The organism is Shewanella sp. UCD-KL12, assembly GCF_001957125.1.
GTDB lineage: Bacteria > Pseudomonadota > Gammaproteobacteria > Enterobacterales > Shewanellaceae > Shewanella.
Window position 1 is genome coordinate 57,672 of the sequence record NZ_MPHJ01000006.1, and the last position, 57,671, is coordinate 115,342.

A 57,671-nucleotide genomic window follows, 5' to 3' on the forward strand; every position below is an offset into this window, starting at 1 on the left:
GTCATCACCAGTATCAACTTCATACTCCACGGTATAAAAAGCTTCTAGCGAGCTGCTTAGCTCAAACGCCCCCTTTACACCGAAACGTGACGCATTGCTTTGAATCGTTGTCTCAGACTCACCCTGAATATCATTAGATTGAGCGGTAACATTCAACTTACCGTAGACAGTGAGAGGATCTGCAGCATGTGCAGAAGCTAAAGTGGCAGTAGCAAGCGCAGAAGCTAGTAGAGTTTTGCAAAAAACGTTCATCATTTAATCCTTTCGACGTATCTGTTCGTCTTGGTTATTGGTTTGGACGGCCGAAAGTTTGCAGCGTTTACGTTGCAGTTTTATTTCAATAAAACTCCATTTTTTTTACAAGATGAAATATAGCGAGGTAAATAACTGGCAAAGCCTTATACAGCAGGCAATAGAGAGGGCCAACATGATTAATGACAGTTTTGTGAATTATCAAAACACAAGCAAACCAGATACACTTTTTCGGGTTTACCAGAGACTGACAATGTCTTACACTGCGGCTTCATTTTTTTGATTGAGCACTTATTATGTGGTTTAAAAACCTGACTGTTTATCGTTTTAATAAACCTTTCTCTGTCGATACAGAGGCTCTTGAAAAGTCATTGGAAGATTTCACATTCTCTCCATGCTCAAGCCAAGACATCAGTAAGTTTGGCTTCTCTAATGCCTTAGGCAAACAGGGTCAAACATTAGTGCACAGCGCCAGTGAAAGGCATTTAATCTGTGCGACTAAAGAGGAAAAAATCCTTCCGTCACAAGTCGTAAAAGAAGCGCTTGAAGAAAAAGTAGCGCAAATTGAGGCTGAAGAAGATCGTAAATTGGCGAAAAAAGAGAAAGATGCACTAAAAGATGAGATAACCATCACCTTGTTGCCTAGAGCTTTCTCAAGACGTAGCCAGATCCGCGCACTTATCATTCCTGAAATCGAAATGATTTTGGTCGATAGCTCTAGTGCCGCTAAATCTGAAGAGTTGTTAGCCCTTTTACGTAAGGCTCTCGGTTCACTGCCAATCATTCCACTGAGCTTTAAAACGCCTATCGAAACTCAGTTAACTGACTGGGTGAAGACCAACTCGACGCCAGCACCTTTCGAAATGCAAGATGAAGCTGAGTTCAAGTCTGATTCTGATGAGGGCGGTATCGTACGCTTCAAACAGCAAGATCTGACCGAAGATGAAGTACTCGCACATATCGAAGTCGGTAAGCAAGTACATAAACTGGCCCTTCATTTCGGTCAATCCATTGCATTCCTACTGCAGTCTGACGCAGGGATTAAACGCCTTAAGTTCTCAGAAGAGTTCAGAGCGGGCAATGATGAAGTAGGCACAGAAGATCCAATGGCTAGGCTCGATGCGGACTTTGCTTTAATGGGTAGTGAATTGATTGCCTTAATGAACGCATTAGTCGAAGTACTAGGTGGACTAGAAGAGAGTATCTAATACCAATCGGTATAAAGATGTGGCCATTCAGCGAGAGTTTAGTGCTTGTGAGACAAGGCAACGAGTGAAAGACATAGTTATTCTACGTTTAAGCTCGTTAACACTGTATCAGAAGCACTAAAACTCGCCTTTTAGGAGTTTTTTTGGCAACCTACTTCTATTTTGAATAAGCTCAAAAGGGATCACCATTCCCTCACTCATTCGCCTTAAATTATGCCGCCAAAAATAACTCTGAACTGACCACTTTCTTATACTGATTGGTATAAACTCCCTTTGAATCTATGACAAAAATGCCGCTAACAGCAGAAGTTGTTAGCGGCATTTTTATTTGAGTATTAGCCAAATCAGCTATCAGCTACCCGGTTTTAGCTTTCCATGCTTATCAAAAGGCCAATCAACCCCTGACCAAGCTTTGAAAAAGGCTTTCTGGCTGCGCTTCGGTTTCTTTACACTGACAAGTTTTAGTTTGCCACTTTGTTGCTCGCCAAGTTTAAGTGTGACCTCTTTAAGTCTATCGTCACTAAACAAGCTCACTTTGATCTCTGCGCCGGGCTGAAAATCGTTTAACCTGGCTTTAAAATCTTTAGCAGTAACCTTCAAGCCATTGATTGCAACAATTTCATCGCCAAGAACTATGCCCGCATTCCAAGCTGGGCCATCCCGTAACACCTCACTCAATATGAGTGAATTGTGACTAATCTTCATACCTGCAAAGGCCTGTAACTTGGAGTCTTCACCATAACTGATCATTAAACCCGCTTGCTTTAACAAGGCCTGGAAATCAAGGCTTAATGGCGAGTTAACATGAGTCTGCCACCATTGCTCATAGCTCTCCCCAGTCAGCTGACTAAGAATAGCTTTGACATCAGAAACAGTATAACCCACTGGGATCTTGTGATTTTTATACAGTAAGCGATGTACATCTCTGTATGAATGATCAAGTCCTGTATCATCCAACAGTTGAAAATCTAACGCTAATGAAGCTAGAAAACCTTCTGAATAGATATTGGCACTATGGTTAATCGCATAATCGCCTCCAGTACTCGCCCATTTATTTTCACTGGCTTCACTCACTGATTGCACTTCGCGCCCTGGCGTTTTCTCATTTCTAGCAATACGTTTTGCAAGGTCATCTAGAAATTCTTTAGCGGTAATGACACCAGCTCTTAGTAACAACTGGCTTTGAAAATAGCTTGTAGAACCTTCTGCAATCCATAGCAGTTCTGACATGTTTTCGTCTTGATAATTGTATGGAACCAAACCTTGAGGACGATAAGCCTTCACATTCCAAGTATGGATAAACTCATGAGATGCCGTTTTGATAAAGCCAAGGTAATCCTCTCTCTCACGATAACTAAAGCGCGGACGTTGAATGACTGTAGAGTTGAGGTGCTCGGTCGCACCACTGGCACCACTCGTCGCATGGACCATGTAAACATAACGTTCAAAAGGATAACCATCCCATATAGCTTCAGCCTGACCGCTCAATTTAGTCAGATCGGTAACCATCTGTTCAACATCATAATTTCCTTCCCCCCAAATAACCAATTCATAATCAAGGCCATTTGATGAGAACGTTTTGTGGTGACTGATCCCTGTTTCAATAGGAGAGTCGACTAACTGATCGTAATTTTCTCCTACAAATGAGTGAGCCGTTTCACCGGGCTCCATTCCTGAATAACTTTTCCAGTTCTCAGGTACCGCTAACTCAACTTTGACTTCATGCTCCCTAAACTCAGGGCTATAAATCATACTGCCACTGGCATCTAAAAAGGCATGAGTAGCATCAATATGCCCGACTCTTTGACCTAATTGATTGGCATATAGTTGGTAGGTAACAGTAACAGCAGAAGGTTTAGTGAGTGCTATTGTCCATTCACCACTCGCTGTGCGAGTAACTTCAAGCGGCTGCCCATCTTGATCATTGGCACTAAAAAAACGAATACCATCAGCGAGTGGTAACACTTGATACTTACCTGTTCGCCACACAGGTAAGTTCACTGTTAACGCTTTAGAGTCTGACTTTGGGAAATCAACAACAAGTTGAGCTAAATGGTGCTGGGAGTCAGTAAGATCAATTTGATAATTAACACCCGCTAAAGTAGCAGATGAAAATAAAGTACAAAAAGTTAAAATCAATGGGACTACAGGTTTCACTCTTGATTCCTTCTGTTATGATTGTTAGTTATTTTTATAGTGTAAGCGAGAGTATATCTCTATTTCTAATCTTCATCATCACGAACAGCTAATGCATTGGTAACATAAAGTTTTGTCGATAAACAAATCTAACTTACTGTTAAATGTGAATGTTGGAATGGGATAGGGCTAAGTTAACACTCAACAAAATCGAGATAGGCTGACTTTAACAACAAGCGTCTACTTGGATAAATTTACAGCATTGACCCAAGGTCCCTTAAAGAGGGCAAGGTATTCACTTTTTATGCGTATGATTTTCTTATCATTGATTTTAATCTTTTTGTTATCAGCGTCTTCGGTAAATGCCCAAGATCAGCTGGCACTTGAAATTAAGATAAAAGAGACACCGATACTCGTGTTTAACGAGTTACAAGACGCCATCTCTCTGCCCGTATCGGCAAACAGTCTTGATGAGTTTGAAGCCATTGCCAGCGAACAAGGCTACCTTGCTGATGAGTTAAAGCAGAAACTTCAAACGCTGACTAGGCTTTATCTTAATCCAAGTATCAAGCATAAGGATAAGTATAATAAAGCTGAGTCATTAATGGCCCTACTTGAGTCGATTAGCATTAATGCATATGACACTGGCTACCTTCAAATGCTAAAAGGGAGATACATAGCAAGAAGCCAGAACAAGTATCAGCAAGCCCTACCTCACTATATTCAAGCCTTGAATTTGATTGAAAATGAAAAGGGCCTGAAGTCGCAATTATTAAAGCAACTTAGCCACTTTCACCTCGGAGAACTACACCGTATTCTTCATCAAAGTAAGCCTGCTCAAGTACACTTAAAGCTGTACCGAGATGCAACTTATCAATTAGGAAACACCTACTTAATTGCTCATGCCGAAGCGACGCTAGGTAAGTACTATAACAAGCAAGACCAGCTGTCTTTAGCTTTACAACATTATGGCGAAGCACTACGACTTTCCAATCAATTGGAGAAACCGCTGCTAAAAGCTGATATGCAATTACAACTTGCCCGCGTTTATCGTGACCTTGAGTCGTGGGAGGAAGCACTTCAATATGCCCATGAAGCTGACAAAGGTTTTAAAGCGCTAAATTTAGATAGATTGCGTTCTCATTGCATGACTGTAATGGCCATGGTTCATGCGAATCAGGGACTCTGGAATCAAGCAATTGATTATTACCTTAACGCTCAACAGCTCGATTACAATGATCAGAACTTCCTAGCTCAAGCGCTCAATTATCATAACTTGGGTGAAGCCCACTTTAAAAATGGTAATAGCAAAACTGCTTTTGAGTTCCTATTTAAATCCAATGCCATTTTTCACTCAAGAAACAGCAAGCATTACCTTGTCTATAACGACCTCTTAATTGCCGAAGTAGCAGTTGCACAGAAGGACTGGCCATTAGCAGATAAGCACAGTGCATTAGCCCTAGAAAATGCTGAAAACCTACAACTTCTGGATGTTCAAATTGAGGCTCTGCAATATCAAGCAGAGATAAAAAAAGGGCTTAAACAGTACGAAGAGGCCTTCAGTATTTTAGATAAACTGCTCACCTTAAGTTTATCCACTCCGCAAAAGGCCGATGATAAAGTTAACAACACAGCGTCAATATTAGCCGAGCAAAAGCTAAAACTTGAGATAACCAATTTACTAGAGAAACAAGACACCTTAAATTTTCAGCTGGGTCGCTCTAGAGTTATTTTAATTACCGCCATTATTTTTCTGTTACTCGTGTCACTCGTGAGTATCAACCAATGGCGAAGAAAAAATGCCTTAGCCTTAAACTTAACTATAGCTAATCAAGACAAGCTCATTGAACCCGTTAGTCGCTTACCTGGATATAGAGGATTTATTGATGAGCTAAACGCTAGCCATAACCCTCCAAGCGCCGTAGCCCTTGTTTCTTTAACCGGACAATTAAATGCTGACCTCGCTCAAGGGATTCAATGTAATAGCAATATGAACCAGCTACAACTCGAAGCCCTTAAGTCTTGTACTTCAGGTAATGCCTACTTAATAAGGCCAGGGTTATTTATCCTCACCTTAATAGAACAGATCACCGGTGAAGCATTACTCAGTCAGTGCCGCGAAGCCATCGACCGTGATTATGGTGATACGCAGCTACATATAGGGCTGTTGCCATTGCCACTCTTGATGGACCCTGAGATACGGCTCTCTACTGAGGTCCATTATGGCGCCGCACAATTAACCTTAGCTGCAGCAATGAGCCTTGGCGACGATAAAGATTATTACGTCTCAATTAAAGCGCTAAATTTTGCCCCCTCCGCAATATTTTCAACGCCTTTATATCTACACCTTGAAAAGGGAATTGTAAGAGGCTTACTTAAGGTTGAAACAAACGGCGTTAAAGATGAAATTCAATGGCCAAGATGGAAGAGCCATGAAAATATCGAGATTTCATGATTAACATCTGCAATATCCTCAATAAATAGGATTTTATGTGAAATGAGATTTGCACTCCAAAGGGATTGCTATAACATTAGATGTACTAAGTGCATTTGATATTTTACTTTGCCTTGAAGAAGTAGGACACGGTTAATGAAGGATTCGATGGCAAACAGCTCGCAACTCAATTTATTAAAGCAAAAACTGCATTCAGCGAGAGTAGCGCTTGAGAGCATGAATGATGACAAAAATGATAAACTGCAAACACTACTGCAGTTCATTGCTCATCTCAGTCTTGCCTGTAAAGGGCAAAATATCGAGCTCGATAATAAGCTGGCCAAATTAAGACATCAGTTTACCAATTTTGAAAGTATTGATGATGCATTGCCTGAGTTAGTTGAGGTTGAACAACTTCTAAAACAGCAGTATAACCATGTCATGGTTCAGCTAGAAGATAGCAGAGCTAGCCTTTCCCGTGTAATAAGACAAATTCAAAGAGTTGATTCCGCTCCTGAGCAAGTGCGAAAGGAGATCAACTATTTCAAGAAAGATCTTTCTAAACCTTTCCACACCTTTTGGGACTATATTCCCAAAGTAGAAAAGCTCGTTGGCTTTTACGAAAGTATCCTAGAGGAGCAACTTTCTCAGGGTGACAAACTCGTCGTTCTCCCTAAACATCGACAGCTCGCCCATGAGTTAGCCCAGATGATCTCTGAAATCGAATTCAGAAAAGATCAACGTGACAGAATTCTCGTCATAAAAGAGGGGCTGTCTGATGATATCGAAATCGACAACCTTATCGATGCATACCAAACTGTGCTCTCACTGCTGCTAGACAATATCGCAAGAGAAAAATCAGCTTCACAAGAGTTTCTCTTTGCACTAAATGATGCTCTATCTGCAGTTAGAGAGGTCGTCAGCGACTCTTATAACAATAATCATCGTAGCTTCCAGCTTAAAAAACAGCTCAATAGAGAGATAAATAACAGTGTCGATAACGTGGGTGAAGCAATAATAGATATTGACGATATCCATAGCCTTAAATCTCAGGTGACAGAACAACTTGCTTCAATACGTGCCGCTTTAGGTCGAAAAGAAGCCCTTGAAGAGCGTGAACAAGCGATATTGCGTAAATCAATGGAAACCATGCGTGAAGAGTTAAACTCCCTTAGTAAAGAGGCTGATACCTATAAAGAACGCCTATTTGAACAGCAAAAGCTCAACCTGCTTGATACCTTAACTCAACTGCCTAATAGAGCTGCACTTGAAGAGAGAATGGAGCAGGAATTTAGAAATTTTCAGCGCCATAAACAACCTTTATGGGTTGCTGTTGCAGATATTGATCACTTTAAAAATATCAACGACAGTTTTGGTCATAGCACCGGCGATAAAACACTCCAAGTGATTGCCATGGCACTCAAGAACTCCCTGAGAGACACTGAATTTGTGGCACGTTATGGTGGGGAGGAATTTGTATTAATTATCCCTGATGTAAATGCAACTGATATTGACCAACTTTTAAACAGAGTAAGAGAAAAAGTAAAAAGTATCCCCTTTAAGTTTAAAAATCAGAGAATTACAGTTACAGTATCTATAGGTGCAGCACAAATTATCAATAACGAGCTCATTAACGAAACTTTTGACCGAGCTGACGCTGCCCTTTATCGTGCAAAACATGAAAGCAGAGACAGAGTTATCATTGACGTGTAGCCTATACCTGTAACACTCTTATATCTATCGATAGGCGGCATCGATTTATTGATGCCAAGCAAGCACATCATTGCACTCCAGTCACAGCTAAGGAGTTTATATGATTGTAAAAGTCAGCCCTAAAGGAAGCATGGATCAGCTTTCGCAACTTGAAGTCGACCGTCTGAAACAAAGTTCAAAAAGTGAACTTTACCAACTTTACCGCAGCTGCTCCCTCGCAGTACTGGCCTCAGGGCTTCAAAGTGATAATGCGGAAAACCTTTTCGAACAATTCACTGATTTTAATATTAAAGTACTACGCCGCGAGCGAGGCATTAAGATTGAACTCTCCAATCCACCAGAAGCCGCTTTTGTTGACGGAAAAATAATTCGTGGCCTTCAGGAACACCTTTTCGCAGTGCTAAGAGATATCGTCTACATCAGTGATAAATACGATAATCTCAAACATATTAACCTGACAAACTCGAGCCATATCACCAATGTCGTCTTCGATATATTACGTAATGGTCATGTGATCCCCCTTGAAGAGCCTTGTATTGTTGTCTGTTGGGGCGGCCACAGTATTAACAGTACTGAGTATCAATATACTCGAGAAGTAGGCTATGAATTGGGACTAAGAGAGCTCAATATCTGTACCGGTTGTGGGCCCGGCGCGATGGAAGGCCCAATGAAAGGTGCCACTATAGGTCATGCTAAACAACGTATCAGCCAAGCTCGATATATTGGTTTGACTGAGCCCAGTATTATTGCTGCTGAGCCGCCAAACCAGATAGTCAACGAGCTTGTTATTCTGCCTGATATTGAAAAACGTTTAGAAGCCTTTGTACGCTTAGGCCATGGTATTGTTATTTTCCCAGGTGGTGCAGGCACGGCAGAGGAGCTGCTCTACCTATTAGGGATATTACTCAATAAAGAAAATGAAGCGATCCCCTTTCCTCTCGTCTTAACAGGGCCTAAGGAGAGTGCTGAATACTTTACAAAAATCGATGAGTTTATTGGTGCTACTTTAGGCCAAGAAGCTCAAGATAAGTATGAAATTATCATCGACGACCCAGTTCGCGTCGCTCGAGTCATGAGCCATGGCATCGATGTGATCAAGGACTACCGGAAGACAACAGGTGATTCTTATCAATATAACTGGTCATTGAAAATCGAACCTGAATTTCAACTGCCTTTTAATCCAACACATGAGATGATGAGTAGTCTCAATTTACATTTTCAGGACAACAAAGCCGAGCTTGCTGCTAACTTGCGTAAAGCCTTCTCAGGAATTGTTGCTGGCAATGTAAAAATGGAAACAATCAAAAGCGTAAAGCAACATGGGCCATTTGAGATTAAGGGAGACCCTGATTTGATGGCTATGATGGATAAGCTCTTAAGTGCTTTTGTTAAACAACAAAGAATGAAGTTACCAGGCAGTGAATATACGCCCTGTTATAAAATAGACAATTAAGCTCAACCTTCTACTATCAGAGACCCCTTGTTGGTCTCTGATGGTCTTTCTATCACCATTACATAAAATTAAAAAAACAATAAACCTGATGAACACATTTTTGATTATTGACGGCCTTAATTTGGTACGTCGTATCCATGCAGCTCAGCCTAATGAAGATGATATTTCAGGGCTTGATGTGAGAGTCTCTTCGGCTTGTAAAAAACTACTGCAATACCATCAGCCGACTCACGCAGCAATTGTTTGGGATGGCGATGAGATCTCATGGCGAAAAACACTATTTGAAGATTATAAGAAGGGCCGTAAACCTATGCCCCAAGCGCTATCTCGCTACCTACCAGAGCTTAAAATTAAACTCACTGAGATAGATATCAACTCACTTGATGCAGACTCTGAAGCCGACGATGTTATTGCTACACTGGCGACTAAACTGGCTATCAGTGGCGGCCAAGCTATCATAGTCTCAACCGACAAAGGCTTTACTCAACTCAATCACCCCAATATAAAAAGATGGGATCACTTCAATCAGTCATATCTCACTATTGAAGAGAGAGAGAGTAAGCTGGGTGTACAGCATTCTCAGTTTATTGATTACTTAGCCTTAGCTGGAGACAGTGGTAATAAAATCCCTGGCGTACCAGGAATAGGGCCAAAGTCAGCAATTGAACTGTTAAAGATATTTCGCTCCCTTGCCAATATATATAGCTCAATTGACAAGGTAGGTGCTAAGCAAGCAAAGAAGCTCGAGTCAGGTAAGCAGATGGCTCGCTTAAGCTACAAATTAGTGCAGCTACAAACGGATATGCCTCTTAAAGCAAATTTGAGTCAGTTTCGATTACCTGTGTAGTTAAGTACTTTGACACAAAATGTAAACATTAAGTTGCCTTGTTAATATTTACCCTTGGGCGTTAATTGAGTATCTTATGTATCAATGCTGATACAACTTATATACGTCCATTCAGTTTTCAAGGATTAAAACACAGATGAAATCTAAAGTTCCTGTCATTATAGGCTCAATTTTTGCTGCTTATACCGCTTTTGTCGCGGTAGTGGTTCTTGTTTATGAGCCAACCCCAGATGAGATGCACTGGGAAGATAGGCAGGTATTTAACAACTCAAAACTAGCAGATCTAACCATAGGGCTTAACATATCGGATATAAAGCTACTGATGGGAAAAGCTGACTTCTCAGAGGCAAAAATCACTGGGGATGATGCACTTCAGGTGCTCTTTTACCGTACTCACCATGCAAAATCAGATGGTGAAACAACCAGAGATGAATGTACCCCTCTTCTTTTTAAGAACCAAAAGCTTATTGCTTGGGGAGCTGATACCTACGACCAATACTTATCAGCATCTATAGGGAGTTAACCTTAGCGGTTAACACATGGTCTTGCCATTTCCCTGCAATCTTTAAGTAAGATTTGGCAACGCCCTCTTTTTCAAACCCAAGCGTTTGTAACAACTTACCGCTTCGCGTTTTTGCAGGCATATAGTTCGCCATGATTCGATGCAGCTTTAACTCATCAAACATATAATCGATTCCAGCGTGTAATATCTCATGCATCAAGCCCTGCCCCTGATACTTTTCAGCAACAGAGTAACCTAAATGACATGCCTGAAAAGGCCCCCTAACAATATTAGTAAAGTTGCACACTCCAATAATCTCAGCAAAATCAGGATCATCATTTATCGGTAGGGCCACAAAGTGTACCGCATCACCTTGAACAAACTGCTCATTACTCGCTTGCAAGCGTTTCCTCATGGAAGACTCAGTAAAGTATTCACTCTCTTACGGGCTCCCATGGAGAAAGGTGTTCACTGTTCGAGAGATAATAATCCTGTAGGCGTTGATAATCATAATGCTGCAACAGGGTGATCAAGCATCTCTTAGTGCGTATTTGAGGTACTTTCAAGTTCCGTAAGGTATTCCCCATATCTATTATTTACCGCCAGCAAGGTCAATAAAGCTGCCTGTCACATAAGAAGCTTCATCAGATAGCAGCCAAGCGATTGCTGCTGCAACCTCCTCAGGCTCCCCGCCTCGCCCCATGGGGATAGTTGGCGCTAAACGTTTGACTCTTTCAGGCTCTCCACCATCGGCATGCATTGAGGTGTTAATAAAACCAGGTCTAACACCATTCACCCGAATGCTGTCATTGGCAACCTCAATAGATAAACCTGTAGTTAGCGTATCAACCGCCCCTTTTGATGCTGCATAATCGACATATTCTCCCGGAGCCCCCACTCTAGACGCAGCAGATGACACATTGACGATAGCCCCTCCATAGCCCCCAGAGTTAATCGACATTCGTCTCACCGCCTCACGGCAACATAAGAAGTAACTCGTGACATTGGTGGTTAAGACTTTATTGATACGCTCAGCTGTCATATCAACCACTTTCATTTGTGGTTTTAATATTCCCGCATTATTCACTAAAGCCGTGATACGCCCAAGCCCCTTATCTAAGTCATCAAACATGCCAATAACTTGCTTCTCACTCGAAACATCAGCCTGCAGCGCGATGGCTTCGAAGCCTGAGTCTTGTAACTCCTTCACGAGGCTCTCAGCAGCAGCCTGATTTTGCTTGTAATTTACAGCAACGGCATAACCATGATTTGCCAAGTATCGCGCTGTTGCAGCGCCTATGCCACGACCACCACCAGTGACTAAAGCTACTTTTTTCATATTTACTCCTTAGAGATCACAGTAAAGTCGAGATGAAAACCTCTCAATAAATGAAGCTGCCCCCCAAACTCGGGACACAATCAAAACACTGACTGATAGTGTTCAACATCGGGAAAAGGGTCATAGAAATGATGCAGTAATGCACGCCACTCTTGGTACTCTGGTGATTTTCTAAAACCCTGGGTATGATCTTCAATAGACTGCCAATTTACGAGTAAGATATAGCGATTATCCCTCTCAACACATTTTTGGAGTTGATGAGAAAGGTAACCATCCATACTTGAAATAATCGATTGAGCTTGCTCAAAAGCGACTTCAAACGCCTTACTTTGCCCATGCCTCACATTTAAGATTGCAACTTCCAATATCATATTAATATTCCATACTTATTATGCGAAAGCAGAGCCAGCTGTTTACCTAAAACTAGAATCAGCTATATCCAACGCCTAACTCGCTGTAGATACTCCCGATACTCATCACCAAACTTTGCCGTTAAATAACGCTCTTCAGGCCGGATTGCTAAACAGTAAACAACTATGCAAGATGGCAGAGCACTAAGCAATAACCAGATATGGCTGAAAAATAATCCTAAGCCGATAGTCACTGTGCAAAAAGCCAAATAGATGGGGTTTCTTGAATAAGCGTAGAGGCCAGAGGTTATAATTGATGAAGTCGGCTTCCACGGCTCAATATTGGTTTTTACTCGCCTAAACTGTATGGCTAAATACAGTAAGGTCGCTATCCCCGCAATGATTAATCCTCCCCCCAAAACAACAATCAACCTTGGTAGTACCATATTAAGTGGCAGCAACAGTTCAATGGCGACAGCAAGCAACATAAAGCTAATAAAAATTAATGGTGGAGGTACACGCACTCCAGCACCTTTGTCATCGTTCATTTTAATGTCCTAATTTTAGTCGACCGAAGCGTTACAGGTTAAAAGCGCCCTTTATGCCTTCAACTGCCATCTGAGTACCAATAACGGCTAAAATCAGCCCCATCATACGAGTAATAGCCCCTAAAGCGGCACTACCTAAAAAGCCCACTAACTTTCCACCAGAAATAAAGAACCCGTAAGTAATGGCACAAAGCAGACCAAAAGCCCCGATAGTAATTAGCATCTCCTCTATGCCTCCGCCTGCTGAAAAACTCATCGCCGTCGCTATCGTCCCAGGGCCTGCAAGAATAGGGAGGGCTAAAGGGGACACGGCAATGCTCAATGCCGCTTCACGGGCCAATGCTTTATCGGTGGCATTTTGTTTGCTTTCAGCCAATTGCTGATGATCGGGATGGTGCACACTTGAGTTGTTACCTTGAAGCATATGAAAGCCAATCAAGAAAACCAATAGGCCACCAGTGATCCTGAATGCTGACAATGAGATACCAAACAAAGTAAAAATATACTGCCCCGTTAACGAGAATAACGTGATGATAATAAACGCCAACAGCAAGGCTCGAAATGCGATAGCTTTGGTGGTTGCTTCATCCTCTTCTGAGGTCAAGCCTAAAAAAATCGGTACGTTCGCAATAGGGTTCATAATGGCAAAGAACCCCATAAAAACTGTGCCCATGTGTAGCCAGAGTCCATCCATATATCTATCTCCTTAAGGTTTTTGGCAAAAAGCCGAGTCAAAACTCGGCTTTTACTTTTGATCACGAAACAATATAGCAGGCTAATCAGTCTGCTTTTTTATACTCAGTATAAGCTTCACCTTGAGTTAACCAACTTGGGGCTGGTTTTCCTTTAAGGTAATGCTCAAAATACTCCATCATGCGAATACTGTAATCTAGTTTGTTAGGGTACTTCTTCAGGTGATGTGGCTCATCTTGATACTGTAAGAAGACCACATCTTTCCCTGCACGGCGCATTGCCAAATATAATTCAATACCTTGCTCCCACGGCACTGCATCGTCTTTATCACCAAACATAATCATCATAGGAGTCTTGATACGCTCGGCATAAAATATTGGTGAGTTCTCTATATATTTCTGTGGTGAGCGAAACAGGCTTTCGCCGATGCGGCTCTGGCCTGTTTCATACTGGAACTGACGCGCTAAACCACTACCATGACGGATACCGCTATAGGCACTTGTCATATTAGATACTGGCGCGCCGGTGACAGCAGCTTTAAAGATATGTGTTTGCGTGACAGCAAATGCCGTTTGATAGCCTCCCCAAGAGTGACCTTGGATACCAATAGCATCAGGATCTGCAACACCCATCTCAATCAGCTTCTGTACTCCAGAGGTCAAAGCCTGCACTGAACTTGCGCCAGGGTACCCAACTTCAAAGCGGATATCGGGAAGGAAAATGGCATAACCGTTATCAGCAAACCAAGCAAAATTGGGTCTATGGTTAATCTTCATCTGTGGAAACGCATGTAACCTATCGCTCATAAAGCGATAAAAGTACACAAGAACTGGGTAGCGCTGACCTTCAACATAGTTAGTTGGCTTAATCAGTACCCCGTCGAGTGGTTGACCGTCACCATTTGTCCAGTGAACTAACTCAGACTCACTCCAGTTATATTGGCGCTTTTGAGCATCTAAATCTGTTTGCTTAGTCGCTTTTTCTGGTGCTGAATAATCTGCAGTATAGATATCAGGGAACAGGTCATAACGCTCTTTAGTGAACGCTATCGTTTGTGCATCCTTACTGCGGGCAACAGGCTTAATTTTATAGTCCCCCTCCATTAAGGTAGCGACACCCGACACACCTATTTTTGAACGGTAAAAGCCATCACCCTTAGTTTTTTCGTTATAGCCATGAAGTAAAACTTGCTGATCATGCGCTAGCACATCTGGATGATTCTTATCCTCTACTAGACCCGTTACACGATATTGAATACCTTGCTTACGCCCTTTGCCTGCAGTAAGTTTAAATGCTTCGTGAGACTCAGTATTAACCTGCCAAATATCATATTTATCATAAACTAAGAAACCAGCATCATCGGCAAGCCAAGGACCAAAGCCATAGCCTGGAGCATTTGATGGGTAATCATGATCTTCATTGGCAAATGATACCTTCAGCGCTTGGGTAATATTTGTACGTCTATCTTCCGAGATTTGATAGAGATACACATTACCTTGCTGATAATAGGTAACGAATCGCTCCTTTGGCGAAAGAATAGGATCTTCACTGCTCGGTTGCTGAGTTAAAACCGGTATTTTACGCCCAGTATTAAGATCAATCAGATAGTAATCACGATAAAAACCAGCCCACGTGATCATTTTACGGTAAGGGATATCAGAGCTGGCGAGTACAAAACGAGTTTGCTCTTGCAGTTCAACATCAGGCACACTTTCATCTGCAAGCTGAACTAAATTATTGCCACTTAGATGTAAAACAGCAAGATAAGTGCGCTTTTGCTCTTTCTCATACTGCTTTATTTCATTGGGCTTAATACGCGCGTCATCACCATGCCAAATGCGAAGTTTGCGTTGGCCAGTTACGATTGACTCATCAAACAGGTCAGCTTGCTTCTCAATTTTAGCCAGCTCAACTTGTTGGCTAACGTGGGGAACGCGCCCAAAGAACAATCGCTGGCTATCTTCAGAAAACCTTAACTCTGTATATCGGTTTAATTTCCACTCTTTAGATGTCGGTGTGGCCTTAACATCTGACGTTGCTATATTAAAAAGTGATAACTGGTAGACACGCCCATAGGGAGGGATTTCGGCGTCACCATGAGTAAATGCGATATATTTGCCATCATCACTCAAAGAGACATCACCAATTTGCTGGTTGCTGTATTGACGTACGATCTCTTTACTATTGTCAGTCAGGTTAAATAAAACCAGTTGATGAACTTTAGTTTTACTACTATTACTTGCTACAACAAGATGTTTTCCACTTCTATCAAAGTAATAGTCAGTGACATTGGCAACTTTTTGAGCGCTAGCATTTTTTAAAGACACCAGTTCAAAAGGTGTACCTTTATCAAACTTATCAACTTTTATCTCTTTATCGCTATCGGCTTTAGCTGCATCGCCTTTTTTAGCAGACTTATCTTCATCAGCTTCATACCAGATCGCGAGGTAGCTACTCGTGTCATTGAACTCAAATTCTTTCACCCGCTCAAAACGGGTCTCTTTGCCCGATACAGTATCAAGCAACACCATCCCTGCTTTCAGCTTCTTTTTCTCTTTCTTAGAAGCCTTCTCAAGCTCAAGTAGAGGTGTTTTTACGCTAAAGGCAACAAAACGACCATCAGCGCTAATTTTTGGCTTTGAGGCCCCTTCAAGGTTAAAGGTTTTAGATGAGTCCAGTAGTTTGACTAAACCATGACTATCCCCCCTATCTGGCGACACCTCTACAGCTAACGTCGTACCTGAGTCAGACACAATAGGTTTTTTCAAAGATTCAAAATGCATGATCTCATTTGGGGTTATGGGATCAATCGTTGAGGCCGCATATGTGCTAGCAGAGAGTAAACTCGTCGATATAAATATCAAAGATGCAATTGGTAATGACTTCAAGGTCTTCCTCATTTCTTATTTTAATATTTTGTTAACTGTTTTCTATTCGTTTTCTTAAGCATTTTTCTGATTTTATTAGACTAAAGTAGTCTTTTTTAACCTTAAACGATCAATCATCGTCATAAGCCCTATTTATTGCAAGTAACACTACCGAAAAAAATGTGAGATTGCTCACTATTTCCTGTGAAAAATGTATAAAGTTGTTTAAAATAAAGAAGTGAACAATAAGAAATAATTCCAAGTCGTAGTGTCACCCTAATTTGCGGTGATCAGACAGTAGCAGTAACGACCAACCGTGGAAGGACTCTCCATGTCAAAAAGAATGATAACCGTGATCCCTGGTGATGGGATTGGACCAAGTATTATCGATGCAGCAATAAAGATCCTTGATAAAGCAGGTTGTGATTTCGATTACGAATTTGCCGACGCCGGTTTAACTGCACTAGAAAAGCATGGGGAACTACTCCCTCAGCGCACACTCGATATGATCGAGAAAAATGGCATTACTCTGAAAGGCCCATTAACGACTCCCGTTGGTGAAGGCTTTACATCAATTAATGTTACCTTACGTAAGAAATTCAGTCTTTATGCCAACATCCGCCCAGTTGTTTCTTTTAAAGGAACTCAGGCGCGTTATGAAGATATCGATATCATTACTGTTCGTGAGAACACTGAGGGCATGTACTCAGGTCTTGGGCAGACTTTATCTGAAGATGGCGCAACAGCTGAAGCGACGAGTATCATCACTCGTCAAGGCGCAGAGCAGATCACGACGTTTGCTTACGAGCTTGCACGTAAAGAAAACCGCAAGAAAGTCACTATCGTACACAAAGCTAACATCATGAAGTCAACTTCAGGTCTATTCCTGAAAGTAGCCCGTGAAGTCAGCAAGCGTTACCCAGACATCACCACTGAAGAGATGATTGTCGATGCAACGTGTATGAAGCTGGTTATGAATCCAGAGATCTTCGACGTGATTGTTACTACAAACTTATTTGGTGACATCCTTTCAGATCTTTGTGCTGGTTTAGTTGGCGGCCTAGGTATGGCACCTGGTGCTAACATAGGTAAAGATGCGGCAATTTTTGAAGCGGTTCACGGCAGCGCACCTGATATTGCTGGTAAAAACTTAGCAAACCCAACTTCGGTGATCTTAGCGTCAATCCAGATGCTGGAATACTTAGGTATGGCTGATAAAGCAGAGAACATTCGCAATGCAGTTTCCGCTGTAATCGCTGAAGGCGATCGCACTACGCGTGACTTAGGTGGTACTCATGGTACGACTGATTTCACTCAAGCTGTAATTGACCGTCTGTAAAAATAATCTCTACCTCGGCGTTATAACCGAGAAAGATTAATAAAAAATGCCTAGATTCTTCAATCTAGGCATTTTTCTTTTCAAAGTTCTAAAACTATTATACCAATCGGAATAAGAAAGTGGCCAGTTCAGAGTTATTTTTGGCGGCTTAATTCAAGGCGAATAAGTGAGGGAATGGTGATCCCTTTTGAGCTTATTCAACACAGAAGTAGGCTGCCAAAAAAACTCCTAGAAGGCGAGTTTTAGCACTTCTGATACTGCGTTAACGAGCTTAAACGTAGAATAACTATGTCTCTCACTCGTTGCCTTGTCTCACAAGCGCTAAACTCTCGCTAAATGGCCACATCTTTATACCGATTGGTATTACTTAGCTTGTGGCGGATTTAACCTTAAGTGAACTGTGACTTCATCGCGATCGTGATACAGGTGTTTGCATGACATCTCAAAATGGTTGATACCGTTTTCTTTCAAGATCTCTTCCATGGTCGCAAGAATCGTAGATACATCTTTATAACGGCTCTTCATCGGCAATTTAAGATTAAAAATAGCCTCTTTAAACCAACCATTGATCGCCCAAGCTTCAATAAGTTCAGCCACTCGAGATGGCTTTTCAATCATGTCACATACCAGCCAGTGAATATTTTTTCTAGGTGGTTCAAACCGAAAACCATCCGCCTGATAATGCTTAACTTGACCAGTCTCCATTAAGCTTTCAGCCATAGGCCCATTATCAACAGCTGCGACAAACATGCCTCGGCGAACAAGTTGATATGTCCAACCACCCGGACAAGCACCAAGATCGACAGAGTTCATGCCGCTACTCAAGCGCTCCTCCTGCTCCTCTTTTGGAATGAAGTGAATAAAAGCTTCATCGAGCTTAAGTGTTGATCGGCTTGGCGCATCAGCAGCCATTTTAAGCCTAGGGATCCCGCCATAGTATGGCGAACTATTGTTACTTAGTGAAAAACCAACATAGGCAGTTCCAGGCGCGACGAAGCACACATGAAGGATTGGGCGTCTAGGGTTTTCCTTTTCAAGCAAGGTACCGGCCTTTTTCAGCTTTTGACGCAATGGCACAGTAAACTTACGACAGAAGTTAGATAACTCCTTAGCTTCGTTAGTATCTGGCGTCTCAACCCTAAGCTCGCCCGCTTTATTCACTTCAGATAAAGCGTCTAATATAGGGCTAATTCTGTCCTGCTCTGGCAGATTCTTCAATATCGCTTTAGCCGCAAACATCTGTCGGGCAAATATCAATGAATCCAATTCAATTTTTTGTGCAAGAACACTGGCATCACCAGGCTGAAAACATTGAAAAATGACATAGGCATCATTATTGTTGGTTTTTACAAAACCACCAATATCGAGTTCAGCGGCCCGCTGTTGGATCTCTGCAGCACAATCTTTTTCATAGCCTGCACGGCAAAACAAAAATAGGTTAATCATCAAAATTCCTGACACTAGACGACGTTGAGACGTTCAACATCGGATGTTGCAAATACATAATTGGTAAAAAAATGGCGACCATCTTTATAATGGTCGCCATTCTACACTGTATGGTCATATTCAGCCAACAACGGCGTATATATGATAAAAAGCAGGGATCAAATTAATCGTCCAGCTCCACGACTCGGTTACGCCATACAGCTAATGCGATAAACAACCAGCCGATGAGGAAGCAAAAACCACCGATAGGTGTTATCGGCCCGGTCCATTTGGCGCCAATTAATGCATAAAGGTATAAAGAGCCCGAAAAGAACACGATACCGGCAATAAACAGGTAGCCAGCCCAAACCAGTAGTCTCGATGATATCCAATGACCAGCAAAGGCAACGGTGATCAATGCAAAGGTATGATAGAACTGATATTCCACACCTAAGTTAAAAATAGCAATCATCTCAGGTGTGGCAACCTGCTTTAACCCGTGTGCACCGAATGCACCAAAGGCCACCGAAATAAATCCACTGAGTGCAGCCAATAACAGAAAACCTTTATGCATCTAACCCCCGAATAAACTCTATACAATGTGACATAGCCAGTGCCAGATTAGCCTCTTGTGTTGTCCCTGACGACTTTCTCGGTTTAAAACTATGATCTCCGTCAGTCAACCAATGCAGCTTTACCTTATTCATTACAGGCCATAACTCAACCTGACCTTTAGCGCCAAACTTATCGCGCTCCCCCTGAATCACACATAGCGGAGCACGGCACGCTTCAATGGGTGCCAGCCTAGGCTCTCCACCTTTTAACGCAATAAAAGGATAGCCAAGACAGATCACAGCATCTACCTTTGTCTCTTCAGCAAGAATCGCCCCCATTCGCCCCCCCATCGACTTCCCCAATAAGATTATCCTCTTTGGTGAGTAGGCTTCTCTGATTGCCTTAATATGTATATTAAAGTCTTTAAGTATCTTAGGAGCACGATCTGGTGGACGACGCTTACCATCTATAGCGTTTGCTCTCATATAGGGAAAATTAAATCTCAAAACACCAATACCAAGATCGCCGCCCTTGGCCGCTAAACCTTTGGCCATCTCCTGCATAAAGTCACTATGCATATTCGCACCTGCACCATGGGTAAATATGATGAGCGTATCATGAGGCTTTCCATCGACAAGGCACTCACTCGGCAGTAAACCTTCATCCTCTAAGGGGGCATTAACCTGGAAGCAGCTCACTGCGAGACTCCTCTTCAAACATATCTAACATCCATTCTCTAAATGCTGCGATCTTACCGACCTCTGCATGGTTTTGTTGGCAAACAAGGTAATAGGCATCTTTGCTAACTAAGACCTCTTGGAACGGACACACGAGTCTCCCAGCCTTGATATCAGGCCTAGCTAATACGCTATAACCTAATGCAATACCCTGCCCATGTGCAGCCGCTTGTAATACAAGTGATGAATGACTAAATATGGGACCTTGATTCACATTAATATCATTAATCCCACAATGTCTAAACCACGCCTGCCAATCATGACGACTGGTATCATGTAAAAGAGTATGATTTCTAAGATCGCTTGGCTTTTCAAGTGGTTTAGGACCATTTAAAAGCAGCGGAGAACAAACAGGAATTAAGACCTCATTTCTCAGCTTATCAGCACGTAAACCCGCCCAGTTACCTTGGCCATAAAATATAGCGACATCGACATCATCGGCCAGAGCATCATCGTCATCATCAACCGCTTTAATTCTGACGTCGATATCTGGATTATTCTCACTAAACTTAGCCAGTCTTGGCACTAACCATTGAATAGCAAAACTTGGGGACATGCTTACGGTGAGTGAGCCAATCGCACTTCTGGCCAGTAACCTGTCAGTAGAATCTGCAAGCTGAACAAAAATATCTTTGATATCCAAAAAATAACCTTGCCCCTCCTCAGTTAATAACAAAGAACGGTTCTTACGACGAAACAACTTAAGGCTCAAATACTCCTCTAATGCCTTAATTTGATGGCTCACTGCGGCCTGGGTCACAAATAGTTCTTCGGCGGCTCGAGTAAAGCTAAGATGTCTGGCTGCGGCCTCAAATGCCTTAACAGCATTTAGTGGAGGTAATCGTCTTGACATAGTGATCCCGATCTCATTTTATGATTAGTTTTTCTAATCCTCATTGTTACATTTTATCGTTTGAAAAGGGAAGTGTTTTTGGTTAAATTTCACGCCATCGAAATGAATATAGTTAGACAGCCTCTACGACGTAACTGGGGAGTGTCTGACAACACGAAATATCCCCGCCTGGAGGCGACCGAATATGCTAAACCTTAAAACTGTTTTTGTACTTGCTTTCCTTTCAACTGCAACGACTGTCAGTGCTGATGAGCTTGTTATCGATACCACTGACCTACACGCCACTATCTCAGCTGAACTTGCTGAAGGCATGGAGTTAATGCATCAAAATCTAAATGAAGATTTGAATGCTATGTTAGTTGCTGAAGAAAAAACAGCTGAAACAACTGCTAACGTCAATCACGCAGAGTAAATCGCCTTACAGCTACTCACACTTAAGCTATTAACGTTTAAGTCATTAACATTAAGTGATTAGCATTTAGAGGATAAAGCCGCATTTATACTGAGTTAGTACTAACCAGTGATGCGGCTTTTTAGTTCCTACCACCATGTCACTCCCACTATATTTTCTCTCTTACTCACTCAACTTCCAAGTCTAGCGAGACTAAGTCCACTAAGTTATTAAGATTAAGTTATTAAGATTAAGTTATTAAGATACAGAGTTTAATCCATCCCGCTCTTTGATCTTAGCTAACGATAAAACCAGTCCAATCTAATAACACTAACAAAAAGCATTATCATTCTGAACAAAAATCAGGCAATGTAATACATCAATGCACATAAAAGCAGGCAGGGACCATGCCTCCAATCGATTACTTTAGTCGCCCATCTTTAATTAAAGAGACCGTCATTTTAGTTGTTTTTAACTTAGCAATGCTTATGCTTTTCATAAACATTGACATGCTTGAGTGGCTTTATCATCTATCAAGGGACCAAGAAGCGTGGGAATTAGATGAGCTTATTCCATTAGGGGTCAGTTTAACTGTCAGTTTGTTGCTCTTTAGTTACCGCCGCATTATAGAGCTAGGTGATGTTACCCAAGCATTCGAGCACCTTTCTATGCGAGATCCGCTTACAAACTTACTCAATAGACGCTCAGGGCAACTAAAGCTCAATAGCTATCATGACAAAGCCAAAGCTAACAATAATGTTTACAGCCTCATTGAGATTGATATAGATGACTTTAGAAGGGTCAACTCACTCTATGGCAATAGCATTGGTGATGAGATTTTAATCGCTGTTAGCCGCTATTTAGAACTACAGCTACCAAAAGAGAGTTTACTGGTACGCTGGGTCGACGACCGCTTTTTAATTTTCATCCCAGATATTGCTAATCAAACCCTATCTCTTCCTGAGACTATCTGTAACGCTTTAAGCCAACAGTTACTGGGGAGCTCGTTTCCTATTACATGTAGCATTGGTTTCACGATATGGGAGAGTAACGAGAGTGTAGAGATAGCTTTAGCCAATGTAGAGGAAGCCTTAATAGAAGCAAAGCAGGCAGGAAAGAATAGAGTGAAGCGTTATCTAGCACCAGATAAGTCACACTTCAGCCCACACTTATGTCGTTCCTTATAACCGGTATAACAACCTGATGTAGAGCAGCCAAACTCTGAGTGTTTAGATTTAGGGCTGAAAGTAAAGAATCCACCTTCTGAAGCAGGTGGCTTTGTATTAGCCCCCTATAAGGGAGCTTTAGCTACCGTGCATCTGCAAGTCGCCGTAAATATATCCCTATAGGCTCTACTAAATCACTGACCGCTATGGATGGCAGGGAATGCAGGTAAATGAATGGAACAGTTCCAGCACTGATTTAGAAGCTTGCACTGCACTACTCGCTAAACCTCTGCACGACATCTGGCATAAAAAGGCTATACCTGAATGAACTTATAAGCTGTGTAGCCCATAGAAACAATGATCGACTCTCACCAGATGGTCTCACTTTAACAAGATACTTTCAGGCAAAGCCTAATTGATGATAACCACCTACTGAAGTCGGTGGTTTAGGGCTGAAAACAAAAAACCGCATTTAAATGCGGTTTTTTATTAATAAGTATCGTGACTTAACACTAAGTTCTACTATGGACGGTAGACCTTTACATTTTCATAGCCCTGCTCCTGAAGATAGAGCGCCTGTAGTTTGCTCATGACACCACGGTCACAATACAACAGATAGGTCTTATCTTTAGCAAGATCGGCAAATTGAGTCGCTAGCTTAAAGAAAGGGATAGTTTTAACTTCAACGCCATCAACACTCAGAGGATCACGCTCCTCCTCTTCAGGTGATCTAACATCGATAATCACTTCGTTACTGTCGATAACATCAACGGTTTCTGTTGAAGCGATTTGTTTATCTACACTCTTGGCAATCTCACGGATATCAATTACCTCTGCCGCTTCGATAACACGGTCAATCAGATCTTCAGAGAACTTCTCCTCCTCAGATTCAACTTTAGATAATACCGCTTTTACCGTTGGTTTTTGAGAGATCACACCACAATACTCAGGAATCGACTTAGCAAAGTCTTCAGTACCAATTTCTCGGCTGATATTGATAATATCTTGCTTATCCATAGCAATTAACGGACGAAGGATTAGTTGGTCTGTGCAACGGTCAATGACATTAAGGTTTGTCAAAGTCTGACTAGAAACCTGTCCCATAGCCTCACCCGTTACCAGTGCTTGAATACCCATTTTTCTAGCAACTTTGGCAGCTGCACGCATCATCATACGCTTGAGGATAACCCCCATCTGGCCATTATCAATTCTCTCAAGGATCTCAGTGACGACAGGATCGAATGGCACAGAGACAAACTTCACCTTGTGAGATTCACCATACTTCTGCCACAGGTGGTAAGCCACCTGCTTAACACCTATCTCGTGCTGATCGCCACCTAAGTTAAAGAAGCAATAGTGGGTTCTTGAACCACGCTTGATAAATTGGTAACTCGACACGCCAGAGTCAAAGCCACCGGAGATCAGTGACAGAACATCTTCTTGTGTTGCCATAGGGAAGCCGCCTAGGCCTTGAATGCGATTAACGACTAGATAAAGGTTTTCTCTATCAATCTCTAAGTTAATCGTCATATCAGGGTTTTTAAGCTTAACCCCTTTAGCTTCAGTAAACTGATTTAAGCCGCCACCAACATAACGCTCAACTTCAATAGATTTAAACTCATGCTTACCCGCTCTTTTGACTCGCACACAGAAAGTCTTACCTGCCAGTTCATCTTTATACAGGGCTAAGGTCTGTTGATAAATATCATCGACCGACTCAAAGGTACTTTCATTCACTTGCAAAACATGTGCGATCCCAGGAATACACGCCAGACGCTCAGCAAAAGCCTCAACTAAGTCAGGTCTATCGTTTGGCACCATAACCATGATTTTATCCCAATCACGCTTAACCTTCGCAGATTCATCAACTTTTTTAAGTACATTGCGAATATTGGTTTCAAGCATCTTGGTAAAACGCATTCTTACCGGTTTGCTTTTCATCATGATTTCAGGGAACAGTTTTACGATAAATTTCATCAGGGTCTTCCGGGGGGTAAAGCCATTAAATAATATTGGGCGGTATTATACCAAGAAGCGACAAAGATTGCCTACGTTGAATTGATTTATCCCATAACACTACATAGATAAAAAAAGGAGATGCATGGCACCTCCTCTGTTAGATTTAAAGAGCGATACTCTAAGGTCCGACCAAAATCTCATCAGACTCTTTTGGCTTACCTTGCTCTATAGCTATCTCCACGCGACGATTACGCGCACGATTGCCTGCAGAATCATTATCAACAAGTGGGTCAGAGTTAGCCATACCGACCACTTTCATTCTCTGCTGATCGAAGCCCCTGACTCGAATGAGTTCATGAGCCACAGCAACGGCGCGTTTGCTAGAGAGATCCCAATTAGAACTGTACAGTTCATTACTGATATTCATATCATCAGTATGTCCTGACACAGTCACAATACCTGGTACATCTTTTAACAGCTCACCGACCCGACGAATAACAGGCTTGAACCTTGGCTGCAGAAAACCTGAGCCCGATGAGAACGCCCCTTTTTCACGAATTCGAATAATGATCTGCTGTCCTAAAGACTCGATTTCAATAGCACCATCAACAATCTCTTTATTGAGCTCTTGGGCCATCTTCTTCACTTGATCATTAATATTCTCTTGAGCTGCAGCCTCAGCTTCAGACTCCTCTTTGGCTTTAGCCTCTGACTCTGACTCGGACTTAGACTCAGATTTTGCGTCATCTTGTTGCTGTGCAGTAGATGATGCCTCACCACCACGTTGCTCACCACGCTGCTGCTGAACACCACCTGCGCTGTCATCCTCGCCAGCCTGGTACTCAATCGTTTGTTCAGTCATCTCATTAGTTTGTTGGTTAATAATCTCAATAGGCGTAGGCTCTGGTCGCCCAGGTCTAAACTCTAATGCTATGACCGAAGTCCCCTTAGGGATATCTTTTACCTCTACCTTATTTTGCACACCAAAAGCATATTTCATTGAGCCTGCGATCTGCTTAAACTTCATTACATCCATCTCTGAGAAAGCCAGCAAGAGTACGAAAAAGCACATCAACAGCGACATAAGATCGGCAAACGTTGCTAGCCACAAGGGGGCGCCGGGTGGTGGACAGTCACACTTAACCTTCTTCGCCATGGGATCACTCCCCGTCCGTCGTGTCTATTTGTCTTTGTTTTTCAGATAGGTAATTCTTCAGGAAGCCCTCAATGACCCTTGGGTTTTGTCCATCTTGAATGGCAAGAACCGCATCCATGATCAAGTTGCGGTTAAGCATCTCCTCTTTCATACGCAGCTCTAATTTACCCGCAATCGGAATGGCAATCATGTTGGCCACAACTGCGCCATATAAGGTCGTTAACAGTGCAACAGCCATCGCAGGCCCGATAGATTTAGGGTCATCCATATTTGATAACATGGCAACCAGTCCAATCAGGGTACCAATCATTCCCATCGCTGGCGCGACATCGCCTAGGGTCTGAAAAATGCTCACCCCAGCTTTATGGCGATCTTCGGTCAAGGCTATATCTTTCTCAAGCGCATCACGAACCACATCACCATCATGGCCATCAACCAACATATCGACCGCTTTTTGCATAAAACTATTGGTGATTTCGGCTTCTTCCAACGCTAAAAAGCCCCCTTTACGAGCGGCGTCGGCCATAGTCACTGACTGTTCAATTAATTCATCAGGCTTATCAATCTTAAACATAAAAGCTTTGACGCCAATTTTCATCGCCCCCAAAAATGACTTCAGGTTGAATTTCATCATGACCACGAAAAGGGAACCACAGAGCACAATTAATACAGAGGGAACATCGATGAAAATCGCAATACCACCACTACTGACCATTGCGCCAATAATAAATCCAAATGCACCGATAAGTCCGATCAGGGTTGCTAAATCCACAACTGCTCCTTAAATAAACTGATTCCTGAGTCACCTCAGATCAGTAAGAAATACTTTAAAAAATGCCATTCACTTTACGTAATAGTGAACTTATATACTTTCTTCTTGTAGCTAACCTACCTTCTCTTTAGTCGAAAGCGTTCTGCTACAAATTTAATTTTAACGATTATCAGCAAAGCCGTCATTGCAAATCAGACATAATTCTAAATAATCATGACCTTAATAAACACTTCCCATGACTAAACGACGCTATTAGCCCTTATGACGAATGAAATCTCAGCAGAATTAAATTAATCAGCGTTCGCTGATATCACTCAGATAAAAAAATGCTCCACCTTACAATTATCGGACAGCTTACACGCAAGTTTAGCTTCAAATTCAATTTTTTATAAAAAAACCTCTGTAAAGCGTGCTATCGCACAAATATACAGCAGCGGGATTTGACCCTTGACGCCGCCTGAGATACCTTGTCTCTCGCTTATTTCTAGGAATCCTTGCCGTGGCTAAAAAACCTGAAAATCTCACTTTTGAAGAATCCCTTACAGAACTGGAACGTATAGTCTCAGATCTTGAACAGGGCGATGTTTCTCTCGATGATGCTTTAAAGCAGTTCGAAAGAGGCATAAAGCTTGTTCGAAATAGCCAAGGTAAGCTAGAACAAGCGCAACAAAAAGTGGCTATACTGATGCAAGAAGATGAAGCAGCCTCTTTAACTACATTTACACCTGAGGGCGAGTAAGTGTTAGCCGATACCATCACTCGATACCAGAAACGCGTTGATAACCAGTTAGAACAGGTCATTGATGCCCAAGCAGTCACTGATCCTAAGCTCATTGCAGCGATCAAACATGGCGCTCTTCTTGGTGGTAAACGAATCAGACCTTTTCTCGTGTACGCGATTGGGGAAATGCTCAACATTCCACTAGAGAAGCTTGATAGTTGTGCAGCTGCTATCGAATGTGTCCATGCTTACTCATTGATCCATGACGATCTACCCGCAATGGATGATGACGCATTACGCCGTGGTCAACCTACGGTACATATCGCATTTGATGAAGCAACGGCAATTTTGGCAGGCGATGCATTGCAAGCATTAGCATTTGAGATCCTCTGCCAACCTATCGAAGATATCGAGCCGCAGCAAAACCTCGCGATGGTTAGTGCACTGGCTAAAGCCTCTGGCTACTCAGGCATGTGTGGCGGACAGGCGATGGATCTAAGCGCCACCGACAAACAAATTGATTTAGCGACGTTAACTCGATTACATAATTTGAAAACGGGTGCCTTAATACGCTGCGCAGTCGAGTTACCTATGATTGCAGCCCAATTACCACAGGAAGAGCAAACAAGGCTCATGGAATTTGCTGACGCAATAGGATTAGCATTCCAGGTACAAGATGATGTTCTCGATATCACTTCGAGTACCGAAGAGCTTGGAAAACCTCAAGGTTCTGACTGTGATTCAAATAAAAGCACCTACCCTCAACTACTCGGATTAGCTGGCGCACAAGCCACTGCCACAAGTTTGATTGACGATGCTCTATCAGCGCTGACAAAATTACCATACAATAGTCAGTTAATCGCCCAATTCGCCCGATATATCATAGAGCGAAGAGTTTAATAAAAGAGACACGATATCTCGATGAGTTTGGACATTTCTAAATACCCTGTGCTTGCGCAGGCTAATACCCCAGATGAGCTAAGACAGCTCCCTCAAACCTTGCTGCCTAAACTGGCTGACGAGCTTAGAAGCTTTTTGCTTAAATCTGTCGGTAAATCTAGTGGTCACTTCGCCTCAGGACTTGGCACCGTTGAGCTAACGGTCGCGATTCATTACGTTTATAACACCCCATTCGATCGCCTTATCTGGGATGTAGGACATCAAGCCTACCCACATAAGATACTGACCGGACGTCGTGATAAAATGCATACCATTCGCCAAAAGGGAGGCATACACCCCTTCCCGTGGCGTGAAGAGAGTGAGTACGACACCTTCAGTGTAGGGCACTCAGGTACATCGGTCAGTGCCGCACTAGCGATGGCTGTTGCAGCAGAAAAAGAGCAAGCTGGACGTAAAGTCGTCTCTGTCATAGGTGATGGAGCCATGACAGGTGGTATGGTCTTTGAAGCCATGAACCATGCCGGTGACCTTCACAATGATATGTTAGTGATCCTCAATGATAATGAGATGTCTATCTCTGAAAATGTTGGTGCACTAAATAATCATCTTGCTCAGCTCATGTCTGGTCGTCTCTATACCACGATTAGAGAGAGCAGTAAGAAAGTACTAAAGGGTATGCCAACCATTAAAGAGATGGCCAAGCGTACCGAAGAACATTTAAAGGGCATGGTCGTACCTGGCACCATGTTTGAAGAGCTAGGCTTTAACTATATTGGCCCAATTGATGGCCATGATGTTGATGCTTTAGTTGAAACAATGCGTAACATGCGTAACCTTTCTGGCCCACAGATACTCCATATCATGACCAAGAAAGGCCGTGGTTATGAGCCTGCTGAAAAAGATCCTATTGGCTGGCATGCAGTACCCAAATTTGACCCTTCGACCTTCGAAAAGCCAGCGTCAAAGCCTGCAAACCCAACCTTCTCGCAAGTGTTCGGTAAATGGCTTTGCGATATCTCGCAGCAAGATGAAAAAGTACTGGGTATCACTCCTGCTATGCGAGAAGGCTCTGGCATGGTTGAGTTCTCACAGCGTTTTCCTAAACAGTATTTTGATGCCGCGATTGCTGAGCAGCATGCAGTGACTTTAGCAGCAGGTTTCGCCTGTGAAGGACTTAAGCCTGTCGTCGCCATCTATTCGACATTCCTGCAGCGCGCGTACGATCAACTCATTCACGATGTTGCTTTGCAAAAGCTACCTGTCCTGTTTGCCATCGATCGTGGTGGTATTGTTGGCGCCGATGGCCCGACGCACCAAGGCGCGTTTGACTTAAGCTTTATGCGTCATATTCCTAATATGGTTATCATGGCACCGAGTGACGAGAATGAGTGTCGTCAGATGCTCTATACCGGCTACTGCTATCAAGATGGGCCAACTGCAGTGCGATACCCAAGAGGTAGTGCTACAGGTGAGCTACAGATAGAAGAGATGACTGCATTACCTATCGGTAAAGGGCTAGTTAAGCGCCAAGGTAAAAAAATCGCCATACTCAACTTTGGCACACTGATGGCGAGCTCACTCACTGCAGCCGAAGCACTCGATGCTACTGTTGCAGATATGCGCTTCGTTAAGCCACTCGATGTTGAACTGATCACCCAGCTTGCGCAAAGCCATGATGTGTTAGTGACAGTAGAAGAAAATGCCGTTATGGGTGGCGCTGGGTCTGGTGTATTAGAGTTGCTACAAAAACTGAAGATCTTCACCCCAACGTTACAGATAGGCTTACCAGATGAGTTTATTAAACACGGTGATTCAAAAGAGATTTTAGCTGAGTTAAAGCTTGATAGTGCAGGGATTCAGCAACAGATAGAAGCGTACTTAAAGTAATACCAATCAGTAATTTCAAGTAATAAAAAAGACTGCCAAGGCAGTCTTTTTTATTACTGCTCGCAACTAGAAACTGAATTCTAGCTGCTAAAGCTTAAATTACGCTTGGGTATCAACAGAACCGCCGCCTTGAGACACCATGACCATGGCTGGGCGTAATAAGCGGTCATTTAAGATATAACCCTTCTGCATTACCATCATCACAGTATTTGCTGGGAACTCAGGGCTTGGCTGCATACCAATAGCTTGGTGGTGCTCAGGGTTAAACGCTTCGCCTATTGGATCGACGACTTTTAAGCCAAACTTATCTACTGTACCCACAAAGCTCTTAAGCGTTAGCTCAACACCTTCATAAATCGCTTTAGTCGCTTCAGCTTCTGCATCAGTCCCCTGCAGCGCGCGCTCCATGTTATCAATAACAGGTAAAAGCTCGTTAGCAAACTTTTCTAGCGCAAATTTATGTGCCTTCTCAACATCTTGTGCTGCACGGCGACGAATATTAGCTTCTGATGCAGCAGCGCGAGTCACTGAATCTTTCTGCTCTTCAACTTTAGCTTGAGACTCAGCTAGTGCCTGCTCTAATTCTTCAACACGGAAATTAGCCTGAGTTAACTCATCCATCAGGCTGGCTTCATCTGTTCTGACTTCACCTTCAACGCCACTAAGGATCTCGCCTTCAACAGCTACATCTACTTGTTCATGTTCCGCTTTGCTTGACTCGTTGCTCATTCTTACTCCAGCTAAAATGCTTTGTTTCTGCATGCTCTGGGCATATACTCAAATAAATTGAAAATGCTCGATCCCGCATGCCAAGTTGTCTGAACATATTATGGGGATCAAATTACCGGATTCAAGTCCTAACAGATAAATATGCCTAAAACATTTCAAACAATCGGCCTCATTGGAAAGCCCAACCACCATGGCACAAACTTAACCTTAAAGCGTTTGCACCATTGGTTATCTATGCAAGGGTTTAATATCTTAGTCGAGGAGCGTGTCGCTCCCGATGTTGGCTCTCACTGTCACTCTGTCGACCTGCTTGAATTAGGTGAACAATGCGACTTAGCCATTGTTGTTGGCGGTGATGGCAATATGTTAGGTGCGGCTCGGGTATTAGCCAGATTTGATATCGGTGTGATTGGGGTTAACCGGGGTAACTTAGGTTTCCTAACCGACCTTCCCCCAGACTCTTTCGAAACCGCCCTCGGCGAAGTACTCGAAGGTCACTTTGAAACTGAATTTCGTTTTCTGCTTGAAGCCGAAGTCCATCGCCATGGCAATATGAAGTCCAGTAACACTGCGGTCAATGAAGCTGTGTTACACCCTGGAAAAGTTGCCCATATGATTGAATTTGAGGTCTATATTGATGATGTATTCATGTACAGTCAGCGTGCAGATGGCATGATAGTCTCAACGCCAACAGGCTCAACCGCTTACTCTTTATCTGCTGGTGGCGCTATTTTAACGCCTAACCTTGAAGCGCTAATCTTAGTGCCCATGTTTCCCCATACCCTCTCTTGCAGACCCATAGTGGTTGATGCCAGTTGTAAGATAAAATTGGTCGTGTCACCGGATAATGGCGATAACCTTGAAGTTAGTTGTGATGGTCATGTTGCCCTGCCAGTGCTTCCTGGCGATGAGATATTGGTTAAAAGAAGTCATGAACGGCTCAGGCTTATTCACCCTAAGGGGCATAACTACTTTCACGTATTACGCAATAAGCTAGGCTGGGGAAGTAAACTTTTTTAACCTAAGAAGGTTCAATAATATGGCCTTGAGTCATCAAGGCCATAAGATAACACCGTTAACGCTTCTCTAATGTAAAGTCCAATTGAACCGTATTTTCTGCAGCAACTGCCTTACCATCAACAAATTTGGGGGCGTAACGCCATTTACTCACAGCCTCTAATGAAGATTTTTCAAAACCAGAGCCACCTTTTGAATCAAGAACTTTTGGCTCAGTAACAAATCCATATTCATCAACGGTAAAGGCTAACTGTACCCAGCCGTCCTTTCCCTTTTTCGCATAAGAGATTGGGTACCTAGGGGGCTTTCTAAATAGCGGCTGTTGCTCTTGATCATCCAGCCAGGGACTCATACTACCAATGGCAATACAGTGCTTGGTTGAAGACTCACTGTCCCCCTCTCCCTCATAAAGCTCAACTAAGCGTGCATGAGAACCAAGTTCATAGGGGTGGCTGTAATCTAGCTTAGAGAACTGCTCAACTATTGCTTCAAACAATGGAATAGCTTTAGAATTTTTGCCTTCTGCCATTCTAATCAAGCCAACAGTATAGGCTGTCTCTAATCTTAAAATAGAATCTTCAGGTAGGTTTTTCTGATAGATGTCGAATGCATTCAATGCATAATTTCGAGTTTTTCGGTCATAAAAGCGTGTGTTCTTAAGCCCATTGAAAGCACTCATCTGTACGCTCGCCAGCAACAAAGGTCGCTCACTATCTTCAGCAATCTCAACGGCTTTCTTAAATTGTGACTTTGCCTGCTTAAGATCTGAATTTGTCTGCGCGGCGCCAATCAATGGGTCGATAGTCTCAACGGACTCCTCACCGTATTCAAGCTCATAGACTGATAATGCTTTCATATAAAGCTGATGAGCTTGAGCCTTACCTGCCGCAACCTGAGCTTCATCAGCGGCGCTTTCAACTTGAAGCAGTGCCGAGGCATAATTTAAACCTAAGTTTGCGGTATCGATACTATCGTCACCGAACTTCAGCTTACCAAGTTGATAAGCTTGAGCTGAAAACTTAACGATTTCAGCCGAATTGTTGTCAGCTACCGCCTTTTTATAGGCCTTATAGCTTTCGCTAAAGCCCATATTTGAACTCGAGACAGCTCTGTATTGAGCACTATGTGCTGAAGCTTGGCTTGAAGATGATTCATCTGCAACCAACATAAAGCTTGGGGAGCTAATAAAGAGTGTTAAGCCAAGTAGGCTAACGTTAGATAGCGTGCGATTCATTGACATCATAAATATCCATATTTATACAGGTTATCAACTATAAACTGCCGTTGACGGCAGCAGTACTATACTCGTTTGATTTGCTCACTCTAACCGAAACCAAGCGATGTCTCCAGCAATAAGCCCTCTAGAAACTTAACCGAATAGATAAACTAAGTAATTTAGCTTCTATCTCTGCTGCAGCTATCTTATCTAAACTTATAAGCTCCACTCTTGAGTCCATCACATCATCTAATTCGACTACGCTCAGCTCCCCCTCTATACAGTTAATTCCTGCTATGCCTTCATCTGTTATCACCACAGCTTTGAAGCGTAACAAGTTTAAACTTTTGACCCAACTCAACAGCTCATCAAAATTAAATTCATAACTGGGATCAAATATCCAGCCACAGCTATTTGCCCCCTCACCAGCATTACGCTTTGATATAAGGCCGCGCTCATCAAACTCTAGTTGATCTGCTTGAAAATCAACTTCAAATACACTAGTTCTTGGGGTTAATGCGGATGCTTTCTTAACGAGTTGACTCGGCTTTCTTGCGGTGGGTTTATCGAGTTGCAGCAGTAAACGTTCAGGCAATGAGTTGCTATCATTTAAGCTCACAGGGACAATGCTCGTCTCTAGAGTCGTCGCGAGATAAGATGCTAACTCAGTTAAACTATTATCAGAATATAAGTCTGATTTCGTCGCCAGTATGATATCGGCCACATCTAACTGTTGGTTAAATATCTCATGTTCACGATAGCGAGAGTCACTCACTTTTCTAGCATCGACTAAACACAGCGTAGATTTAAGCTTGATGACATTTTGGTAATGCGGCTCACTCAGTACTTTGAGCACCTCTCGAGGGTGTCCAAGGCCTGTTGGCTCTATCAATAACCTATCAGGCTTTGCCTTTGCGATAAGCTGGTTAATGGCGACTTGCATAGGTACTCCTGCAGCGCAACACATGCACCCACCAGCAACCTCACGTATCTCTACTTCACTGCTATCGCCACTCTGATTACCGCCCAATAGAGCTGCATCTATGCCAATTTCACCAAACTCATTGACTAGTACGGCCCATTTCTCTCCTTGAGGCTTATTAGCCAGCAATCGCTTAATAAGCGTTGTCTTACCTACACCTAAAAAACCAGTAATAACATTCGTCGCTATGGGCTTGATGATCATTAAACAATCCGAAAATAGAAGTTGATATCGTTTAGGGTCTCATGATTTACAAGCGAACAAAACACTCAATTACAATATGAATTCAACAAAAGCCAGCACTCTGCGAATATGAAACCTACTTAATGACTTCAATCTCATGCAGTAACTTAAAAAAGTGTTCAAACGTTATCACTCACCATCAATCGCAACATCCGAGCAACACAACAAGAAACAGATAGCAACAAGCGGGCAATTTTTATGCGTTCGCACACACAATTTGACATGTTTCATATCCAAGGAGTGGACACCTGTATAAAATCCTTTCGAAGCTTAAATAATTAAGCTCATATAATAAATAATATTGATGGGTCACAAATTATGAATTTTCTAAAAACTGCAGCTGCGGCTGCGATCTCTGTTGCGTTATTAGCAGGATGTAATGACGAAACAACTAATATTTATCCACCAGAGCCGACTGAGCCAACGACAGTTCGCTTCGCTACATACAACCTTTCTTTCGATCGTAGCACTTTCGAAGAGCTTGTTACTGAAATGCAGATCTCTGCAGCAGATCAAGATGTGTTAATGGAAAAGTGGTTTAACGACGAGCTTACTGAAGATGAGCTAAAAGTTGTTGAAAAAATCATTCAGATCCGTAACGTTGCCGCTGTTATTCAGACTGAGCGCCCAGCAGTGATCATGATGGGTGAATTTAACAACGACGGCCTTGGTGAAAACCAAGATGCGATTAAAGGCTTCCGTTTTAACTACCTTGCAGTGCCACAAAACGCACTAGGTACAACTTCAGATGAAAAGCAGATGCTTGAGCCGATTCAGTTCGCTTATGCTGAAAACTTCTCAACCAACACAGGCCTATTGAGCGAATTCGATCTAGACCGTAACGGCACTGTTGCTCTTCCTGGCGATGCATGGGGCTTTGGTTTCTACCACGGTCAATATGCTTTTGGTCTACTATCACAGTACCCAATCGATACCGACAACATTCGTACTTTCCAAGACTTCAAATGGAAAGATATGCCAGGTGAAACCAACCCAACAATCACTAACTGTGAAGATGAAAACAACCCAATCCCTGAAGGCATGAAGTGCGGTGATGAGTGGTATACAGCTGAAGCATGGGCACAAAAGCCGCTATCTTCTAAGAACCATGTTGACGCACCTATTCTTATCCCTACAGCAGATGGCGAGAAAGTTGTTCACCTACTTCTGTCTCACCCAACGCCACCAGTATTCGATACTGTCACAGAAAACAACAAGTTGCTAAACAGTGCTGAGATTCAGTTCTGGAATGACTATGTATCAAACGCTGACTACATCTACGATGATGCTGGTGTTAAAGGTGGTCTAGGTTTAGATGCATCTTTCGTGGTCATGGGCGATCTTAATGCTGATCCAGAAAACGGTGATGGTTTCCTTGAGTCAATTCAAAACTTGATGAACCATGAACGTGTAAACGTTCTGGCTACCGAAGGTGTTTACGCGCCAAATAGCTTAGGTTCAACTGAGTGCTACGCTCAAGGTGACTGTAAAGAAAACACTTACCCTGATCGTGTAACCAGTACCTTCGGCCTACGTGTTGATCATGCTATTCCATCTAACGATCTGAACATCACAGATTCAGGTGTATTCTGGCCAGCAAGCTTCGAAGACGGTCATATGCTTATGAACGACTCTCGTGTTGGTTGGGGTGACGGTAAAAGTATCTCATCAGATCACCGTCTAGTGTGGATCGAAGCAGAGCTTTAAATTGCTCTAAGGGGCTTGAGGCTCTCTCCTAATAAGCGTTCAGGAGTAATGCCGCACAGCCTCTTACATTGATTAAGCGCTAACAGTAAAAGACTAGATGCAAAAAACCGCCTTTCGGCGGTTTTTTTATAGCTCATACTAGCCCTCTAGTATGGGAGTCATCACTTTTTATTCGAACGTCGACTCGCATAACTCGATTTTGCTGCAGGGCTTTTAGCTTTGCCTTTATGAGAGGGTTTACCCTTACGGCGTTCAAACTTCTTTTTCGTTGTTTCACCCTGACTGTCACGGTAACGAGCAGGCAATGGTGCCCCAAGTTCATAACCAGGCAAAACGGTTTGAGGCAAGGCTACTTCAATTAGCGTCTCTATCTCTTCAAGCATCTTTTTATCCGATGGGCATACAAAAGAGATGGCTCGCCCAGTTAATCCAGCCCGACCTGTACGACCGACACGGTGAATATAATCTTCAGCAGCATAAGGAAGCTCAAGGTTAATCACCAAAGGCAAGGCTTGAATATCTATGCCTCTGGCCGCTACATCTGTTGCTACCATCACTCTGATTTTTCCAGATTTGAACTCTTCGAGCGTGCGGTTTCGTGTGCCTTGGGTTTTATCACCATGAAAAACGCCACACTTAATACCATCAAGAGTCAATTCAGCTTTTAGATGCTCAGCACTCTCTTTGGTACTTGCAAATACGAGCACCTGCTGCCAGTTATTACGGCCGATTAGCTCTGATAACAACTCAGCTTTGCGACGTTTATCAACGAGATAAACCTCCTGTTCAACACTCGCAGCAGATCGAGTTTTTGCTACATTGATCCATTTTGGAGATAGCAGCATCTTCTCAGCTAACAGCTTAACTTCATCACTGTAAGTTGCCGAAAAGAAATGAGTCAAATGGGTGCGAGCAACCAGCGATTTAACTCTCTCAATATCACGAACAAAGCCCATATCCAACATTCTATCGGCTTCATCAATCACTAAATTGTTAACACCAGATAAGTCGAGCCCATGCTGCCCTATAAAGTCAAACAGCCTACCAGGCGTAGCAACTAAAATGTCCACGCCAGCATTAATCGCTTTACGCTGAGGGTTCATATTCGCCCCACCATAAACCGCGACTGTTTTTAAAGTAGTAAATTGCGCATAGCGATTGATATTTTCAGCCACTTGAATCGCAAGCTCTCGCGTTGGAGTCAGAATAAGGCCTCTAAGTTGAGTAGATTCAGAGGCTTCATTGATTAGCCTCTGTAGTAGGGGCAGAGCGAAAGCCGCCGTTTTACCAGTTCCCGTCTCAGCACACGCCATTAGATCGCCGCCCGTTAATGCCACGGGGATCACAGCTGACTGGACCTCTGTGAGCTGTTGATAACCACACTGTTCAATGGCGTCAACCAATAAGGGATTCAAGTTCAAGGCGTCAAATTTCATGGAAAACTCACACGGGATAATAAATGAGCGCGGAGTCTATCAAAAAGGACCTCCACTGGCTACGAAGATACTTTTCCTTGACTCAATTCTGCTAACTTAGCGATATATTTTACTTCAAAATCGGTAACAGGGAGTGGCTTAGAAAATAGGTAACCTTGACCATAATCGCAGCCACACTCAGACAATACTAACTTCTGATACTCTGTTTCAACACCTTCAGCGATAACCTTCATTCCTAATTTATGAGCCATGACAATAATTGCCTCACATAAGGTAAAGTCTTCAGTATCGGACTCTAAATTTTTAGTAAAAGACTGATCTATCTTCAGGTAATCGATATCAAACTTTTTAAGGTATGCCAGCGATGAATAACCAGTACCGAAATCATCGAGTGATACTTGTATACCCGCATCACGATAGGCCAATAACTTTTCAGATACTCCCATACTGGCATCGAGTAACAAGCCTTCAGTGATCTCCACACAGATGCCATTACTCCCTAGGTTTAACGCTTTAAGCTGCGAGATCCAATCTTCAAAGCTATCCCCTTCATCTCTAAACTGGATTGGCGATTTATTGATGCTGATCTGAATCTCTACACCAAACTTTTCTCGCCATTTCGCGCTCTGTTTTGACGCTTGCTCAAATACCCAGTTGCCGATATCGATAATTAAACCAGTCTCCTCCGCGACAGGAATAAACTCTGCAGGTGATACCAGCCCTCTTTCTGGATGATGCCAACGTATCAATGCTTCCGCCTTCAACACATCTGAGGTTGATAAGTCGACTATTGGCTGATAATAGATTTCAAACTCTTTATGGCTAATCGCCCTGCGAAGATCACGTATAAGCACCATCCTATATTTAGCCTCCTCCTGCATTGAGGGGGTAAAATAGTGATAACGATTTCTGCCCAGATCTTTAGCCGCATACATAGCTTGATCAGCATGTTTTAACAGACTATCTATGGTAGATGCATCATCAGGATAAAGTGTGATACCGATACTGGCACTGATATAGGCGGTATCATTGCCTAAATTAAAGGGCTCAGATATTCTCGCAAGAATATTCTCAGCAACCCGCTCTACCCCTCGATTATCTTCAATCGCCGATAACACCAAAGTAAACTCATCACCACCTAGCCTTGCGACAACATCAGACTCACGAATACAACCTTTAAGCCGTTTAGCCGTTTCCACTAATAGTTGATCGCCAACATCATGTCCTAAGGTATCGTTGACCTCTTTAAAGTAATCTAAATCTAAAAACATCAAGGCTAAATGCTGTTGATTTCGATCAGCCTTTAAAAGCTCAGTCCCTAGATACTCAAGCAACATTCTTCGATTTGGCAAGCCGGTAAGTGGGTCATAATTTGCCTGCTTCCAGATAATATGCTCGGCTTGTTTTTTCTCAGTGATATCTGAAAAAAGCGCAACACGGCGATAAGCCTCTCCGGCACTATCAAAGATGGTATTTATCGTTAACCAAACAATATACTCTTTTGAGTTTTTATGTTTTAACCAAGTCTCACCTTGCCATCGCCCCGTCTCAGCAATCTGCGCTTTCATCTGCTCAAATTGAGTTTTCTTATTCCTTTCACACTGAAGAACATTAATATGCTGATTAATGATTTGCGCTTCGCTATAACCAGTTATTTCAGTGAATGCCGAGTTAATCGTGATTATTTTTCCATGACGGTCTTGGACGCTCATAGCTTCACTCGAGTTGTTGTACACGGAAGCGGCTAGCTTTAGTGACTCCTCAACCCTTTTTCGATCACTGATATCGGTATGAGTACCACACATACGAAGAGGCACGCCATTATCGTCTCGGCTCACAACTTTACCGCGATCTAATATCCACCTAAGCTCACCACTCAGAGAGATCAGACGATACTCTATGCTATGTTGCTTATTGTCCCCTTTAAGGTGTTCATCAATTGAGTGCAATACAGCAACTCTGTCTTGAGGATGAATACCATTTACCCATAGTCGGTCATCCTTCTTTAACTCCTCAGCCGTGCAACCTAACAGCTCAGCACATCGTTCATTTCGATCCACTCTATTGGTTTTTATATCCCAGTCCCAAAGCCCTAATTCGCTACTGCTGAGTACCAGGGCTAACTGCTCTTGACTCGACCGCATTGCTGATTCCGCTTGTTTCTGAGAAGTAATGTCCAACAAGCCAGCGATAACCAGCTGAACCTTGCCATTGACCCGTTGGCAAGCAACCGTCAGATGGGTATAAACAATCGAGCCGTCTTTCGCCACAAAGCGCTTATCCATCTCGTACTCATCAACTTCACCGTTTAACATTCTTCGAAACTGATCCAGATCCCCTTGTAGATCCTCAAAATAGGTCATCTGAGCCCATGTTTTTGCCAGCATCTCCTCTTCTGAGTATTTCAGCATCTGGCATACACGTGGATTGACCTTTATCCAATGCTGGTCCACAGAAGATATGGCGATACCAATGTTGCCAATATTAAACTGTGAACGAAAAATGAAGTCATCTTGCAGCTGTATCTTGGCATCCCGCTCTATCTCTAACCTTCTAGATAACAACACCCCCAATAGCATGGTCGCTACAGGAAAAATCATGAGTACTGGCATGCTAATTTGCTGCAGAATTGATATCGCCGTATCGAATGGCAATACGCTCATCCAAGAGAGTGATAACAGATGCAGAATAAAGCCGAACAGATAGAGCTCTTTATAACTAAGTTCAGCAATCACAGGTTTACGCTTATAGCGCCATAAGCTACCAAGTAAGCCTGAAGAGATGATAACGCCAACACCTGCCCATATCGCGGCGCCTCCCTCAAGAATTCGATAAGCAGAGGCGATAGCAACAGCGATAAAAGTGGGTAGCCCACCAAAGAAAAGCCCCGAAATACCAAGAATGACTGAGCGGGTATCGAAAAAGATCCCATCTTGATACTCCCATGGCGTCATCATGGTGGTTATGGTTATCCCACCTATAATGGCGCCAACCGAGATCCTCCATAGCAAGAAATGATCGCTTTGCTGCTTTCTAGGAACCGCATCATAAACAAAAACCATAGCCAGCAATAAAGCTGCGTTCTGTACTAAGGAATAGATAACGTCTGAATCCATATTTCGCCGTTAGTCACTGTTCATTATTAGAAATAAGTGCTTTGAGTGTAGCAGAGGGTCTACAAAATTGAGACAGGTAGAATCTGTATCAAAACATTAAAGAACATAAACTTGGCATACACAAATCACATAAGTAAAAAACTAAGCAAAAAACATTTAAATAATAATCACCTTTTGGCCGAAATAGATTAAGATAACCTCGCGCTAATATGGATATTCAGGGTGAAAGGACGTTATGCAAGCAAAAAGGATAGCTGCTAAGAATGCAATTTCTGGCATAGGTTTAATATTAAGTGTCTTCTTAAGCAACTTAAGCTGGGCCGAAGAAGATAAGCTTTATAGTATAAAACTCGCTGCAGAGGATAACTGGGCCCCCTATGCTGAAGCCTCTGGTACCGGCATCTCCCACTCTTTAATCAATTCTGCTTTCTCCCGTGTAGGTGTACAAGTCGACAGCATTGTTGTGCCCTATTCTCGCGCTGTGGTGATGGCAAAAAAAGGCATCGTTGATGGTGTGTTCAACTTAGTTAAAGAGCGAAGCACTGAAGATCACTTTATTTTTGGTGAGCAACCTCTGTTTTCAGCCAGCGCCTCATTTTACCAAAATGTGAATACCCCGCTTGATGTACATGACAAATGGAAACTACCCGCTCACACTAAGGTAGGGATCATTGAAGGTTATGAATACGGTGATGAACTTCACCTTCTGCCTAATATTCATATTGTTAAGCTCTCAAATCATAATCAGCTCATTAACCTACTACTGCTTGATAGAATTGACCTGGCCATCATGTATGATTTAGTGGCTGAGCAATACATTGCGCAAATGGGCGTAACAACAGAGATAAAACAAACCTTTCATAATCACACGGGAAACGTATACCTCGCATTCTCAAAAGAGAACCCTCAAGCTAACTCACTAGCAAAACTGCTCGATACTGGGATCAGTTCATTGAAGCAAGATGGCAGCTACCAAAAAATAATGGCTTCAATTACACCTAAAGTGAGCAATGATCGACAAAGGTAAAACCTCTTTAAACTGTCGCTGTGCTAGACTAGCGCCAATTTTCAGCTTGTTGGTCGTAAATAGACACTATGCAAAATAATTCGCAGAGCAGTAAAGAGATGAATTATAGCCCTACATTTAATTTCCCTGTGCAGATCTACTATGAAGATACTGACTTCTCCGGTGTGGTCTATCACCCTAACTTTCTAAAATATTTTGAGCGCGCCAGAGAACATGTCATCGGCGCGGATATCTTAGCATCGCTTTGGGATGAGTATGGCTTAGGCTTTGCTGTTTATCGCAGCGATATGCTATGTCACGATGGCGTTGAGTTTGCTGATATCATTGATGTGAGAACCCGATTCTACTTTGAGAGTAAATACAGAACAGTTTGGCAGCAAGAGATATGGCGTCCGAATGCTAAAAAGCCAGCCGTAACAGCCAGTATTGAGATGATCTGTATGAATAAAAAGCGCCAATTAGCGCCAATGTCACCTGAACTGCTTGAGCACTTAAGTCAATCATTCCCAACTGGCATAAACCTTTAATCACTTAGCGAAATACACGGAGGCCTCCATGCAAGGGCCTCCTCTAAGTTTGTGATTTATTTAGCTGAGTCCAACTTTGTTGTAACTCATTGGCTGTCAAAGGTTTAGAAAATAGATCGCCCTGAATTTTATCGACTCCCATCTCAACGAGTTTATGGTAGATATCGAATGTTTCTACCCCCTCCACCGTCACACTAAACTCGAGTCCTTTTGCCAGAGCAATACAGGTTTCCATGATGTGAGCGGCATGTTTATCGGTTAATAAATCATCCAAAAAGGCTTTATCTATTTTGACTTCATCAACAGTAAACTGTTTAAGATAGGCAAGCGATGAGTGGCCTGTTCCAAAGTCATCTATCGCAATACTGACACCTATCTCGCTGAGCTTATCAACCATATCAATAGCAAGATCCATATCCTCCATCAGCTTGCTTTCAGTAATTTCAATCGATAATGCGCTCGCATCAAGTTGATACTGCTCAAGCTTAGATTGAATATCACTGCACAATGTTTCACTGAGAATATCCTGTGATGATAGATTCACTGCAACTTGAAATACTAACTCGCGCTCTCGCCACTTAGCCTGCTGGGAGATGACCGCTTCTATAGCCCATTGGCTGAGTAGCCCAATCATGCCCGCATATTCAAGCAGTGGGATAAACTCAACAGGAGAGATAGTACCTAACTCACTATGCTGCCATCTAATCAAGGCTTCCATTTGAGTAAAACGCTTCGAAGATATACATAGCTTAGGTTGATACACCAAATACAATTCTCCTTGTGCAAGAGCGCTTGGAAAATGATTGATGATACTAAGCTGTCGATGCTGTATTTCATCATCACCGGTCTGGTAACCGGCAATGTGCAGCTTCTTCCCTTTAGCATGGATCAATGCAAGGTCTAACCGTCTTAATAGCTGACTAACATCCGTATAGTGCTGCTTCACATCTACATAGCCCAACTGCAGTTGCACTGAGACTGGAGTATCATCAATCATAAAAGAGGATTGAAGTCGCTGCTTTAATGCATTGAGCTGATCTTCGCTCTGCTCATCATCAAAATAAATCAGAAACTCATCTTCATTCATCCTAGCCAAAAATGAGGCTTCATCCCCCAAGCCTGCTAGCCTTAGGGATAACAGTTTCAGTAATTGGTCCCCATAGGAGAAACCAAAAAGATCGTTAACAAATCGGAGTCGATAAATGTCGATTAATACTAATGTTCCCTTGGTTTTATCCGAATCAGCAAGCCATTGTTTGAGCGCTAATCGATTAGCAAATCCGGTTAATTTATCACGGTCACTGCGAGGAGGCAGGGTTTGTAATAATTCAGCGAAATATGAGTATTGAGCGAGGTATCTCTTCGGGATCTGTTTATCAAAACCCGCATCTTGGGAGGCATCAATGACACTCGATGGTGTAAGCCTATCAATATGTTTTTTTAGCTGTGAGATAAGCAGTCGAATGAATGCATCTTGTCGTTGGCTATGCCGGTAACTCAGTAAGATACCAGCGAACAATAAAAGTATGAGTCCTGCAATTAGTCCAACGATACCCACTAGGTTAAACGACTCCTTGTCGTATTCGCGCCGTCAATAAACCTGACGAATTAGGCTTCACCCTTTAGCGAGTAAAGCTTACTCGTAGCTTAACTTAATAGAGTGGTACTTATCGAGAAATTCATCACTGGCGAGCTCCTCTGGTGACACAGGTAAGCCGCGCTTGGCAAACACATCCATTCTCTCTTCAAGCTCAGCCCCAGAGCGTAACTCTCCGGTGTAAAAGGCTGCAGCACGAACAAAATCTAGGTAATTGACATTATCAGGCAAATAAGAAAGATCTGACCACCTTTCAACGACCTCCATAACCTCAGGTGCAAACTCCCAAGTTTTTAATACCGCACGGCCAATAGGCCCCTGCATCTTCCTTACCAATGCTCTGAGTTGATCAATACTGGTAAATAGCTCAGGTGTCGCTTCAGCTTCTGTTAGTACAGGGAGCGCGCCAATATTATGCACTAGGCCTGCCAAAGTTAATGTGTCAAAACTAAGCCCACTGCCTTTATGAGACTTATTATAGATCTGCAACATGGCGCAAGCTGCTGAAGTCACGTCGATAGACGATCCCCACACCTCGTCCATCACCTCCCAAACCATCTCATTGGTCGAGATAAACAGTTGCTCCATAGCCACTGATGTTGCAATCGCTTTTATCTGGGTTAGTCCAATGCGCGTTACAGCACTATTAACGTTTTCAGCCTTAACACCTCGGCTGTATAACGCACTATTAGCGACCTTAATCATTCGAGCAGAAATTGCAGCATCTTGACCTATGATCTCTGCAACTTGCTTAGGGCTAGAGTCCGGCTTTGCCACAACCTCCTGAACTTTCATTGCGACTTCTGGCAATGTTGGTAAAACTAGGGCATCAGCCTTTAACTTCTTCAAAAGCCTAACCAATAGTTCATGTTCAGTAGACATTGTTGCTCCCATTATTTTTTACTGTGCTCTGTTTCAACAGGGTACGACTCGATGTTTTCAGAGAGTATATCAGTGCATACGTTAACTAGACGTGTAAAAAGTACTCGTACAGTTAATATCTTGTTTAGATTCTAGCTAACTTTAAGATTGTTAGGGATAAAAATCACTGATTAGTTGAATAAAAAATGATGTCAGTCACAGCAGCTAACCATGCAAAAAAAGATATATTGCACTAAATTTGATAACAGCAGTGGCATTGAGTAAAATGCCCGCCCGCTTGTTGCGCCTTTAATCACCAATTGAGAGTTATTATGTTTAAACCTGAGCTACTGTCTCCCGCTGGGACTCTAAAAAATATGCGTTATGCGTTTGCCTATGGTGCAGATGCTGTCTATGCAGGCCAGCCTAGATACAGCCTTAGGGTAAGAAATAATGACTTCAAAATGGAAAACCTTGCAACAGGTATCCAAGAAGCGCACGACCTAGGTAAAAAGCTATATGTTGTGAGCAACATTGCACCGCACAATACTAAGCTTAAAACCTATATCAGGGATATGGAGCCAGTAGTGGCCATGAACCCTGATGCATTAATCATGTCAGACCCAGGTCTTATCATGATGGTCCGTGAAGCATTTCCAGATCAGGTCGTGCATCTATCTGTGCAAGCAAACGCGATTAACTGGGCATCAGTTAAGTTTTGGCAGCAACAAGGTATCAAGCGCGTGATCTTATCTCGTGAACTTTCTCTTGATGAGATAGAAGAGATCCGTCAGCGCTGCCCAGACATCGAGTTAGAGGTCTTCGTTCACGGCGCACTTTGCATGGCTTACTCTGGCCGCTGTCTATTATCAGGCTATATCAACAAGCGCGACCCTAACCAAGGTACCTGCACCAATTCATGTCGCTGGAAATATGACGTACATGAAGCTAAAGAGACCATGGAGGGAGATATTGTTGCAGTAAACCCTCAAGGTATTGTGGACCAAAATGGTGTTCAGATTGAAAAGCCGACATTAGGTGAAGGTCAACCAAGCGATCAAGTCGTCATGCTACAAGAGGCGGGTCGTCCAGGTGAATATATGCCAGCGTTCGAAGACGAGCACGGCACCTATATCATGAACTCAAAAGATCTGCGTGCGATTCAACATGTCGACCGTCTTACTAAGATGGGCGTTGACTCATTAAAAATTGAGGGACGTACTAAGTCTTTCTACTATGTGGCTCGTACAGCTCAGCTTTACCGTCAAGCAATCGAAGATGCCGCATCAGGTAAAGACTTCGATCGCACCTTGATGCATAACCTCGAAGGCTTAGCGCATCGTGGCTATACAGAAGGCTTCCTTCGTCGCCATGTTCATGATGAGTATCAGAACTACGATTACGGCTACTCGATTAGTGACACACAACAGTTTGTTGGTGAATTCACTGGAGAACGTAATGATGCAGGCATGGCAGAAATTGATGTGAAGAACAAATTCTCAGTGGGTGACAGCGTAGAGATAATGACCCCACAAGGTAACCTAACACTCAATATCGAGCAGCTAGTTAACCGTAAAGGTGCAAATGTTGAGTCAGGTCTAGGTTCAGGTCACTTTGTGTTTCTAACACTTCCAGCTGAAATCGAGTTAGACAAGGCTGTTATTTTACGTAACCTGCCTCAAGGGCAAGACACACGTAACCCACATGCTTAATTGTGGGCTTAGGTGTAAAATGAACATTAGAAAGTGGTAGAAAGGTACATTAATTAGATGGCTTTATTAATCGACGACAGCTGTATCAACTGCGATATGTGCGAGCCAGAATGTCCAAACCAGGCGATAACCATGGGGGAGGAGATCTACGAGATAGATCCCGTCCTCTGTACTGAGTGCGTTGGTCACTATGATAAGCCTACCTGTATCTCAGTATGCCCTATCGACTGTATCGACCCCGACCCTGAGCATAAAGAATCTGATGATGAGCTGCTGCTTAAATATCATCTGATAACGGGTAAACCTGTAGAGTAACTGTGTCATACCAATGCCCCTAGGAGGACTTGAATAAGGCCTCCTAGCACTCTTTTCCGATAACCGACCTTGGTTAAGCTAGCATTAGTTAACTGGCTTAAGTTAACAGCCTTTAGTTAACCGACTTTAGTTAATTTTGGCTTATCCTCAAAAAACGTTAAAGCGCCCTCCTCTGCATTTTTACAAGCAAACATCGCTTCCTCCGCTTGCTCAATACACTCATGTATCGACGCTTGTGCTTCAATTTTTACTGCACCTATGCTCAAGGTGAACCTTATAGACTCATCACCATAAGCAATGGTGCTTAACTTATTTTTTGCCAAAAATTCAGATAGTTGTAGCTTACCTTGCTTTAAGCTATCAAGCTGTAAAAGCAGGCCAAACTCAGCACCATAGAGCCTTGCAACCTTGCTCTCACTAAAAGCGTCGGTTAATAAATTTGCCGCTTTTATTAAAACTTGATCGGCAGCTTGGCAGCCATGCAGCTCATTAATACTATTAAATTTATCGATATGAATAATGGCCAAGCAGTAGACATTTTCACTAGCTTTCAACTCATCGAGATCGTCACATTGCTCCTCGATAAAAGATTGCCTGTTGGATAAAGAGGTAAGGTAGTCTATTTGAGTAGACATTTTCACCTCTTCAATAACTTGTAACTGCTCAATATTTTTGAAAATTCTACAGTAGAACTCTTCGGGACAGAAAGGCTTTTTAAGGTAGTCATCAGCCCCACTCTTTATAAACCGTGCCGATTGATAACTTTTGTTCAACCCAGAATAACCTATGATGATTAAGTCTCTTGCAGAGTACTGCTTACGAATATTTAAAATTAACTCAATTCCACTCATTCCAGGCATTTCATAGTCAGTGATAACTAACTTAATATCTTCATGCTGGCGAATTGTCTCAAGCCCTTTTGTCCCATCAGGCTCGTTATAAACGGTAAAGTTTCTTCTGCTCAGTAAACTACAAACATAGCTCCTCACAGAAAGAGAGTCATCTACCACCAACACGCCAATTTCATGGTTAGTTAATTGGCCTTTTAACACCCTCTGTAGATAGTGATAGGCTTGTGCGCTCTCTTTAGTGATGTAATCGATTATAGGTAGGTTAAGCAGCTGCTGATGAATTTTATCATTGACCCTGCCTGTCATCACAATACTTGGAACATCGTATTTCAAAATATAGGGGATCACTTGCCCCTCATAGGCATCGGGCAAACTATAATCAACCGTTGCTACAAAGAACTCTTGATGATGCACGAGGATTTTTTTAACTTCTGAAAATGAATGTGCGACAGTGACTTCAAACCCCAGTGAGCGACCAATATGCTCAATCACTTTAGCTATGGCTTTATTATCTTCAATGACAAGCATACCTTTCACAACACCACTCCTTAGCAGATGTGAGCTTAGGTATAAATATAGGCAAGAATTTAGAAAGTGAGAAATTTGAAATATTCTCTAATGCCATTTGCATTAAAGTACAACCAATGAGAGGGAATGCAGTTAGGCTGCTACAACTGCTACAGAGGAGCAGCCTAACGTCATCAACTAGGCGAGTTGAGGTTCAGCTTTAGACTCAAGTTGTTGAAGTAACTGAGCTAGCTTTTCAATACTGTGCCGAATGGGTGCTGGCATAGTGTCAAACTCGATACTTAATAATAAGTTCTTAACCTCTAACCCCAGCTCAGTATCTCCCTCTATAGAAAGGCGACGTTGAAAAAACAGCGTATCGGGATCTTCTTTGCCCGCAGCAACTAGCAGCAGCTCTTTCGAGTGACCTGCAAACAAGACTTCAGCATCGGCTCTTGGACGCACCTGCCAGCCATCGTTATAACTAACCTCAAACTCGAGTCCCATATCTTCGACATGTATCGCGACCCAACGATCTGATAAAAAATCTAACTCTTCATCAATCGCTTGCTGTTTGAGCATCAAAGCTAAAATACGGGTGAGAATATCGGCTTTCATTTTAAATGGCACCAATGAAAGTGGTGTGCGAACCAGCTTTGGCGCTAATGTTAACAACTGCTTGGCAAAACTACCTGAGATAGGCATCTGCATAATAATCTCAATCCTTAATATCTGGGAGCGAAGCCTCTACCTACAACAGCAGAGTTTAAAAGAAAATGATTTTACCCAGATCTTATGATCACAAACCTGTTTTATATCAAGAATTGGATATCCATTCCCTTTTAAACTCGTTTTTCAAATATTTGGGAGCTATTCGGAGTATATATATGGAACTGCTGTGTCCGGCAGGCAATCTGGCGTCGCTTAAAACTGCACTGAATGCAGGAGCGGATGCTGTCTATTTAGGTTTAAAAAATGATACTAACGCGAGATCATTTGCAGGCTTAAACTTTACTCCCAAAAAGCTTCAACAAGCGGCTGAATATACAAAAAGCCGAGGGAAAAAACTCTTTCTCACTATTAACACCTTCCCAAAACCTGGCGAAGAGAAGCGTTGGTATGAGGCGGTAGATATCGCAGCAAATACAGGAATAGATGCGCTCATCGTAGCCGATCTTTCAATGCTCGATTATGCCCACACTCACTATCCGCACCTGCCACTACACTTATCTGTGCAAGCAAGTGCGACCAATTTAGGGGCACTAAAACTCTATAAAGAGGAGTTTAATATTGAGCGTGCCGTGCTGCCCAGAGTCTTGTCGATGAAACAAGTCAGAGACTTGTCAAAAGTGACCCCTGTCGATTTAGAGGTGTTTGCTTTCGGTAGCCTATGCATCATGGCTGAAGGGCGCTGCCACCTCTCCTCTTATGTCACTGGTCAATCCCCAAATACGGGCGGCTCCTGCTCTCCTGCTAACCATGTTCGCTGGCAAGAACAAGGCGGCGATCGACTCACTCGACTCAATGAAGTACTGATTGATAAATCCGGCGTCGATGAGCAGATGGGTTACCCTGTCGTCTGTAAAGGCCGTTATACCACTGAAGCAGATCAACGGCCCACTCACCTGCTCGAGTCGCCAACAAGCTTAAATACCTTGAGTCTGCTACCGGAGCTTGCCAAAGCAAAAGTGGTCTCGCTTAAAATTGAGGGCAGACAGCGCAGCCCAGCCTATGTCGAACAGGTCACTTCCGTTTGGCGACGCGCCATCGATACCTATCTTACCAACCCAGATAGCTATCAAACTCAAGATGAGTGGAACAGAGCGCTTGCAAAGGTCTCTGAGGGGCAAACGACGACACTCGGTGCTTATGAGCGTACTTGGCAATAAACGATTCAAATAAAAATCAATATTGCACTGCTAGCACGAAAAAAGATTTAGGAAAATTGAGATGAAAGTATCACTGGGGCCGCTGCTATATTGCTGGCCAAAAGAAAGCGTTATTGAGTTTTACCAGTCAGTAGCACAAAGCAATATCCCGCTCGTTTACTTAGGCGAAGTTATCTGTAGTCGCCGAAGAGAGCTTAAGTTTTCTGATTATATGGCACTTGCCAATATGCTCAGAGAATCAGGCAAAGAGGTGGTCATTTCAACCTTAGCATTGCTAGAGGCGCCTTCTGAATATACAGAGATCAAAAAGCAGGTAGATAATGGTGAATTTATTATCGAAGCTAATGACATGGGCGCAGTACAAGCCGCTAAAGAGCTAAACCTGCCATTTGTCTGCGGCCCAACGGTAAATAACTACAACCTAGCGAGCTTAAAGAAACTACAAGAGTGGGGAATGCAACGCTTCGTGATGCCTGTAGAGCTATCGAAAAACTGGCTGTCGCACGTGTTATCTGAAGAGACTCCAGCATTTGAAGTTGAAGTGTTCGGCCACGGTTTTCTCCCCTTAGCCCTCTCGGCTCGCTGTTTTACAGCAAGGCATAAAGGTCTAACAAAAGATAAGTGCCAAACCATCTGTATCGAAAACCCTGCAGGGCTATTGGCGCAGACTCAGGAGTCGCAGCCCTTACTGAGACTCAATGGAATTCAAACCCAGTCAGCAGCGTGTATCGACCTGTCTCCAGAGTTGGCAAGTATGACGCAAATGGGCATAGACTACTTTAGAGTATCGCCATCAAGCATGGAAAGTGTCTCTCTTGCTGATAAGTTACTTGAAAAGCAGAGTAACCTTATCATTTCTGATGCGGCCAGCTGTAATGGTTACTGGCATCAAGAGGCTGGGTTCAATAAGGTATAATTTACTACCGACATTAGCAGACTTGAGTCGTTAAACTTCGAGTCTGCTCTACCTTCTGCTTTAAACTCTATTTCTCAAACTATTAATCATGCCCATCACCCACAAAATAAACGCCGCTAAACTTATCCATTCTAATGTTGCTGGCCACCATATCTCAGGCCGAGGTAAGCTCATCACCATCTCTTGGTAAAAAGGTCTATCAGCGGTCGTTAACCCAAGCGACTTATGAGACAGCAATAAAAAACTCATAAAGCTGATAAAGGTCATTAACCCGGTTATTAGATTCCAACGAGAATAGAATAGCCCGCCCTTAATCAGCGTATACACCATATAGAGAAAAGAGCTACAGCTACCAAAATAGAAAAAATACTTCAATGCAGCGGTATGCAGATGATAAACGTTAACAGGAAAAAGCCCCGCCGCAGCCAGCGCGATAAAGGTGCACACTAAAGAGAGAAATAACGGATATAATGCCTTATTATCAATAAGTTGAATAGAAAACAGGCAAAACAGAATTAAACTTAAACCACCAAAAAACAAGCCTCCATTAAACACAACGGCAAATGGCGAGTGTCCATAGTGACCGAGTTCGCTCAGGGTGTGATTAAAAAAATTAAAACCTTTACCTTCAAAGTCTTGATAGCCCAGCACGGTCAACAGTAAACCGATAAAAATACCAGCAACTCCTAACGCACCAAACTTAAAACCGAGACTGGTTAACTTTCTACTCTTCTCTACCATTTTTCCTTAATTCACTCATCACCTACTCCATTAACATACATGGAAGCAAAGTTTTTTACCGAGGTCTAGCACAGATTTCTAACAATTCTAAAATAAAAACATTGCACCAATATAATGTCAATATTACCAATACTTTAAATAGCATAGCCAAAAAAAGTAACTACACCAGAGATTTAATCTACTAAGCTCATAAAAAACAGTAAATAACTTAGCGAAAAGTCACTATATTAGCGTTATCCTCCAAGCTGATAACAAACACAGAAACCCCCAACAAAACAGCTACATAAATGGTACACTCACCTGATAAAAAGCCGACAAAAAATCTAATTTTGATTTGGTAGTTTTGAACGGAAAAAATAATAATGACAAGTACCCAAGGCCATCCATCCAAGCGTGAAATTACGTTATCTTCAGGCGATGAACTGATCTCAAACACTGATAAGCGCGGTGTGATCACCTATACCAATCAAACATTTGTTGATATATCAGGCTACAGTGAATCAGAGCTAATTGGGCACAGCCACAACGTCGTTCGCCACCCTGACATGCCTGCTGAAGCGTTTAAAGAACTTTGGAACAAGCTTAATGCAGGCCAATCATGGCGCGGCATCGTTAAGAATCGGTGCAAAGATGGCTCCTACTACTGGGTCGATGCTTTTGTCTCACCGCTGTTTGAAAAAGGTGAAATTGTCGGCTATCAATCGGTACGTATTAAAGCCAGCGACACGCTGATCCGCAAAGCGGAAAAGATATATCAGCGTATCAACTCAGGGAAAAGGGTCTCTGATCCACTGAGCTTAAATCAAAAGCGCATTCTATCTGGTATATCGGCTACAACAGGGCTAATCATTGCCGGATTTATCTGGGGCTGGGGGGTGATCTTAGCTGGCGTTATTTTGATGGGGGTCAACCTTGCTATCTTCTATGATGAAGCCTTTAAGATCCCCGCTAAACTGATGAAAATGAAGGCTGGCTACGACTCAGTTAGCCGATTTATCTATTGTGGCCGCGATACCTCTTCACTGCTCGACTTTCAAATGATGATGCAACGAGCCAAGCTGCAAGGCGTGCTTGGCCGCTCTCAAGATAATGCCAACCATATCGATGAAATAGCCCAACAACTTATTGTATCTGCAAAGCAAACTCACGCAGGGCTCGATCAGGAAAGCCAGCAGGTAGAACAAATTGCCAGTGCCATGGAGGAGATGGGCTCAACCATAGGTGAGGTTGCTATCAATACACAATCAACCTCAAGCAGCATAGACGAAACCTATCAGCTTTGCCGTGACAGCCGCATTAAGATGCAATCGAATACGCAAAACATCGATAAGTTAACCCTTGCCGTAACAGAAGCTGCCGCGAATGCACATATGCTCAACAAGGAAGCTGAGCAAGTCGCTTCTGCCATGTCTGAAATTGATGCGATTGCAGAACAAACCAACCTACTGGCCCTCAACGCTGCTATTGAGGCTGCACGCGCCGGAGAGCAAGGCCGTGGTTTCGCTGTAGTAGCCGATGAAGTAAGAGCCTTGTCGAGTCGAACACAGGAGTCGACCAACAGTATCTCAAAGAGCGTCGATAAGATGTTCTCTATGATCACCAGTTGGGCTAATCAGATGGATCAAAGCCGCGCACAAGCTGAAGTATGCGCTAACGATACCCAAAGCTCGTCGGAGAAGATTGATACCATCTATCAAGCTGTCAGTACCATTCACTCCTTAGCGCAGCAAAATTCGGTGGCAGCCGATCAACAAAAACATGTTGTCGATGAGATTAACCAAAACATTCACGCAATCAGTCAAGCCACCAATGAAAACTTGCAAGCACTGCAAACTGTTGAAGACTCGGTACTTGAGTTAAAGCTCAATGCCGACAAAGCTAAGAGTATGCGAGACACCTTCGGTTAAGGTTTTGTCAGTGGAGCATGTGCTTGTCTGGACATGCTCCGAAGGGATAGAGGTCAGTGACTTTTATGGGTGATAAGATTCGACAATCCTTTGCAAGCTACCGTCTTGTTTCATCAATCTCATCACCTCATCAAACTGTTCGCGAATGTCCGAAAGGCGATTCTTTTTAGAAAATGCCAAATAAGCCAACCGTGCGTCAATAGCAGGGCTTAGCGCAATTATCTGTTTGCAGCGTTCAAATTGTGGGTTGGTTTGTTTACTAAGCTGGTTAAACACATACTCAGTATTCCCCCTCTCACCTACGACAATATCTGTGACCCCAGTGCATAGCTTCACCAATAACTGAGGGATCCCCACATCTACGTTAAGCTTAGTGAGTTTCTTCTGGGCAACTAAATCATCAAAGTAAGGTCCGTAACTAAAATCTTTTTTAACGCCAAAGGTGAGATGGCTAAGCAGCGTTAAATCTTCACTGTATTCAATATTGGCATCTTCAGTAACAAACAGATGTATCTGCGCCTTGGACAGTGGCATCGTACTGTAATCAATATACTCCTCTCTGTCAGCCCGCATAAATACACCCACCATGGCATCTATCTTCCCAGCTTTTAGCCAGTTAAGCGCGCGACTCCAAGGAATAGCTTTAAACTCAATAGGCGTCTCTATTCGTCTAAAAGCCTCCTCGATGATGCGAATCGATACCCCTTCAACTTTTTCATCTTGGGTGAAATGGTAGGGAGGGTATTCAACAAAAGCGATCGCTAACGGGGGCTCAGTACTAGCAAGAACTGGTGAAGTAAGCAGATGAAACAGAAAAGTGATAAGCACTAAAAACCTAAACTTGAATTGCATCTTCGACTCACTTAACAAACAACAGCAGTTGCTGCCTTCTATCTATCAAGTTTAGCTATCACAGCCAATATTGCATCTATGACAAGAGGTGAATAATGAGTAGCTAGAGGAGAAAGAGAGATAACGGCAAGAAAGAGGGTAAAAAGAGGAGGAAGCTCATTCAGCTCAACCTCTTATTACAATTAATTTTAGGCAGATAAAGCCTGATAACGCAGGTGGCTGAATCGTTCACCAGTTTCTATGCTTTGTGGTTTTATCTTAATAGGCGCTGAAAAATACTGGCTGTTGATCACTAAGGTATGAAACTCACCGTCCTCACCGCAAGGGTCGACATTATCCCCTAAAGACTCGATCAATGAACTGGTATAGGTTTGTCCACATAACGCTTCTGTTAATTGTGCCTGCCTATCAATAGTGACAATCACAGTCTCGATGCCTCGGCTGATGATCTCTTGTGCTAGCACTAGGCTATCTTCTCCTAGGAGTGGAAACACAGCCTCATACCCTGCTGGTTCTACATAGCTCTTGCGATAATCGACAATGCCATTACAAAACATATCTCCAAAAGCTATGCCATCTATTGCTAACCCGGATGATTTAATACCTTCAATGACTAAAGATTGGTAGACATCATTTGCAGGGAAAACCTCTGGTAGCTCAATGGTCACCAATGGCAAGCCAAGCCTTTGGGCCTGCATCCTCACCACCTCTATCGGCGTCACCTGAAAAGGGACTTCGCCGTTAACATGCGTGGTGTATAAGCCCACTACACGATAATCCTCAGACTCCATTAAGCGTTCTAACGTCAGCGTGGAGTCTTTACCTGATGACCAGCTGATAATGATATTTTTTTTCATCGCACTCAAATGTACTACTCCGATTAGCTAAGCGATTAATAATGGAAGGGTTCTGATTTTAGCGAGGCTTTTTGAACTATTCAGCAAAAATTACTGCAGGCTGTGTTATTTCTATAAAAAGGCGTGTCTTAGATACTGATTTTCGCGCTTCTCGGGCGGGGCATAAACAGCTCCTACCTCGGCCAATATCTAAAGCTTTGTAGGAGAGTAAATTTGAGCGATTAACTATGGGTGGTGCTATTAATTTCATGCAGAGGGAACCTGCAATTATAGTTATGGATGTCTTAGTTATTCTAGACCAAGATACTCCATCACTTTTTTAACATCATCTAAGCGCTTTGGATATTCCGTTTCCACCTCTTCGTTATAGTACTTACGAATAAATTCAGTGTTTCCTAAATACCCTTGAATAATGCAGTTCTTAACACCTGAAACTTGTTCAATCTCAAAGGGAATACTTCTTAATAACGCTTCCTCTGAGCTAAAATCATAAGTCTTATTTAGTAACTCGATACCTTCATCAAGAATTTTTCTAATCCTAGCTTCAGCATCGTCAGCAACTAAATCGTAAATTCGAAATCCTGCAACATAACCCTCAAAAAATTTTTTATGTCTTACTCGGTGCGTCCAATCTGTTTTAGTCACTGATTCTTTATAGATTTTATCAACCTTTTTATTCGCCACTCCGGCAATCGGTTGAGCGAGTGCTGAGCCAGGGCTGAAGCTCCACAATGGATCTACTAACTTTATAGTATGTTTTAAGCGTTTATCCTTAAACGCACCCGCAGTAAAATCCCACCCCTCATAGTCCAGTGCTATTTTTTTACACAAGGCTAGCACTTCCACTTTCTGTAACATACTTAAGATCCTCTTGATTTATCTCGCAGAATAATAACAATATTTGGTGCATCGGTATCCCTAAATTCTACATCATCAGCTTTTTTACCACGACCAGTCACGCCACCAATTCCACAAGCATCGCCATAGCAAGCTTTCTGATTGGCTGTTAAATCAGCACTTCCTGTTTTGATTTCAACCATGGCTCTACCATTAGCGTCTAACGGAATTTGAGTGACGGGGTTACCATGAATATCAGTTGCACTAAAGCCTTCTGGTATATCTAATGTACCGTTACTCTTCCCTTGAACCACAATATCCGTCCGTGCGACCACACCATCAGAGTTTTTGATTGTTACTTCAGAAACAGTGTCTGCACCTTGCATGTTTAAACTTGAAGCTGCATCCGTTTGACGCTGATTATGGAATTGTCTTGCCGCTTGTAAGTCTACCTTATCTCCGGTTTTTACTGGCTGTTGCTTACCATTTTCATCAATATAGTAATGCCCTTTACTGTCTCTTTTATAAATAGTAGAGCCATCAGCCGTTCTCATACCGCTATCTGTTGCTTTCCCATTTCCTGGCCCAGTAATCGAACCATCTTCATGCTTGGTATACCCACTAGGAAGGCTCTCCCCATCTCCCCCCTTATACTTTTCAAGCGCTGACCCCAGTAGCTTGCCACCAACCTTAGCCGACAAAGCTTCCAATGAAGAAACGCCAGCGCCTACTGTTAGATCCAGTAAAGGGTTAACTTCCCCAGGGTGATTATCCACATAAAGTGAATCAGCAACAGCACCTCCTTCTGTATGCTGATAATCACCAGTAACTTTGTCAAAACCTGCAACCATATCTTGACGACTAAACTCAGCGACAGCCGCACCGGCAGGAACCAATAAGCAAGATAAACCAGCAGATGGTCCGCATCCAACTCCTCCTGCTACTGCTAAAGTTCCACCACCGTAAACACCTAAAGCCCCAGCAACCGCCTGACCAGCCCCACCTACTACAGTCAACTCTTCATCGAGGGATTGAATCGTGTCATTTACATAGATATCCATAAATCCACGTTCAAACTGTCCAGCCTCCTCTTCACCGATCAGAGCTCCAATCGTTACTCCTTGGTCATTTAACCCCTCCCCCATGCTTTGTAGGGTTTTGAGCTCTTTATACAAGGGATCATCTGTAGGCACTCCGTCAGCACAACTGACTGCCGCACAAGCGAGAGCATTAACCTGGGTTTGCGCTATCAGTTGCTCTTCTGTACTTAGACTTGTATCTCTGCCTATCGCCCCCCTAATGCGGTCAAGAGTTTGAGCTTCATCTAATCGAACTCGACTATGCTCAACATTCGCCCCACCAACTTCATCAGCTCTTTGGGTACCAGATGCCACAGCCTGACTATTTCTCAACGAGTCATTAAACCCAGCGCCTCCTGTACTATCTAAGTCACCTCCTGCGGCTTGATCGACTCGGCTCGCGAGTTGTACTCCAAAAGCATCTGCTAAAGCTTCTTGAGTATCATCATGCTCTCCACCTTGCTGTACAGCTTGCAGCTCGATAGTTTCATGACCTAAAGTGTCAATTAAATCAGTTTTGCTAGCTCCATCACCCGCATCAATAAAG

Annotated in this window: 50 protein-coding genes (2 of these 50 cut by a window edge); 21 read left to right on the forward strand and 29 right to left on the reverse strand. The window is 42.9% G+C overall.

Annotated features, from left to right (window positions below; translation table 11 throughout):
• On the reverse strand, positions 1-255 hold the 5' end (the start) of the coding sequence (locus tag BM736_RS12525; protein WP_076412640.1) for a porin. It extends 705 nt beyond the left edge of the window; 255 of the gene's 960 nt are visible here — the first part of the coding sequence; its start codon is at positions 253-255; the stop codon falls past the left edge of the window.
• Between the two features lie 293 nt (positions 256-548).
• On the opposite strand from BM736_RS12525, the gene rdgC reads away from it, so the two are divergent.
• Positions 549-1,460, forward strand: a complete 912-nt coding sequence (rdgC, locus tag BM736_RS12530) for a recombination-associated protein RdgC (RefSeq protein WP_076412641.1) — start codon at positions 549-551, stop codon at positions 1,458-1,460.
• A gap of 351 nt (positions 1,461-1,811) precedes the next feature.
• Here the strand turns inward: rdgC and BM736_RS12535 are convergent, their stop codons facing one another.
• Entirely contained in the window at positions 1,812-3,617 is a 1,806-nt protein-coding gene (locus BM736_RS12535; RefSeq protein ID WP_076412643.1) for a M61 family metallopeptidase, read from the reverse strand.
• 283 nt (positions 3,618-3,900) lie between these two features.
• Between BM736_RS12535 and BM736_RS12540 the strand changes: the two genes are divergently transcribed.
• The 5 genes from BM736_RS12540 to BM736_RS12560 all read left to right on the forward strand — a co-directional run bounded on the left by BM736_RS12540 (position 3,901) and on the right by BM736_RS12560 (position 10,566).
• Positions 3,901-6,051, forward strand: a complete 2,151-nt coding sequence (locus BM736_RS12540) for a hypothetical protein (protein WP_076412644.1) — start codon at positions 3,901-3,903, stop codon at positions 6,049-6,051.
• Between the two features lie 135 nt (positions 6,052-6,186).
• Positions 6,187-7,743: a GGDEF domain-containing protein gene (locus BM736_RS12545; RefSeq protein ID WP_076412645.1), complete on the forward strand. Its 1,557-nt coding sequence runs from the start codon at positions 6,187-6,189 to the stop codon at positions 7,741-7,743.
• Positions 7,744-7,843: 100 nt separating this feature from the next.
• A complete protein-coding gene (gene ppnN / locus BM736_RS12550; RefSeq protein WP_076412646.1) occupies positions 7,844-9,196 on the forward strand; it encodes a nucleotide 5'-monophosphate nucleosidase PpnN in 1,353 nt (450 codons plus the stop codon).
• An 88-nt stretch (positions 9,197-9,284) separates the two neighbouring features.
• Positions 9,285-10,043 (forward strand): flap endonuclease Xni, encoded by a 759-nt coding sequence (gene xni, locus BM736_RS12555; protein ID WP_076413016.1) that lies wholly within the window; start codon positions 9,285-9,287, stop codon positions 10,041-10,043.
• 136 nt (positions 10,044-10,179) lie between these two features.
• A complete protein-coding gene (locus tag BM736_RS12560; RefSeq protein WP_076412648.1) occupies positions 10,180-10,566 on the forward strand; it encodes a DUF3192 domain-containing protein in 387 nt (128 codons plus the stop codon).
• Here BM736_RS12560 and BM736_RS12565 read toward each other — a convergent pair.
• The 6 genes from BM736_RS12565 to BM736_RS12590 all read right to left on the reverse strand — a co-directional run bounded on the left by BM736_RS12565 (position 10,553) and on the right by BM736_RS12590 (position 16,363).
• Positions 10,553-10,960, reverse strand: coding sequence for a GNAT family N-acetyltransferase (locus tag BM736_RS12565; RefSeq protein ID WP_306170166.1), 408 nt, complete (start codon positions 10,958-10,960; stop codon positions 10,553-10,555). The genes BM736_RS12560 and BM736_RS12565 overlap by 14 nt on opposite strands.
• A gap of 177 nt (positions 10,961-11,137) precedes the next feature.
• Positions 11,138-11,884, reverse strand: coding sequence for an SDR family oxidoreductase (locus BM736_RS12570; RefSeq protein ID WP_076412649.1), 747 nt, complete (start codon positions 11,882-11,884; stop codon positions 11,138-11,140).
• Between the two features lie 80 nt (positions 11,885-11,964).
• Positions 11,965-12,255: an antibiotic biosynthesis monooxygenase gene (locus BM736_RS12575; protein WP_076412651.1), complete on the reverse strand. Its 291-nt coding sequence runs from the start codon at positions 12,253-12,255 to the stop codon at positions 11,965-11,967.
• Positions 12,256-12,317: 62 nt separating this feature from the next.
• On the reverse strand, positions 12,318-12,782 hold the full coding sequence (locus tag BM736_RS12580) for an isoprenylcysteine carboxylmethyltransferase family protein (RefSeq protein WP_076412652.1): 465 nt from the start codon (positions 12,780-12,782) through the stop codon (positions 12,318-12,320).
• Positions 12,783-12,813: 31 nt separating this feature from the next.
• A complete protein-coding gene (locus tag BM736_RS12585) occupies positions 12,814-13,476 on the reverse strand; it encodes a MarC family protein (RefSeq protein ID WP_076412653.1) in 663 nt (220 codons plus the stop codon).
• A gap of 85 nt (positions 13,477-13,561) precedes the next feature.
• Positions 13,562-16,363: a prolyl oligopeptidase family serine peptidase gene (locus tag BM736_RS12590; protein WP_076412655.1), complete on the reverse strand. Its 2,802-nt coding sequence runs from the start codon at positions 16,361-16,363 to the stop codon at positions 13,562-13,564.
• Positions 16,364-16,673: 310 nt separating this feature from the next.
• On the opposite strand from BM736_RS12590, the gene BM736_RS12595 reads away from it, so the two are divergent.
• Positions 16,674-17,681 carry an isocitrate dehydrogenase gene (locus BM736_RS12595; RefSeq protein ID WP_076412656.1) on the forward strand — a complete coding sequence of 336 codons (1,008 nt, stop codon included), beginning with the start codon at positions 16,674-16,676 and terminating at the stop codon, positions 17,679-17,681.
• 363 nt (positions 17,682-18,044) lie between these two features.
• On the opposite strand, the gene rlmM is transcribed toward BM736_RS12595, so the two are convergent.
• The 4 genes from rlmM to BM736_RS12615 all read right to left on the reverse strand — a co-directional run bounded on the left by rlmM (position 18,045) and on the right by BM736_RS12615 (position 21,251).
• Complete coding sequence (gene rlmM / locus BM736_RS12600; protein ID WP_076412657.1) at positions 18,045-19,127, reverse strand: 23S rRNA (cytidine(2498)-2'-O)-methyltransferase RlmM; 1,083 nt, start codon at positions 19,125-19,127, stop codon at positions 18,045-18,047.
• Between the two features lie 163 nt (positions 19,128-19,290).
• On the reverse strand, positions 19,291-19,680 hold the full coding sequence (locus BM736_RS12605) for a DUF423 domain-containing protein (protein ID WP_076412659.1): 390 nt from the start codon (positions 19,678-19,680) through the stop codon (positions 19,291-19,293).
• Complete coding sequence (locus tag BM736_RS12610; protein ID WP_076412661.1) at positions 19,673-20,359, reverse strand: alpha/beta fold hydrolase; 687 nt, start codon at positions 20,357-20,359, stop codon at positions 19,673-19,675. Before BM736_RS12610 ends, BM736_RS12605 begins: the two co-directional genes overlap by 8 nt.
• Positions 20,340-21,251, reverse strand: a complete 912-nt coding sequence (locus BM736_RS12615) for a transcriptional regulator GcvA (protein ID WP_076412663.1) — start codon at positions 21,249-21,251, stop codon at positions 20,340-20,342. The genes BM736_RS12610 and BM736_RS12615 overlap by 20 nt, the downstream gene beginning before the upstream one ends.
• Positions 21,252-21,435: 184 nt before the next feature.
• Between BM736_RS12615 and BM736_RS12620 the strand changes: the two genes are divergently transcribed.
• Together BM736_RS12620 and BM736_RS12625 are read left to right on the forward strand one after the other, a co-directional pair.
• Positions 21,436-21,663 carry a hypothetical protein gene (locus BM736_RS12620; protein ID WP_076412665.1) on the forward strand — a complete coding sequence of 76 codons (228 nt, stop codon included), beginning with the start codon at positions 21,436-21,438 and terminating at the stop codon, positions 21,661-21,663.
• Between the two features lie 386 nt (positions 21,664-22,049).
• Positions 22,050-22,829 (forward strand): GGDEF domain-containing protein, encoded by a 780-nt coding sequence (locus BM736_RS12625; RefSeq protein WP_076412666.1) that lies wholly within the window; start codon positions 22,050-22,052, stop codon positions 22,827-22,829.
• Positions 22,830-23,330: 501 nt separating this feature from the next.
• Here BM736_RS12625 and thiI read toward each other — a convergent pair.
• From thiI to pomA, 3 genes are all read right to left on the reverse strand, one after another.
• Complete coding sequence (gene thiI / locus BM736_RS12630; protein WP_076412668.1) at positions 23,331-24,785, reverse strand: tRNA uracil 4-sulfurtransferase ThiI; 1,455 nt, start codon at positions 24,783-24,785, stop codon at positions 23,331-23,333.
• A 160-nt stretch (positions 24,786-24,945) separates the two neighbouring features.
• A complete protein-coding gene (locus BM736_RS12635) occupies positions 24,946-25,923 on the reverse strand; it encodes a flagellar motor protein MotB (protein ID WP_076412670.1) in 978 nt (325 codons plus the stop codon).
• Positions 25,924-25,927: 4 nt separating this feature from the next.
• A complete protein-coding gene (gene pomA / locus BM736_RS12640) occupies positions 25,928-26,695 on the reverse strand; it encodes a flagellar motor protein PomA (protein WP_076412672.1) in 768 nt (255 codons plus the stop codon).
• A 499-nt stretch (positions 26,696-27,194) separates the two neighbouring features.
• Between pomA and xseB the strand changes: the two genes are divergently transcribed.
• The 3 genes from xseB to dxs are packed head-to-tail and all read left to right on the forward strand — an operon-like array spanning position 27,195 to position 30,203.
• On the forward strand, positions 27,195-27,434 hold the full coding sequence (gene xseB / locus BM736_RS12645; protein ID WP_076412674.1) for an exodeoxyribonuclease VII small subunit: 240 nt from the start codon (positions 27,195-27,197) through the stop codon (positions 27,432-27,434).
• Positions 27,435-28,316, forward strand: coding sequence for a (2E,6E)-farnesyl diphosphate synthase (gene ispA / locus BM736_RS12650; RefSeq protein WP_076412676.1), 882 nt, complete (start codon positions 27,435-27,437; stop codon positions 28,314-28,316).
• A 21-nt stretch (positions 28,317-28,337) separates the two neighbouring features.
• Positions 28,338-30,203, forward strand: a complete 1,866-nt coding sequence (gene dxs / locus BM736_RS12655; protein ID WP_076412678.1) for a 1-deoxy-D-xylulose-5-phosphate synthase — start codon at positions 28,338-28,340, stop codon at positions 30,201-30,203.
• A 99-nt stretch (positions 30,204-30,302) separates the two neighbouring features.
• On the opposite strand, the gene grpE is transcribed toward dxs, so the two are convergent.
• Complete coding sequence (gene grpE / locus BM736_RS12660) at positions 30,303-30,932, reverse strand: nucleotide exchange factor GrpE (protein WP_076412680.1); 630 nt, start codon at positions 30,930-30,932, stop codon at positions 30,303-30,305.
• A 141-nt stretch (positions 30,933-31,073) separates the two neighbouring features.
• Between grpE and nadK the strand changes: the two genes are divergently transcribed.
• Entirely contained in the window at positions 31,074-31,952 is an 879-nt protein-coding gene (nadK, locus tag BM736_RS12665; RefSeq protein WP_076412682.1) for an NAD(+) kinase, read from the forward strand.
• Between the two features lie 55 nt (positions 31,953-32,007).
• Here the strand turns inward: nadK and BM736_RS12670 are convergent, their stop codons facing one another.
• Together BM736_RS12670 and BM736_RS12675 are read right to left on the reverse strand one after the other, a co-directional pair.
• Positions 32,008-33,189: a TonB family protein gene (locus BM736_RS12670; RefSeq protein ID WP_179079052.1), complete on the reverse strand. Its 1,182-nt coding sequence runs from the start codon at positions 33,187-33,189 to the stop codon at positions 32,008-32,010.
• Positions 33,190-33,310: 121 nt separating this feature from the next.
• Positions 33,311-34,351 (reverse strand): GTP-binding protein, encoded by a 1,041-nt coding sequence (locus BM736_RS12675; protein WP_076412684.1) that lies wholly within the window; start codon positions 34,349-34,351, stop codon positions 33,311-33,313.
• Between the two features lie 357 nt (positions 34,352-34,708).
• On the opposite strand from BM736_RS12675, the gene BM736_RS12680 reads away from it, so the two are divergent.
• Positions 34,709-36,097: an endonuclease/exonuclease/phosphatase family protein gene (locus tag BM736_RS12680; protein WP_076412687.1), complete on the forward strand. Its 1,389-nt coding sequence runs from the start codon at positions 34,709-34,711 to the stop codon at positions 36,095-36,097.
• A 161-nt stretch (positions 36,098-36,258) separates the two neighbouring features.
• Here BM736_RS12680 and BM736_RS12685 read toward each other — a convergent pair whose 3' ends face one another.
• A complete protein-coding gene (locus tag BM736_RS12685) occupies positions 36,259-37,533 on the reverse strand; it encodes a DEAD/DEAH box helicase (RefSeq protein ID WP_076412689.1) in 1,275 nt (424 codons plus the stop codon).
• A 59-nt stretch (positions 37,534-37,592) separates the two neighbouring features.
• Complete coding sequence (locus BM736_RS12690; protein WP_076412691.1) at positions 37,593-40,649, reverse strand: EAL domain-containing protein; 3,057 nt, start codon at positions 40,647-40,649, stop codon at positions 37,593-37,595.
• A 235-nt stretch (positions 40,650-40,884) separates the two neighbouring features.
• Here BM736_RS12690 and BM736_RS12695 point away from each other — a divergent pair, with 235 nt between their 5' ends.
• Together BM736_RS12695 and BM736_RS12700 are read left to right on the forward strand one after the other, a co-directional pair.
• On the forward strand, positions 40,885-41,676 hold the full coding sequence (locus tag BM736_RS12695) for an ABC transporter substrate-binding protein (protein WP_076412693.1): 792 nt from the start codon (positions 40,885-40,887) through the stop codon (positions 41,674-41,676).
• 68 nt (positions 41,677-41,744) lie between these two features.
• Positions 41,745-42,203: a thioesterase family protein gene (locus BM736_RS12700; RefSeq protein WP_179079053.1), complete on the forward strand. Its 459-nt coding sequence runs from the start codon at positions 41,745-41,747 to the stop codon at positions 42,201-42,203.
• 43 nt (positions 42,204-42,246) lie between these two features.
• Here the strand turns inward: BM736_RS12700 and BM736_RS12705 are convergent, their stop codons facing one another.
• On the reverse strand, positions 42,247-43,761 hold the full coding sequence (locus tag BM736_RS12705; protein WP_076412695.1) for a bifunctional diguanylate cyclase/phosphodiesterase: 1,515 nt from the start codon (positions 43,759-43,761) through the stop codon (positions 42,247-42,249).
• A 78-nt stretch (positions 43,762-43,839) separates the two neighbouring features.
• Entirely contained in the window at positions 43,840-44,682 is an 843-nt protein-coding gene (locus BM736_RS12710) for an HDOD domain-containing protein (protein WP_076412697.1), read from the reverse strand.
• A gap of 311 nt (positions 44,683-44,993) precedes the next feature.
• Between BM736_RS12710 and yegQ the strand changes: the two genes are divergently transcribed.
• Both yegQ and BM736_RS12720 read left to right on the forward strand, forming a co-directional pair.
• Positions 44,994-46,373: a tRNA 5-hydroxyuridine modification protein YegQ gene (yegQ, locus tag BM736_RS12715; RefSeq protein WP_076412699.1), complete on the forward strand. Its 1,380-nt coding sequence runs from the start codon at positions 44,994-44,996 to the stop codon at positions 46,371-46,373.
• Between the two features lie 57 nt (positions 46,374-46,430).
• Positions 46,431-46,688, forward strand: coding sequence for a YfhL family 4Fe-4S dicluster ferredoxin (locus tag BM736_RS12720; protein ID WP_076412701.1), 258 nt, complete (start codon positions 46,431-46,433; stop codon positions 46,686-46,688).
• A 116-nt stretch (positions 46,689-46,804) separates the two neighbouring features.
• Here the strand turns inward: BM736_RS12720 and BM736_RS12725 are convergent, their stop codons facing one another.
• The gene (locus tag BM736_RS12725; protein ID WP_076413023.1) at positions 46,805-48,067 is read right to left on the reverse strand and encodes a response regulator; all 1,263 of its coding nucleotides are present in this window, start codon (positions 48,065-48,067) and stop codon (positions 46,805-46,807) included.
• Positions 48,068-48,244: 177 nt separating this feature from the next.
• Positions 48,245-48,757, reverse strand: a complete 513-nt coding sequence (locus BM736_RS12730) for an SCP2 domain-containing protein (protein ID WP_076412703.1) — start codon at positions 48,755-48,757, stop codon at positions 48,245-48,247.
• A 176-nt stretch (positions 48,758-48,933) separates the two neighbouring features.
• Here BM736_RS12730 and BM736_RS12735 point away from each other — a divergent pair, with 176 nt between their 5' ends.
• Positions 48,934-49,935 carry a peptidase U32 family protein gene (locus BM736_RS12735; RefSeq protein ID WP_076412705.1) on the forward strand — a complete coding sequence of 334 codons (1,002 nt, stop codon included), beginning with the start codon at positions 48,934-48,936 and terminating at the stop codon, positions 49,933-49,935.
• 61 nt (positions 49,936-49,996) lie between these two features.
• Positions 49,997-50,851: a U32 family peptidase gene (locus tag BM736_RS12740; protein WP_076412707.1), complete on the forward strand. Its 855-nt coding sequence runs from the start codon at positions 49,997-49,999 to the stop codon at positions 50,849-50,851.
• A 60-nt stretch (positions 50,852-50,911) separates the two neighbouring features.
• On the opposite strand, the gene BM736_RS12745 is transcribed toward BM736_RS12740, so the two are convergent.
• The gene (locus tag BM736_RS12745; protein ID WP_076412709.1) at positions 50,912-51,592 is read right to left on the reverse strand and encodes a DUF998 domain-containing protein; all 681 of its coding nucleotides are present in this window, start codon (positions 51,590-51,592) and stop codon (positions 50,912-50,914) included.
• Between the two features lie 362 nt (positions 51,593-51,954).
• On the opposite strand from BM736_RS12745, the gene BM736_RS12750 reads away from it, so the two are divergent.
• On the forward strand, positions 51,955-53,499 hold the full coding sequence (locus BM736_RS12750) for a PAS domain-containing methyl-accepting chemotaxis protein (RefSeq protein ID WP_076412712.1): 1,545 nt from the start codon (positions 51,955-51,957) through the stop codon (positions 53,497-53,499).
• Between the two features lie 63 nt (positions 53,500-53,562).
• Here BM736_RS12750 and BM736_RS12755 read toward each other — a convergent pair whose 3' ends face one another.
• The 4 genes from BM736_RS12755 to BM736_RS12770 form a co-directional block, all read right to left on the reverse strand.
• Positions 53,563-54,351, reverse strand: coding sequence for an ABC transporter substrate-binding protein (locus BM736_RS12755; protein WP_076412714.1), 789 nt, complete (start codon positions 54,349-54,351; stop codon positions 53,563-53,565).
• Between the two features lie 188 nt (positions 54,352-54,539).
• Complete coding sequence (locus BM736_RS12760) at positions 54,540-55,208, reverse strand: ATPase (RefSeq protein WP_076412716.1); 669 nt, start codon at positions 55,206-55,208, stop codon at positions 54,540-54,542.
• Positions 55,209-55,496: 288 nt separating this feature from the next.
• Complete coding sequence (locus tag BM736_RS12765; RefSeq protein ID WP_076412718.1) at positions 55,497-56,066, reverse strand: hypothetical protein; 570 nt, start codon at positions 56,064-56,066, stop codon at positions 55,497-55,499.
• A gap of 2 nt (positions 56,067-56,068) precedes the next feature.
• Positions 56,069-57,671: the final stretch of a filamentous hemagglutinin N-terminal domain-containing protein gene (locus BM736_RS12770; protein WP_076412720.1), read on the reverse strand. 18,029 nt of this gene lie beyond the right edge of the window; the window shows 1,603 of its 19,632 coding nt (coding positions 18,030-19,632); its start codon lies beyond the right edge, outside the window; its stop codon occupies positions 56,069-56,071.

Bases quoted from the DNA above. Each gene is read 5' to 3' on its own strand.
- rdgC (WP_076412641.1), top strand. From the start codon at position 549: ATGTGGTTTAAAAACCTGACTGTTTATCGTTTTAATAAACCTTTCTCT.
- BM736_RS12540 (WP_076412644.1), top strand. From the start codon at position 3,901: ATGCGTATGATTTTCTTATCATTGATTTTAATCTTTTTGTTATCAGCG.
- BM736_RS12545 (WP_076412645.1), top strand. From the start codon at position 6,187: ATGAAGGATTCGATGGCAAACAGCTCGCAACTCAATTTATTAAAGCAA.
- ppnN (WP_076412646.1), top strand. From the start codon at position 7,844: ATGATTGTAAAAGTCAGCCCTAAAGGAAGCATGGATCAGCTTTCGCAA.
- xni (WP_076413016.1), top strand. From the start codon at position 9,285: ATGAACACATTTTTGATTATTGACGGCCTTAATTTGGTACGTCGTATC.
- BM736_RS12560 (WP_076412648.1), top strand. From the start codon at position 10,180: ATGAAATCTAAAGTTCCTGTCATTATAGGCTCAATTTTTGCTGCTTAT.
- BM736_RS12565 (WP_306170166.1), bottom strand. From the start codon at position 10,960: ATGAGGAAACGCTTGCAAGCGAGTAATGAGCAGTTTGTTCAAGGTGAT.
- BM736_RS12570 (WP_076412649.1), bottom strand. From the start codon at position 11,884: ATGAAAAAAGTAGCTTTAGTCACTGGTGGTGGTCGTGGCATAGGCGCT.
- BM736_RS12575 (WP_076412651.1), bottom strand. From the start codon at position 12,255: ATGATATTGGAAGTTGCAATCTTAAATGTGAGGCATGGGCAAAGTAAG.
- BM736_RS12580 (WP_076412652.1), bottom strand. From the start codon at position 12,782: ATGAACGATGACAAAGGTGCTGGAGTGCGTGTACCTCCACCATTAATT.
- BM736_RS12585 (WP_076412653.1), bottom strand. From the start codon at position 13,476: ATGGATGGACTCTGGCTACACATGGGCACAGTTTTTATGGGGTTCTTT.
- BM736_RS12595 (WP_076412656.1), top strand. From the start codon at position 16,674: ATGTCAAAAAGAATGATAACCGTGATCCCTGGTGATGGGATTGGACCA.
- rlmM (WP_076412657.1), bottom strand. From the start codon at position 19,127: ATGATTAACCTATTTTTGTTTTGCCGTGCAGGCTATGAAAAAGATTGT.
- BM736_RS12605 (WP_076412659.1), bottom strand. From the start codon at position 19,680: ATGCATAAAGGTTTTCTGTTATTGGCTGCACTCAGTGGATTTATTTCG.
- BM736_RS12615 (WP_076412663.1), bottom strand. From the start codon at position 21,251: ATGTCAAGACGATTACCTCCACTAAATGCTGTTAAGGCATTTGAGGCC.
- BM736_RS12620 (WP_076412665.1), top strand. From the start codon at position 21,436: ATGCTAAACCTTAAAACTGTTTTTGTACTTGCTTTCCTTTCAACTGCA.
- BM736_RS12625 (WP_076412666.1), top strand. From the start codon at position 22,050: ATGCCTCCAATCGATTACTTTAGTCGCCCATCTTTAATTAAAGAGACC.
- thiI (WP_076412668.1), bottom strand. From the start codon at position 24,785: ATGAAATTTATCGTAAAACTGTTCCCTGAAATCATGATGAAAAGCAAA.
- BM736_RS12635 (WP_076412670.1), bottom strand. From the start codon at position 25,923: ATGGCGAAGAAGGTTAAGTGTGACTGTCCACCACCCGGCGCCCCCTTG.
- dxs (WP_076412678.1), top strand. From the start codon at position 28,338: ATGAGTTTGGACATTTCTAAATACCCTGTGCTTGCGCAGGCTAATACC.
- grpE (WP_076412680.1), bottom strand. From the start codon at position 30,932: ATGAGCAACGAGTCAAGCAAAGCGGAACATGAACAAGTAGATGTAGCT.
- nadK (WP_076412682.1), top strand. From the start codon at position 31,074: ATGCCTAAAACATTTCAAACAATCGGCCTCATTGGAAAGCCCAACCAC.
- BM736_RS12670 (WP_179079052.1), bottom strand. From the start codon at position 33,189: ATGTCAATGAATCGCACGCTATCTAACGTTAGCCTACTTGGCTTAACA.
- BM736_RS12675 (WP_076412684.1), bottom strand. From the start codon at position 34,351: ATGATCATCAAGCCCATAGCGACGAATGTTATTACTGGTTTTTTAGGT.
- BM736_RS12680 (WP_076412687.1), top strand. From the start codon at position 34,709: ATGAATTTTCTAAAAACTGCAGCTGCGGCTGCGATCTCTGTTGCGTTA.
- BM736_RS12685 (WP_076412689.1), bottom strand. From the start codon at position 37,533: ATGAAATTTGACGCCTTGAACTTGAATCCCTTATTGGTTGACGCCATT.
- BM736_RS12690 (WP_076412691.1), bottom strand. From the start codon at position 40,649: ATGGATTCAGACGTTATCTATTCCTTAGTACAGAACGCAGCTTTATTG.
- BM736_RS12695 (WP_076412693.1), top strand. From the start codon at position 40,885: ATGCAAGCAAAAAGGATAGCTGCTAAGAATGCAATTTCTGGCATAGGT.
- BM736_RS12700 (WP_179079053.1), top strand. From the start codon at position 41,745: ATGCAAAATAATTCGCAGAGCAGTAAAGAGATGAATTATAGCCCTACA.
- BM736_RS12710 (WP_076412697.1), bottom strand. From the start codon at position 44,682: ATGTCTACTGAACATGAACTATTGGTTAGGCTTTTGAAGAAGTTAAAG.
- yegQ (WP_076412699.1), top strand. From the start codon at position 44,994: ATGTTTAAACCTGAGCTACTGTCTCCCGCTGGGACTCTAAAAAATATG.
- BM736_RS12720 (WP_076412701.1), top strand. From the start codon at position 46,431: ATGGCTTTATTAATCGACGACAGCTGTATCAACTGCGATATGTGCGAG.
- BM736_RS12725 (WP_076413023.1), bottom strand. From the start codon at position 48,067: ATGCTTGTCATTGAAGATAATAAAGCCATAGCTAAAGTGATTGAGCAT.
- BM736_RS12730 (WP_076412703.1), bottom strand. From the start codon at position 48,757: ATGCAGATGCCTATCTCAGGTAGTTTTGCCAAGCAGTTGTTAACATTA.
- BM736_RS12735 (WP_076412705.1), top strand. From the start codon at position 48,934: ATGGAACTGCTGTGTCCGGCAGGCAATCTGGCGTCGCTTAAAACTGCA.
- BM736_RS12740 (WP_076412707.1), top strand. From the start codon at position 49,997: ATGAAAGTATCACTGGGGCCGCTGCTATATTGCTGGCCAAAAGAAAGC.
- BM736_RS12745 (WP_076412709.1), bottom strand. From the start codon at position 51,592: ATGGTAGAGAAGAGTAGAAAGTTAACCAGTCTCGGTTTTAAGTTTGGT.
- BM736_RS12750 (WP_076412712.1), top strand. From the start codon at position 51,955: ATGACAAGTACCCAAGGCCATCCATCCAAGCGTGAAATTACGTTATCT.
- BM736_RS12755 (WP_076412714.1), bottom strand. From the start codon at position 54,351: ATGCAATTCAAGTTTAGGTTTTTAGTGCTTATCACTTTTCTGTTTCAT.
- BM736_RS12760 (WP_076412716.1), bottom strand. From the start codon at position 55,208: ATGAAAAAAAATATCATTATCAGCTGGTCATCAGGTAAAGACTCCACG.
- BM736_RS12765 (WP_076412718.1), bottom strand. From the start codon at position 56,066: ATGTTACAGAAAGTGGAAGTGCTAGCCTTGTGTAAAAAAATAGCACTG.